The 57,671-nt window shown below is 33.8% G+C and carries 59 protein-coding genes, 1 pseudogene and 1 riboswitch (1 of these 61 running past the window's edge); of the genes and pseudogenes, 30 read left to right on the forward strand and 30 right to left on the reverse strand.

All coding sequences use genetic code 11. The features are described from left to right. The 9 genes and pseudogenes from ABJF52_RS12765 to ABJF52_RS12805 form a co-directional block, all read left to right on the forward strand. Positions 1-421: pseudogene (locus tag ABJF52_RS12765) on the forward strand (hypothetical protein); the annotation flags it as partial. A gap of 3 nt (positions 422-424) precedes the next feature. Then, complete coding sequence (locus ABJF52_RS12770; protein ID WP_348150796.1) at positions 425-1,273, forward strand: hypothetical protein; 849 nt, start codon at positions 425-427, stop codon at positions 1,271-1,273. 74 nt (positions 1,274-1,347) lie between these two features. After that, complete coding sequence (locus tag ABJF52_RS12775) at positions 1,348-1,581, forward strand: DUF6095 family protein (RefSeq protein ID WP_348150799.1); 234 nt, start codon at positions 1,348-1,350, stop codon at positions 1,579-1,581. A gap of 296 nt (positions 1,582-1,877) precedes the next feature. After that, positions 1,878-3,275 (forward strand): Gfo/Idh/MocA family oxidoreductase, encoded by a 1,398-nt coding sequence (locus ABJF52_RS12780; RefSeq protein WP_348150801.1) that lies wholly within the window; start codon positions 1,878-1,880, stop codon positions 3,273-3,275. Positions 3,276-3,297: 22 nt separating this feature from the next. Next, positions 3,298-4,089, forward strand: coding sequence for a DUF1080 domain-containing protein (locus tag ABJF52_RS12785; protein ID WP_348150804.1), 792 nt, complete (start codon positions 3,298-3,300; stop codon positions 4,087-4,089). Positions 4,090-4,099: 10 nt separating this feature from the next. Continuing rightward, positions 4,100-4,774, forward strand: a complete 675-nt coding sequence (locus tag ABJF52_RS12790; protein ID WP_348150807.1) for a DUF1080 domain-containing protein — start codon at positions 4,100-4,102, stop codon at positions 4,772-4,774. Between the two features lie 15 nt (positions 4,775-4,789). Next, positions 4,790-6,247, forward strand: a complete 1,458-nt coding sequence (locus ABJF52_RS12795) for a Gfo/Idh/MocA family oxidoreductase (protein ID WP_348150810.1) — start codon at positions 4,790-4,792, stop codon at positions 6,245-6,247. Positions 6,248-6,270: 23 nt separating this feature from the next. Next, the gene (locus ABJF52_RS12800) at positions 6,271-7,110 is read left to right on the forward strand and encodes a sugar phosphate isomerase/epimerase (protein WP_348150812.1); all 840 of its coding nucleotides are present in this window, start codon (positions 6,271-6,273) and stop codon (positions 7,108-7,110) included. 81 nt (positions 7,111-7,191) lie between these two features. Continuing rightward, positions 7,192-8,958, forward strand: coding sequence for an SGNH/GDSL hydrolase family protein (locus ABJF52_RS12805; protein WP_348150815.1), 1,767 nt, complete (start codon positions 7,192-7,194; stop codon positions 8,956-8,958). Between the two features lie 2 nt (positions 8,959-8,960). On the opposite strand, the gene ABJF52_RS12810 is transcribed toward ABJF52_RS12805, so the two are convergent. After that, complete coding sequence (locus ABJF52_RS12810) at positions 8,961-9,647, reverse strand: DUF4294 domain-containing protein (RefSeq protein ID WP_348150817.1); 687 nt, start codon at positions 9,645-9,647, stop codon at positions 8,961-8,963. A gap of 103 nt (positions 9,648-9,750) precedes the next feature. On the opposite strand from ABJF52_RS12810, the gene ABJF52_RS12815 reads away from it, so the two are divergent. Together ABJF52_RS12815 and ABJF52_RS12820 are read left to right on the forward strand one after the other, a co-directional pair. Next, positions 9,751-10,839, forward strand: a complete 1,089-nt coding sequence (locus ABJF52_RS12815; RefSeq protein WP_348150819.1) for a M42 family metallopeptidase — start codon at positions 9,751-9,753, stop codon at positions 10,837-10,839. Positions 10,840-10,874: 35 nt separating this feature from the next. Next, on the forward strand, positions 10,875-11,420 hold the full coding sequence (locus ABJF52_RS12820) for an NUDIX domain-containing protein (protein ID WP_348150822.1): 546 nt from the start codon (positions 10,875-10,877) through the stop codon (positions 11,418-11,420). Between the two features lie 62 nt (positions 11,421-11,482). Here ABJF52_RS12820 and ABJF52_RS12825 read toward each other — a convergent pair whose 3' ends face one another. The 7 genes from ABJF52_RS12825 to rpsF form a co-directional block, all read right to left on the reverse strand. Continuing rightward, the gene (locus ABJF52_RS12825) at positions 11,483-11,917 is read right to left on the reverse strand and encodes an RbsD/FucU family protein (protein ID WP_348150824.1); all 435 of its coding nucleotides are present in this window, start codon (positions 11,915-11,917) and stop codon (positions 11,483-11,485) included. Between the two features lie 114 nt (positions 11,918-12,031). Further along, positions 12,032-12,802: an SDR family oxidoreductase gene (locus tag ABJF52_RS12830; RefSeq protein WP_348150827.1), complete on the reverse strand. Its 771-nt coding sequence runs from the start codon at positions 12,800-12,802 to the stop codon at positions 12,032-12,034. Positions 12,803-12,898: 96 nt separating this feature from the next. Next, positions 12,899-14,278, reverse strand: coding sequence for a histidine--tRNA ligase (gene hisS / locus ABJF52_RS12835; RefSeq protein WP_348150830.1), 1,380 nt, complete (start codon positions 14,276-14,278; stop codon positions 12,899-12,901). A 151-nt stretch (positions 14,279-14,429) separates the two neighbouring features. Next, positions 14,430-14,906, reverse strand: a complete 477-nt coding sequence (locus tag ABJF52_RS12840; protein WP_348150833.1) for a DUF6495 family protein — start codon at positions 14,904-14,906, stop codon at positions 14,430-14,432. Positions 14,907-14,989: 83 nt separating this feature from the next. Further along, positions 14,990-15,448, reverse strand: coding sequence for a 50S ribosomal protein L9 (gene rplI, locus ABJF52_RS12845; protein ID WP_348150836.1), 459 nt, complete (start codon positions 15,446-15,448; stop codon positions 14,990-14,992). Positions 15,449-15,460: 12 nt separating this feature from the next. Continuing rightward, on the reverse strand, positions 15,461-15,757 hold the full coding sequence (rpsR, locus tag ABJF52_RS12850) for a 30S ribosomal protein S18 (RefSeq protein WP_153755009.1): 297 nt from the start codon (positions 15,755-15,757) through the stop codon (positions 15,461-15,463). A gap of 5 nt (positions 15,758-15,762) precedes the next feature. Further along, positions 15,763-16,104 carry a 30S ribosomal protein S6 gene (gene rpsF, locus ABJF52_RS12855; protein ID WP_348150839.1) on the reverse strand — a complete coding sequence of 114 codons (342 nt, stop codon included), beginning with the start codon at positions 16,102-16,104 and terminating at the stop codon, positions 15,763-15,765. 232 nt (positions 16,105-16,336) lie between these two features. Here rpsF and ABJF52_RS12860 point away from each other — a divergent pair, with 232 nt between their 5' ends. Then, the gene (locus ABJF52_RS12860; protein WP_348150842.1) at positions 16,337-17,029 is read left to right on the forward strand and encodes a LytTR family DNA-binding domain-containing protein; all 693 of its coding nucleotides are present in this window, start codon (positions 16,337-16,339) and stop codon (positions 17,027-17,029) included. Between the two features lie 63 nt (positions 17,030-17,092). Here the strand turns inward: ABJF52_RS12860 and priA are convergent, their stop codons facing one another. The 4 genes from priA to nadC are packed head-to-tail and all read right to left on the reverse strand — an operon-like array spanning position 17,093 to position 21,834. Continuing rightward, positions 17,093-19,549, reverse strand: a complete 2,457-nt coding sequence (priA, locus tag ABJF52_RS12865) for a primosomal protein N' (protein WP_348150845.1) — start codon at positions 19,547-19,549, stop codon at positions 17,093-17,095. Positions 19,550-19,573: 24 nt separating this feature from the next. Beyond that, complete coding sequence (locus tag ABJF52_RS12870) at positions 19,574-20,011, reverse strand: DUF2147 domain-containing protein (protein WP_348150848.1); 438 nt, start codon at positions 20,009-20,011, stop codon at positions 19,574-19,576. Next, positions 20,008-20,976, reverse strand: a complete 969-nt coding sequence (locus ABJF52_RS12875) for a YihY/virulence factor BrkB family protein (RefSeq protein WP_348150851.1) — start codon at positions 20,974-20,976, stop codon at positions 20,008-20,010. Before ABJF52_RS12875 ends, ABJF52_RS12870 begins: the two co-directional genes overlap by 4 nt. Beyond that, complete coding sequence (gene nadC / locus ABJF52_RS12880) at positions 20,977-21,834, reverse strand: carboxylating nicotinate-nucleotide diphosphorylase (protein ID WP_348150854.1); 858 nt, start codon at positions 21,832-21,834, stop codon at positions 20,977-20,979. Between the two features lie 70 nt (positions 21,835-21,904). Here nadC and rlmH point away from each other — a divergent pair, with 70 nt between their 5' ends. Beyond that, entirely contained in the window at positions 21,905-22,378 is a 474-nt protein-coding gene (gene rlmH, locus ABJF52_RS12885) for a 23S rRNA (pseudouridine(1915)-N(3))-methyltransferase RlmH (protein ID WP_348150856.1), read from the forward strand. A 21-nt stretch (positions 22,379-22,399) separates the two neighbouring features. Here the strand turns inward: rlmH and ABJF52_RS12890 are convergent, their stop codons facing one another. The 5 genes from ABJF52_RS12890 to ABJF52_RS12910 form a co-directional block, all read right to left on the reverse strand. Continuing rightward, entirely contained in the window at positions 22,400-23,218 is an 819-nt protein-coding gene (locus ABJF52_RS12890; protein ID WP_348150859.1) for a type IV pili methyl-accepting chemotaxis transducer N-terminal domain-containing protein, read from the reverse strand. 167 nt (positions 23,219-23,385) lie between these two features. Beyond that, positions 23,386-25,278 (reverse strand): phosphoglycerate dehydrogenase, encoded by a 1,893-nt coding sequence (serA, locus tag ABJF52_RS12895; protein ID WP_348150862.1) that lies wholly within the window; start codon positions 25,276-25,278, stop codon positions 23,386-23,388. A gap of 338 nt (positions 25,279-25,616) precedes the next feature. Then, entirely contained in the window at positions 25,617-26,315 is a 699-nt protein-coding gene (locus ABJF52_RS12900) for a DUF3307 domain-containing protein (RefSeq protein ID WP_348150865.1), read from the reverse strand. Continuing rightward, entirely contained in the window at positions 26,312-26,923 is a 612-nt protein-coding gene (locus tag ABJF52_RS12905; RefSeq protein WP_348150867.1) for a SatD family protein, read from the reverse strand. Before ABJF52_RS12905 ends, ABJF52_RS12900 begins: the two co-directional genes overlap by 4 nt. A 108-nt stretch (positions 26,924-27,031) precedes the next feature. Further along, positions 27,032-27,484 (reverse strand): isoprenylcysteine carboxylmethyltransferase family protein, encoded by a 453-nt coding sequence (locus tag ABJF52_RS12910; protein ID WP_348150870.1) that lies wholly within the window; start codon positions 27,482-27,484, stop codon positions 27,032-27,034. 42 nt (positions 27,485-27,526) lie between these two features. Here ABJF52_RS12910 and ABJF52_RS12915 point away from each other — a divergent pair, with 42 nt between their 5' ends. The 5 genes from ABJF52_RS12915 (at position 27,527) to ABJF52_RS12935 (ending at position 33,331) form a co-directional block, all read left to right on the forward strand. Further along, complete coding sequence (locus tag ABJF52_RS12915) at positions 27,527-28,102, forward strand: non-canonical purine NTP diphosphatase (protein WP_348150873.1); 576 nt, start codon at positions 27,527-27,529, stop codon at positions 28,100-28,102. Further along, on the forward strand, positions 28,102-28,746 hold the full coding sequence (locus ABJF52_RS12920; protein ID WP_348150876.1) for a DUF4337 domain-containing protein: 645 nt from the start codon (positions 28,102-28,104) through the stop codon (positions 28,744-28,746). Before ABJF52_RS12915 ends, ABJF52_RS12920 begins: the two co-directional genes overlap by 1 nt. A 139-nt stretch (positions 28,747-28,885) precedes the next feature. Further along, positions 28,886-30,688 carry a DEAD/DEAH box helicase gene (locus ABJF52_RS12925; RefSeq protein WP_348150879.1) on the forward strand — a complete coding sequence of 601 codons (1,803 nt, stop codon included), beginning with the start codon at positions 28,886-28,888 and terminating at the stop codon, positions 30,686-30,688. A 119-nt stretch (positions 30,689-30,807) separates the two neighbouring features. Next, complete coding sequence (locus ABJF52_RS12930) at positions 30,808-31,590, forward strand: carboxypeptidase-like regulatory domain-containing protein (protein ID WP_348150882.1); 783 nt, start codon at positions 30,808-30,810, stop codon at positions 31,588-31,590. A gap of 49 nt (positions 31,591-31,639) precedes the next feature. Further along, positions 31,640-33,331 (forward strand): alpha-amylase family glycosyl hydrolase, encoded by a 1,692-nt coding sequence (locus ABJF52_RS12935; RefSeq protein ID WP_348150884.1) that lies wholly within the window; start codon positions 31,640-31,642, stop codon positions 33,329-33,331. A gap of 47 nt (positions 33,332-33,378) precedes the next feature. Here ABJF52_RS12935 and ABJF52_RS12940 read toward each other — a convergent pair whose 3' ends face one another. Both ABJF52_RS12940 and ABJF52_RS12945 read right to left on the reverse strand, forming a co-directional pair. Beyond that, on the reverse strand, positions 33,379-33,906 hold the full coding sequence (locus ABJF52_RS12940; protein ID WP_348150887.1) for an SRPBCC family protein: 528 nt from the start codon (positions 33,904-33,906) through the stop codon (positions 33,379-33,381). A 43-nt stretch (positions 33,907-33,949) separates the two neighbouring features. Then, entirely contained in the window at positions 33,950-34,606 is a 657-nt protein-coding gene (locus ABJF52_RS12945) for an RNA methyltransferase (RefSeq protein WP_348150890.1), read from the reverse strand. Positions 34,607-34,640: 34 nt separating this feature from the next. On the opposite strand from ABJF52_RS12945, the gene ABJF52_RS12950 reads away from it, so the two are divergent. Next, complete coding sequence (locus ABJF52_RS12950; protein ID WP_348150893.1) at positions 34,641-35,336, forward strand: NAD-dependent deacylase; 696 nt, start codon at positions 34,641-34,643, stop codon at positions 35,334-35,336. Here ABJF52_RS12950 and ABJF52_RS12955 read toward each other — a convergent pair. Continuing rightward, positions 35,299-35,772 (reverse strand): heme-binding domain-containing protein, encoded by a 474-nt coding sequence (locus ABJF52_RS12955; RefSeq protein WP_348150896.1) that lies wholly within the window; start codon positions 35,770-35,772, stop codon positions 35,299-35,301. The two genes, ABJF52_RS12950 and ABJF52_RS12955, sit on opposite strands and share 38 nt — an antisense overlap. Before the next feature lie 50 nt (positions 35,773-35,822). Here ABJF52_RS12955 and ABJF52_RS12960 point away from each other — a divergent pair, with 50 nt between their 5' ends. Next, on the forward strand, positions 35,823-36,386 hold the full coding sequence (locus tag ABJF52_RS12960) for an adenylosuccinate lyase (RefSeq protein ID WP_348150899.1): 564 nt from the start codon (positions 35,823-35,825) through the stop codon (positions 36,384-36,386). Positions 36,387-36,445: 59 nt separating this feature from the next. Then, positions 36,446-37,789 carry an adenylosuccinate lyase gene (gene purB / locus ABJF52_RS12965; RefSeq protein WP_348150901.1) on the forward strand — a complete coding sequence of 448 codons (1,344 nt, stop codon included), beginning with the start codon at positions 36,446-36,448 and terminating at the stop codon, positions 37,787-37,789. A gap of 68 nt (positions 37,790-37,857) precedes the next feature. On the opposite strand, the gene ABJF52_RS12970 is transcribed toward purB, so the two are convergent. The 5 genes from ABJF52_RS12970 to ABJF52_RS12990 form a co-directional block, all read right to left on the reverse strand. Beyond that, the gene (locus ABJF52_RS12970) at positions 37,858-38,673 is read right to left on the reverse strand and encodes a mechanosensitive ion channel domain-containing protein (protein ID WP_348150904.1); all 816 of its coding nucleotides are present in this window, start codon (positions 38,671-38,673) and stop codon (positions 37,858-37,860) included. A 160-nt stretch (positions 38,674-38,833) separates the two neighbouring features. Further along, positions 38,834-39,370 carry a DUF4252 domain-containing protein gene (locus tag ABJF52_RS12975; RefSeq protein ID WP_348150907.1) on the reverse strand — a complete coding sequence of 179 codons (537 nt, stop codon included), beginning with the start codon at positions 39,368-39,370 and terminating at the stop codon, positions 38,834-38,836. 83 nt (positions 39,371-39,453) lie between these two features. Continuing rightward, positions 39,454-40,005: a DUF4252 domain-containing protein gene (locus ABJF52_RS12980; RefSeq protein WP_348150909.1), complete on the reverse strand. Its 552-nt coding sequence runs from the start codon at positions 40,003-40,005 to the stop codon at positions 39,454-39,456. A gap of 47 nt (positions 40,006-40,052) precedes the next feature. After that, positions 40,053-40,487, reverse strand: coding sequence for a hypothetical protein (locus ABJF52_RS12985; RefSeq protein ID WP_348150912.1), 435 nt, complete (start codon positions 40,485-40,487; stop codon positions 40,053-40,055). Further along, positions 40,474-40,983 carry an RNA polymerase sigma factor gene (locus tag ABJF52_RS12990; protein WP_348150915.1) on the reverse strand — a complete coding sequence of 170 codons (510 nt, stop codon included), beginning with the start codon at positions 40,981-40,983 and terminating at the stop codon, positions 40,474-40,476. The genes ABJF52_RS12985 and ABJF52_RS12990 overlap by 14 nt, the downstream gene beginning before the upstream one ends. Before the next feature lie 230 nt (positions 40,984-41,213). Between ABJF52_RS12990 and ABJF52_RS12995 the strand changes: the two genes are divergently transcribed. Both ABJF52_RS12995 and ABJF52_RS13000 read left to right on the forward strand, forming a co-directional pair. Then, positions 41,214-42,743, forward strand: coding sequence for a S41 family peptidase (locus ABJF52_RS12995; protein WP_348150918.1), 1,530 nt, complete (start codon positions 41,214-41,216; stop codon positions 42,741-42,743). Between the two features lie 188 nt (positions 42,744-42,931). Then, complete coding sequence (locus ABJF52_RS13000) at positions 42,932-44,398, forward strand: S41 family peptidase (protein WP_348150920.1); 1,467 nt, start codon at positions 42,932-42,934, stop codon at positions 44,396-44,398. 83 nt (positions 44,399-44,481) lie between these two features. Here the strand turns inward: ABJF52_RS13000 and ABJF52_RS13005 are convergent, their stop codons facing one another. Beyond that, positions 44,482-45,906, reverse strand: a complete 1,425-nt coding sequence (locus tag ABJF52_RS13005; protein ID WP_348150923.1) for a DUF5074 domain-containing protein — start codon at positions 45,904-45,906, stop codon at positions 44,482-44,484. A 4-nt stretch (positions 45,907-45,910) separates the two neighbouring features. Then, positions 45,911-47,740 carry a TonB-dependent receptor gene (locus ABJF52_RS13010; protein WP_348150926.1) on the reverse strand — a complete coding sequence of 610 codons (1,830 nt, stop codon included), beginning with the start codon at positions 47,738-47,740 and terminating at the stop codon, positions 45,911-45,913. Positions 47,741-47,788: 48 nt separating this feature from the next. Next, positions 47,789-47,999, reverse strand: a riboswitch (cobalamin riboswitch). Positions 48,000-48,148: 149 nt separating this feature from the next. Here ABJF52_RS13010 and ABJF52_RS13015 point away from each other — a divergent pair. From ABJF52_RS13015 to ABJF52_RS13040, 6 genes are all read left to right on the forward strand, one after another. Then, positions 48,149-49,294: an ABC transporter substrate-binding protein gene (locus ABJF52_RS13015; RefSeq protein WP_348150929.1), complete on the forward strand. Its 1,146-nt coding sequence runs from the start codon at positions 48,149-48,151 to the stop codon at positions 49,292-49,294. Between the two features lie 2 nt (positions 49,295-49,296). Continuing rightward, complete coding sequence (locus ABJF52_RS13020) at positions 49,297-50,328, forward strand: iron ABC transporter permease (RefSeq protein ID WP_348150932.1); 1,032 nt, start codon at positions 49,297-49,299, stop codon at positions 50,326-50,328. Next, positions 50,328-51,119: an ABC transporter ATP-binding protein gene (locus ABJF52_RS13025; protein WP_348150935.1), complete on the forward strand. Its 792-nt coding sequence runs from the start codon at positions 50,328-50,330 to the stop codon at positions 51,117-51,119. The genes ABJF52_RS13020 and ABJF52_RS13025 overlap by 1 nt, the downstream gene beginning before the upstream one ends. 76 nt (positions 51,120-51,195) lie before the next feature. Next, complete coding sequence (gene rmuC / locus ABJF52_RS13030) at positions 51,196-52,539, forward strand: DNA recombination protein RmuC (RefSeq protein ID WP_348150938.1); 1,344 nt, start codon at positions 51,196-51,198, stop codon at positions 52,537-52,539. A gap of 63 nt (positions 52,540-52,602) precedes the next feature. Then, on the forward strand, positions 52,603-52,968 hold the full coding sequence (locus ABJF52_RS13035; RefSeq protein WP_348150940.1) for a 6-phosphogluconate dehydrogenase: 366 nt from the start codon (positions 52,603-52,605) through the stop codon (positions 52,966-52,968). A 2-nt stretch (positions 52,969-52,970) separates the two neighbouring features. Continuing rightward, positions 52,971-53,516, forward strand: coding sequence for an acyl-CoA thioesterase (locus tag ABJF52_RS13040; protein ID WP_348150943.1), 546 nt, complete (start codon positions 52,971-52,973; stop codon positions 53,514-53,516). Here the strand turns inward: ABJF52_RS13040 and pgl are convergent. Then, on the reverse strand, positions 53,497-54,222 hold the full coding sequence (gene pgl / locus ABJF52_RS13045) for a 6-phosphogluconolactonase (protein WP_348150946.1): 726 nt from the start codon (positions 54,220-54,222) through the stop codon (positions 53,497-53,499). The two genes, ABJF52_RS13040 and pgl, sit on opposite strands and share 20 nt — an antisense overlap. A 28-nt stretch (positions 54,223-54,250) precedes the next feature. After that, positions 54,251-55,768 (reverse strand): glucose-6-phosphate dehydrogenase, encoded by a 1,518-nt coding sequence (zwf, locus tag ABJF52_RS13050; RefSeq protein WP_348150949.1) that lies wholly within the window; start codon positions 55,766-55,768, stop codon positions 54,251-54,253. Positions 55,769-55,895: 127 nt separating this feature from the next. On the opposite strand from zwf, the gene gndA reads away from it, so the two are divergent. Beyond that, positions 55,896-57,302 carry an NADP-dependent phosphogluconate dehydrogenase gene (gene gndA / locus ABJF52_RS13055; RefSeq protein ID WP_348150952.1) on the forward strand — a complete coding sequence of 469 codons (1,407 nt, stop codon included), beginning with the start codon at positions 55,896-55,898 and terminating at the stop codon, positions 57,300-57,302. Positions 57,303-57,322: 20 nt separating this feature from the next. Here the strand turns inward: gndA and ABJF52_RS13060 are convergent, their stop codons facing one another. Then, positions 57,323-57,671 carry the 3' portion of a serine hydrolase domain-containing protein gene (locus ABJF52_RS13060; RefSeq protein ID WP_348150955.1) on the reverse strand. It continues 959 nt past the right edge of the window, so 349 of the gene's 1,308 nt are visible here — the last part of the coding sequence; the start codon falls outside the window, past its right edge; the stop codon is at positions 57,323-57,325.

Raw genomic sequence — 57,671 nt, forward strand, 5'->3', positions numbered from 1 at the left:
TTTTGGAGAATGGTACAACACACCCTTCGATAAAACCCATGATTTTTCTTTATTTGGCAGTTATGAGCTAAATGATAAATGGACTATCAATTCCACATTTGTATATCAAACAGGTCAGCCAACAAATTATCCTATTGGACAATTTGAATTTCAAGGTCTAGCTGTGCCTTATTATGGATTACGTAATAGTGAACGTTTGCCAGATTATAATCGACTAGATATTTCAGCCACACTTACACCACGAAAAAATCTAAATAGAAATTTGAAAGCAGAATGGGTTTTTAGCATCTATAATGTATACAATCGTAGAAATGCTGCATCAATAAATTTTAGCAGAAATCAAGACACCGGTGTAAATGAAGCCGTTCGAACTTCAATATTTGGTATTGTTCCAGCCGTAACTTATAATTTCAAATTTTAGAATATGAAAAAACTAACACCGCTGTTTCTATCTATTTTTTGGACTTTTATAAGCTGCCAAGATGTTATAACTGTAGATCCTCCAACAGAAGCACCACGTCTTTCTATTGACGCATTAATTCGAATAGATGAATCATTAACGGTGACTACAGCTGTAATTAACGTTTCTTTATCCAATTCATTTTTCGGACAAACAGAACCCACCGATGTCGATTTAATTTCTATAAGGAATATTGACTATCCATCAGATGATCTTAATCAAAATATTTTAATACTTGAGAAAAGTAATCAAGGAGAATATTCGGGCGCAAAAGAAACCGAGTTCTTCACTAATGGCAGTCTAGAATTATATATCGAACACAACAATGAACGTTATTATGCTCAAACAATTTATGTACCAACGGTACCTATTGAAACTTTAGAAGAAGGAAATCAAACACTTTTTACTGGTGAAGAGACTGAAATAGTACTTAGTATTACTGATACACCAAATCGTACAGATTTTTATCTTTTTGACTTTTCGTTTAATGAGTATTTAGTATCGGAGGATACATTTTATAAAGGTCAAAATTTTGAGTTCTCCTATTTTTATGAAGATGGATTGCGATCTGGCTACAGTTTGGAGGTAAGCGTAATGGGAGTTGATGAACAGTTTTACAATTATATGAATCAAATAATTGTACAAGCCGGAGGAGACCAAGGTCCCTTTCAAACACCTGCAGCAACAGTTCGCGGTAATATAATTAACATAACAAATGGTTTAGATACTGTGTCAGAAGATCAAGAATCCAATTACCCTTTAGGTTATTTTTCAGTATCACAAGAATTTAAAAAAACCATTACGCTAGAATGAATATCGTTTTAGCCACAATCGAAAACTACTTATAAAGTATAATTCTGTAAATTTGAGTTATTCTAATTTTTCTTATGAAGACCGATAAATTTCTTCTAATTAAAGGTTTAAGATTTGCAGGCATTACTATAGCATTAATGTTTGCTGCACCAGTAATTATATCTTCTGCATTTAAAAATCAAGAACACGCTTTCTTTTGGCCAGTAATTATAATTGGAGGAATATTAGCCATAGGTGCTGTTGCTGGTGGCTTCTATACTATAAAGCTAATGATGGACGGACTTTTCGGAAGAAAAAAGCAAAATTAGTCTACCATATACTACCATTTCCGCTTCTATTTATTAAATTAGGGGACACGAAAAATACCCCCTATAAATTAGTAGTATTTTACTTATTATTTATTGTTAGGTCCTGTACAATCGTAGTATTAAAATTGATATTAATTTTAATACAATCAAGAATGAAAATTAAAAAACAAGATCAAAATACCTTCCAAAATAGTAAACCTCCTAAACCCATTTCTCATTTAAAAAAAGATAATAAAAGAAACTTTTACAAACCAATATTGCCAATTTGAATACTATAACAATTTAAAAATAGACCGATGAGCACATTAGACAGAAGAAATTTTATTAGAAAAACATCGCTAGCTGGTGCGGCGATATCCATTGCACCTACTATGGGTAGTGCTGGAATTTCTTATACTGAAAGACCTTTCATGCATAAATACATGGGAGATTTTGCTGCTCCGAAGTTAGAAAAAGTTAGAGCTGCCTTTATAGGTGTAGGTAGTAGAGGTCCTGCCCACTTACAATTTTTTGCTGGTTTGGAGGGAACAGAAATTGTGGCCATTTGTGACCTATATGAAGATAATGCAAAAAAATGGAGTGAAAAGGCTAAAGAAATTGGTAAAGGAAATCAACACCAAAATATAAAATTATACTACGGTGCGGAAGAGAAATGGCGGACCATGTTGGACGAAATTAAACCCGATGTAGTATTTGTAATAACAAATTGGGCTAATCATGCTCCAATGGCTATTGAGGCTATGAAAAAAGGTGCGCACGCATTTACCGAGGTGCCTATGGCTTTAACCATAAAAGAAATGTGGGATCTTGTTGACACCTCAGAAGCTACTGGAAAACACTGCATGATGATGGAAAACGTTAACTATAATCGTGAAGAGTTAATGTACCTAAACATGTGTAGACAAGGGGTTATTGGTGATTTGTTACATGGTGAAGCAGCTTACATACATGAATTAAGGTGGCAAATGACCGAGCAGGAACGTGGAACAGGATCGTGGAGAACACCTCAAATAGCAAATAATAACGGTAATTTATATCCAACTCATGGTCTCGGCCCAGTAGCGCAATACATGAACCTAGGTCGTAAAGATGATAATTTTAAAAGTCTTGTTTCATTTTCTTCTCCTTCTCGTGGAAGAAAACTATATGAGCAAAACGAAATGAGTCCCGATAATAAATGGAAAAACATGGAATTTACAGGGGGTGATATTAATACCTCAATTGTAAAAACTCATTTAGGTAAAACCGTAATGATACAATGGGATGAAACTAGTCCAAGACCGTATTCTAGACACAATTTAATACAAGGTACTAAAGGAACTCTTGCCGGTTTTCCAAATAGAGTTGCTTTAGAAGGTGGCGTGTTAGGTATAACAAAGGATCATCACGAGTGGGTTGAAGGTGATAAATTGGCAGCCGTTTATGAAAAATATGACCACCCTTTATATAAAAGACTAAACGAAGCCGCAAAAGGTTCCGGTCATGGAGGAATGGATGGGATTATGATGTACCGTATTGTTGAATGCTTACAAAAAGGGCTTCCTTTAGACCAAAATGTTTACGAAGGAGCCTTCTGGAGCGCAGTAACCCCCTTAAGTATTGCCTCCGTCCAAAATGGTGGAATGCCACAAGAATTTCCAGATTTCACAAGGGGAAATTGGAAAAACACTAACCCATTAGATATAATAAGCTAATAATTTATAATACTGACGACGAATGAAAAGAATACTTACCATAATTACAATTACACTAGTACTATTTGCGTGTAAAGAAGAAAAGAAAACAGATAAACCAGAAGAAGAAATAGTTGATGAAATAGCGGAGTCAAATGATTGGATTTATCTTTTTGATGGTACTACAACTGATGGCTGGCGTGGATATAATGGAAAAACTTTACCGCCGGGATGGGTTATAGAAGATAGTACCTTAACTTTTAAAACAGAATTGGGTTTAGAACAAGATTATGAAGGAGGCAAAGACATTATATATGCTGCTGAAGAGTTTGAAAATTTCGAACTTTATTTGGAATGGAAACTACCTGAAGGTGGAAATAGTGGTATTTTTTATCATTTAAAGGAAGGACATTCTGGACCACCAGAAATTTCACCAGAGTATCAATTAATTGATGATGAAAACTATGCACGTATTCATGATTTAACAGAATATAACACTAGCCTAGGCTATACAGAAAAGCCTGAAGAATTAAAGCCGCTACAATCTACAGGTGCTGATTACGCAATGCATCCAGCTCCTGCGGAAAAGATTCTACACCCGGTAGGAGAATGGAATTCTTCAAAAATTGTTTTTACTCCAGAAAAAGTAGAACATTGGCTTAATGGCAAAATGCTGTTCTCTTTTGTCCCTTGGGACGAAGCTTGGACTGAAAAGAAAAATTCAGATAAATGGAAAAATTCTCCAAATTACGGTAAATACAAAACTGGCTTTATAGGTTTACAGGATCATGCGAGTCCCATTTGGTTCAAAAACATCAAGATTAAAAAATTATAGCAAATACTATATGAAAGTAAATCATTTAAAATATCTAGTACTAGGATGTTTACAATCTGTATTAATTGTGTCATGTATTGCACAAAAGCAAAATTCCAATTTTACATCTCTTTTTAATGGTGAAAACCTAGAGGGTTGGGAAGGCAATAAAGGTTCTTATAAAGTTGAGAATGGAATAATGGTGATAGACCCTAATGGTGATAATAGCGGTGGTAATTTATATACCGAAAAAGAATTCAGTGACTATATTTTTCAGTTTGAATTTCAACTTACACCAGGGGCGAACAATGGCTTAGGTATCCATATGGCACCAGATGATCACGCTGCCTACGATGCTATGGAGCTGCAAATACTTGATGACACTGCAGATAAATATTCTGATTTAGAAACTTATCAATATCACGGATCTGTATATGGAGTAATTCCAGCAAAACGAGGGTACTTAAAACCAGTAGGTGAATGGAATTATCAAGAGGTTACGGTCAAGGGTTCAAAAATAAAAATTGTTCTTAATGGCACAACAATAGTTGATGGTGATTACCAAGAAGCTAGTAAAAACGGCACATTAGATCACAAGGACCATCCTGGTCTTAAAAAAAGAACGGGACGTATAGGTTTTTTAGGTCATGGCGATGTAGTACGATTTAAAAATATAAAAATTAAAGAATTAACTTCAAACAAATAAAATATTCCAAACAATATGAAGAAGAACATGCAAAACAAGGACCGTAGAGAATTTTTGAAAAAAAGTGGTCTAGCGGGTATGGCAATAGCTTTGGCTCCATCTTTCATTATGAAAAATGCTGGTCCCCATGATCGATTAAGAACTGCACATATTGGTGTTGGAAATATGGGCAATGCTGATTTAGAAGCCATTTCTTCTCACGCAAAAGTAGATGTAACCGTACTTTGCGATGTAGATGCTACTAATTTAGCAGCCGCTAAGAAATTACATCCAAATGCAAAAACATACTCCGATTATAGAGTAATGCTTAAAGAAATGGAAAATGAAATTGATGCCGTAATTGTATCTACTCCAGATCATACCCACGCACCTGCTTCTTTGATGGCAATGAATTTAAACAAACCTGTTTACTGTCAAAAACCCCTAACACACTATGTTTCAGAAGCCCGAGCTATGAAAAAGCTTGCAGCGGAAAAAAACTTAGTAACCCAAATGGGAATTCAAGTACATTCTTTTTACGATTATAAACTAGCTACATTACTAATACAATCTGGTATTATAGGTAAGGTTCATACGGTACATGCATGGTCTCCAAAGAGTTGGGGTTATGATGGACCAGAACCTGAAGGTCAAGATCCAGTCCCTGATACTTTAGATTGGAATCTATGGTTAGGAACATCAGCAAAAAGACCTTACAAAAAGGATGTCTACCATCCTGGAAATTGGAGAAAATTGATGGACTACGGCTGTGGCACATTAGGAGATATGGGAGTGCATATATTTGACACCCCTTATAACGCACTCGAACTAGATGTACCAAGAACAATAAAAAATGAATGCAGAGCTTCTAATGGTTTCGGTTTTCCTGAAAACAATGTTGTAACCTATGAATTTCCTGCAACGCAATATACTACTGAGACATTAAAATGGGTTTGGTATGATGGTCCTGGTGCACCAAATGAACATCCAGATTTAGTTTTACCGGGCGAACCAAATGCTTCGAAAAAAGAGAAAAAATCAAAGAAAAAAGAATCTGTAAAAGATAAAATATCACTAGATGCTAAAATAGCTGGTGCAGGAAAACTTCCAAATCAAGGAGCAATGTTCGTTGGTGAAAAAGGACGTTTATTATTACCGCACTTTATGCAGTTACCAACAAAAATAGTTGACGGAAAATATGTTGATATTACTGCCGAAATTGAGGCTGTAAGTAAAGCAAATAATATTGGAGAAATCGTACGAAATTACGAATCCGAAGGGCCAAAGCACTACCATCAATTTGTTGATGCATGTTTAGGAAAAGGGGAAACAACTGCTCCATTTTCGTATGCTTCTCGGTTAACGGAAACAATTTTATTAGGTGTTATCGCTGGTCGCTTTCCTAATAAAACCTTGCATTGGGATAGTTCTTCAGCACAATTTTCTGAAAGTGAAGCCAATCAGTATTTAGAAGGTGAATACCGAGATTTTTAAAATAAATTTTAAAAAGAACAATTATGAGCGTAACTAGAAAGAATTTTATACGAAGTATTGCCCTCGGAACCGTTGCAGCAAGTACTTCATCTTTTACTGTTTTGTCCAAAAGCAATAAAAAGAGTTTTGAAGAACACCAATTAAATATTGGACTAGCATCATACACATTACGCAAATATAGTTTAGATGAGGTAATTGATATTTCACTAGGCCTTAATATTAAAGATGTAGCCTTTAAAAGTTTTCATTTGCCTTACGAGTCAACCGATGAAGAAATACGATTTATTAAGGATAAAGTGAAAGCTAGAGGTCTTAATTTATATGGTGGTGGGGTAATATATATGAAGACTCCAGAAGATATTGAAACGTATTTTAATTATGCTAAAAAAGCTGGTTTTAAAATGATTATTGGGGTTACAACACACGAGTTATTACCTCAAATTGAAAAGAAAGTTAAGGAAACTGACATAAAATTAGCGATACATAATCATGGTCCTGAAGATAAGATTTTCCCTTCTCCTAAAAGTGTTTATGACAAGATAAAAAATCTTGACTCTAGAATAGGACTTTGTATGGATTTGGGACACACCTTTAGATTGAACCTGGATCCAGCTGAGGAATTAAAAAAATATCAAGATCGGTTATTAGACGTTCATCTTAAGGATATTAATGAACAAATTCCCGAGGGAAAGCCTGTAGAGATTGGTCGAGGCAAAATGGATATTCCAAGTATACTAAAGGCCTTAAAAGAAATTAAGTATTCTGGAGTTGTTGGCATAGAATATGAGAAAGATGGTGAGCATGCTAAATTTGGCCTAGCCGAATCTATTGGCTATGTTCGTGCCGTTATAGATATGATTTAATATTACAAAAGCGCGCCCTCTATTTTTAGACTTATTCTAAAAATAGAGGGCTTTTTATATTCAATTTATACATTACTACGAATGAGAACAATTATCATTTTTATCCTCTGCTTGCAATTTAACAGTATTATAGCTCAAGATTCTGAAATAGTATGGTGGAATCCAGTTACGAATGAGTTTCCTGTTATAGAAGGACAGGCTTGGCCAAACGAAGTAGAATCTCCCTATGACAGGTTTCCAGCAAGAGCAGAAAAAACTGTAAGAAAATCTGTGTGGAATCTTTCACGTCATGCTGCTGGCTTAAAAATAAGATTCCGTTCAAATGCTGAAGAAATTGTCGTACGATATAAGGTTAGAAATAAAAAGGAAATGGACCATATGCCGGCTACAGGTGTAAGCGGTGTCGATTTATACGCAATTACCAATGACGGAGCAATATTGTGGGCCAATGGCAAAAGAGCGTTTTCAGACACTATTACGTATCGTTATAGCGGCTTATTACCTAACGATACTTACCATAAATTAGGAAGGGAGTATCGACTAAATCTACCGCTGTATAATAGTGTTGAATGGTTGGAAATTGGCGTTTCAAAAAATACTCATTTTCAACCCTTACCGGTTCGTAAAGAAAAGCCCATTTTAGTTTACGGTACTTCTATAGCGCATGGTGCATGTGCCAGTAGGCCCGGAATGGCATGGACGAATATTTTGAGTAGAAAAATGGATAGACCACTTATAAATCTCGCCTTTTCTGGAAATGGTAGACTTGAAAAAGAAGTAATTGACTTAGTCGAAGAAATAGACGCAAAAATTGTTGTTATAGACTGTTTACCAAATCTTGTCCGTGAAAATGAATTTAGTAATGCTGAAATAGAAAAAAGAGTGCTTAATTCAGTTCACCAATTAAGAGCCAAAAGACCTAATACACCTATTTTACTAACCGAACATGCAGGATATACGGATGGTTTTATTCAACCTGAACGATTAAAATCTTATACGAGAGTAAATGAAGTACAACAAGCCGCTTTTGAAAAACTTAAAAAGGAAGGCATTAAAAACCTACATTATTTAAGTTATGAGGAATTAGGTTTACAATTGGATGATATGGTTGATGGCACGCATCCCAATGATTTAGGCATGCTACATTATGCTGAGGCCTATGAAAGAAAACTACGTAACATTTTAAATGAGCCTATAGGAAAGGCAACCACTACCCTACCAGTTACGCAATACAGAGAACCTAACAATTACGATTGGGAAAAGCGCCACCGAGAAATCTTAGAAATAAATAGTACTAATCCACCAAAAAAGGTGTTTTTAGCTAATTCCATTATTCATTTTTGGGGCGGAATGCCAAAAGCCAAACTTGCTAGAGAAGAAAAAACTTGGGATAAATATTTCAATCCTTTAGGTATGGGCAACTATGCTTATGGTTGGGATCGCTTGGAAAACTTATTATGGCGAATTTATCATGGAGAACTTGATGGATTTAGTGCTGAACAAATTATAGGAATGGTAAGCACAAATAACCTACATCTAAATACAGATGAAGAAATTATTAAAGGTCATAAATTGGTAATCGAAGCGATACAATACCGACAACCGAACGCGGAAATAGTATGGTTTGGAATTTTACCAAGAAGAGAAAAAGAAGAACGTGTAATTACGCTAAATGAAAAGATTAAGGAATTGGCTCAACAAATGCATATAAAATATGCTGATATCGGTGCTATATTTTTAAAGGAAGATGGTAAAATTGATGAAGGGCTCTTTTCAGATGGACTACATCCTAATAAAAAAGGCTATATTAAAATGCGTAAAGCTTTGCTTCCTTTTATAAAAGAATAAATTTATTCCTTTTCTTCTATAGGGTTAGTCCACTTATCGTTTAAGGCGGCAAAGTCGAAATCCAATACAGATTCTTGTCTTTCTAATTTAAATTTAGCAAATGCGCGTTGTAGAATATCCTCAATTAAGTAATCATCATGAACATGAACAGGGTCAAATTCCTCTTTAATACTAATTTTAAACATCTTCGCAGTAGTCTGATACCAAAATGCGCGCCATCCATTTCGCAATTGTTTCACTAAATCAAAAGCTGTAATTCCAGTCTGTCGGTGTACCAATTTAACGAGTATTTGCCCTTCTGTACGTGTCAATTTTTTCAATTCTTCAGAGAATTCTCCCTCAATATACTTCTGGATTTTTTTGGTATACTTTTTCTTTTTACGAGTTTTCGTAATCTTCATTAAACTATCATTTAGTTCTACCAATCTTTCTGCAGCTAATTTCGCATATGGGTATACTTTTAATGTTTTTCTTCGTAAAATGTAATAATGCAATTTTTCTTGGTAATTATCGAATTTCAGCTTACCGAAAACATATACTTCATCTAAGGAAACTGAGCTTCTAAAAATAGAATCACCTTCTATCATTATTAACCGTTCGGAAACAGAATCCAGAGGTTGATCCTCTATCTGTGCGTATACCAAAGAAGTCACTCCAAAGAATAAAATCAATAAAAAGCTACGTATCATATACTACTTAGTGCAATTCACTCGCCAAAGTTAACCATTATGCAAGCATGTTATTATTAAATAAACGTGAATATGATTAAGTTTGTATTCAAATTTGAATTAAATGAGTACAAAGAAAATATTGACAAAAAAATCACTAGACTTTTTAGAAAAATATCTTAATAACGCTGCTCCTACCGGATATGAATGGGAAGGGCAAAAATTATGGATGGAGTATCTAAAGCCATATGTAGATACTTTTATAACGGATACTTATGGTTCCGCTGTGGGTGTTATAAATCCTGAGGCAAAGTATAAGGTAGTAATTGAAGGCCATTCTGATGAAATAGCGTGGTATGTGAATTATATAACTGATGATGGATTAATTTATGTAATTAGAAATGGTGGTAGTGACCATCAAATTGCACCATCTAAATGGGTTAATATCCATACAAAAAATGGAGTTGTAAAAGGTATATTTGGTTGGCCCGCAATTCATACCCGTAGTCGTGTTAAGGAAGAACCACCTAAACCAGATAATATTTTTATTGATATAGGAGCAAAAGACAAAGATGAAGTATTAAAAATGGGTGTTCATGTGGGGTGTGTAATTACTTACCCAGATGAATTTAAAATTCTTAACAAAGATAAATTTGTTTGTCGTGCATTAGATAATAGAGTTGGTGGTTTTATGATTGCAGAAGTTGCTCGACTTTTACATGAGAATAAGAAAAAATTGCCTTTTGGTCTTTACATTACAAACTCCGTACAGGAGGAAATAGGACTTAGAGGTGCAGAAATGATAAGTCATACTATTAATCCAGATGTAGCTATTATTACTGATGTTTGTCATGATACAACCACACCTATGATTGACAAAAAGAAGGAAGGCCATATTGAAATTGGTTCTGGCCCTGTTATATCTTATGCTCCTGCCGTTCAGAATAAATTACGTGAGCGCCTTATCGAAACCGCAGAGAAAAACAAGATACCTTTTCAGCGTTTAGCGGCCTCTAGATCAACAGGAACTGATACAGATGCATTTGCTTATAGCAATGGTGGTGTAGCTTCGGCGCTAATTTCTTTACCCTTACGTTATATGCATACAACAGTTGAAACAGTGCATAAGGATGATGTAGAAAATGTAATTCGTTTATATTACGAAACACTTTTGGCAATAGAATCAGGTGAAACTTTTAGTTATTTCGAATAATCATATATAGCCTCCTATTATAGGAGGCTTTTTTTATGGATGAGTTAATTGATATTTTAGATACTGAAGGCAACCCAACAGGGAAAACAGCTATGAAAATTGAGGCCCATAAAAATGGGTGGTTTCATCAAACCGTTCATATATGGTTTTATACCACTAATGGTGAAATTCTCATGCAACTACGTGGCAAGGACAAAGATATCCACCCTTTATTATGGGATGTATCTGTAGCTGGCCATATTGGTGCAGGAGAAGCTATAGAAATAGCTGCGATTAGAGAAATAGAAGAAGAAATTGGAATAAAAATTAAAATCGAACAATTAGAGAAAATTGGAGTTTTTAAGTCGGTTCAAAAACATAGTTCTAATTTAATTGACTGCGAGTTTCATCACACTTTTATGTCAACCCTGAACATTCCATTCGAAAAACTTATCAAGCAAGAAAGTGAAGTGGAAGGATTAAAACTGGTTTCAATTAATCAATTTAGAGCGGAATTAATCCATATAAAAAAATCAAATTATGTTCCTCATTCACCGATGTATTATGAAACTATCTACACACAAATAAAAAAGAAACTGTAAAAAATAATAATATACTGATAAAGAGCAAGTTGACTTAAAAAAATACTAAAACACTTTAATCATTAAAAATTACTTTCTTCTGCCATTTTAACCACCCCTACGATTAAAATTAAATTTGCAAAACGTCGTTGTTCCCCGGTCTGAATTATTAAAGTGGTTGCTGGTTCTTTTATTTTATCATAGAAAGCCCAACGTTCCATTTCGTCCCAACTTACATCCCCAAGTAAATTCTTAAATTCCTCATGAATTTCCGCATTTGCTTCAGCAGGCTTTTCCATTACAATGGCACCCTGAATAGGACAAACTTCTAAGATTCCTTCAAGAACAGTAAGCGAATCTAATAAGCCTGGTCGGAAATTGAGGTGCACTGTAGTCGAGTTAGGACCGTTCATAGCACCAACAGGTAAATTGCCATCTGCAATTACAACTTGTGCAAAATGACCTGAACGCCCTAATACTTCCATAATCGTTGGGTGTATTACTGGGGTTTTAAGCATTTCTATAAAATTTGAAAATGAATGAATTAAATCACTTGGAACTAAACAGTACCACGTGTTCAGTAGTATTAAAATTCCATTACAACTGATTCATCAATTGCAATTATAGTTGGTTTACATATTGTAAACTCCTCCATTAATATCCAACGTTGCACCGGTAATAAAACCGTCATACTCAGAAGCAAGATACAATACTGCCCGAGCTACATCTGCCGCATTACCTGCCCTTTGGATAGGAATACCAGCTGTTGTTGCCGCTGCAGATTCTTTAGTTGTATGTGTATTATGAAATGAAGTTCCAAGAATAAGACCAGGAGCAACAGCATTAACTCTAGTTCCCTGAGAGCCTAATTCGGTAGACAGTGCACGGGTAAATGTTAATATGGCACCTTTACTTGTAGAATAAACTAATGACCCTGGATGACCACCTTTACGGCCAGCAAGTGATGCCAAGTTAACAATACTACTGTTATCATTTTTAGCTAGATAAGGAGATGCTGCTTTAGTAACAAACATCATAGAGGTCATATTAATATCCATAACCTTGTGCCAAAATTCTGCTGCCATTTCTCCTAACATTTTACGGGCAACAAGAGAGCCAGCATTATTAATAAGAATATTCAATCCACCTAAGGCTTCAACTGATTTTTCAACCAACGCTTTAGCATCAGCCTCTTTAGTTAAGTCTCCACTTATGGCAACAGCTTTTACGCCATTGCTAGTTGCATACTCCGTTAATTCGTTTGCAGTATCAGCACTAGAAAAATAGTGTATTGCCACATTCGCACCACTATCAATAAAATGTTTGGTAATGGATTCGCCTATTCCTTGAGCTCCAGCAGTTATTAATACATTTTTTCCGCTTAGTTTATCTATATTTTTCATGATACTGCTAATTAAATTAGGTATATAGTTGTTATTAAACAACAACTATTATTAATGGTTTTTGTGTTTCTGTTTTTACAAATATAGTTTAATCTACTACTTTAAGCTTGTAATGAAATTATCTATAGTATTTAAACTATACTTCTCTTGTGACCCTTCTACCATATTCTTAACAACAAATGAATTTTCATTTAACTCTTGCTCCCCAATCAGAATAACAAAGGGAACTTTTCGGTTATTGGCATATTTCATTTGTTTCTGAATCTTAACATTTGAAGGGTACAGGTCCGCTTTAATTCCAGATTTTCTAAGGCTACTTACCAATTTTAAGGCACTTATAGCTTCATTATCTCCAAAGTTTAAACAAAGTACTTCCAATGATTGGTCAACAGCATCTGGAAATACCCCTAGCTCTTCTAATACCATATAAATACGATCCAATCCAAATGAAATACCAACTCCACTAACATCTTTAAGTCCGAATATACCTGTAAGGTCATCATATCTACCTCCACCGCCTATAGAACCCATTTTAACTCCTTCTGGAGGACTAACTTCAAAAATAGCACCTGTGTAATAATTAAGACCTCTAGCCAAGGTTACATCAATTGCAAGATTAGCAGATTGAAGTCCCATCGCTTCAATAGTTTCTATAATAAAAGAAAGTTCTTCAACACCGGTGCTTCCCTCCTCAGAACTTGCTAATAATTGTTTTAAAGCAGCTAATTGCTCTGTGTTACTACCCGATAAAGAAAATAGCGGTGAAACCTTTTCAATCGATTCCGGTGAAATTCCTTTGCTTAGCATTTCCTTTACAACCCCTTCCTCTCCTATTTTATCTAATTTATCAAGTGCAACTGTGAAATCAATTAATAAGTTTTTCGCTCCTATAGTTTCTGCTATTCCAGATAAAATTTTTCTATTATTCAATTTTATCGTGGCTCCTTCTAATTTTAAATCAGTAAAAACAGCATCATAAAGTTGAATGAATTCAATTTCTTGTAATAGCGAATTAGAGCCAACAACATCCGCATCACATTGATAAAATTCTCTAAATCTACCTTTTTGCGGGCGGTCTGCACGCCAAACAGGCTGTATTTGATATCGTTTAAAAGGAAAGTCGATATCATTTTGATGCATCACTACATAACGCGCAAAAGGCACAGTTAAGTCATAACGCAAAGCTTTTTCTGTAATCTTAGGTGCAATGGAATTAGAGTTCTTAGAACTATAGGTAACATCATCAACTTTACTAATAAAATCACCAGAATTCAAAATCTTAAATATCAGCCGATCACCTTCCTCGCCATATTTCCCCAAAAGTGTACTCGAATTTTCAAACGATGGCGTTTCTATCGGTTGAAAACCGAAGGTTTGAAAATGTTTTTTAACGATATCGAATATATAATTGCGTTTAGCAACTTCACTCGGAGAAAAATCACGGGTTCCTTTAGGTATGCTTGGTTTTTGAGCCATGTATTAAAATTCTTGTAAAGCATGCCCTTGTAAACATTCAGGCATTTTAAATTAGGGTTTCAGTTGCAAATATACTCCTCATTTAACGATTCTTAAATGAAGGGAAATTTTAAACTTGTAGCATTAAAGATAAATTTTCTGAATTTTATGATTACGAAGTTACAATCACCTTCTCAAACCATTGATACAATTCACCTTTGGTTATTACAGCTCCTTGTTTGATTAAGTTGAATTTGTCTAAGTTTTTATCTTCGGTGTAAGCTTTAGAAGCTGTTAAATACTCCACAAAATCAGACTGCCAATTTTTCTTAAACCACGAAAAACCAACGGTAGTGGTCAAATCTATTTCGGGATTCATCACTTTTACCGATATTAATTTCATTTCTTTATCAGAACAATAAAAGAGATGCATTTGCTTTTCTGAAACATTTTCTAAGTAGCCTACTTTACTAAGAACACCCTCCCAAATTAAATCACTAAAAACATCAATTTCATCTTCAGCTACTTCCGGTTTTTCTTCTTTCAATTGCTTCCATTCATCGCCTGTTACCGACTGGGTGGCAAGGAAATTTATGAATTCAGGATGCAATTCTTCTAACTGTTGTTTTGTAAGTCTAGCGTATTTCACAATCAATTATACTTTTAATCTATAAAACAAAAAAAGAGCCATGCGAACACGGCTCTTAACATTTTTAAAGAAATCTGAAAGATTTACTTAGCCTTAGCGTCAGCAACCACATCAAATGCGAAATCAACCAAAACTTCTCTATGCAATCTTATTTGTGCATTAGCAGTACCAGTACGCTTTACTGAACCACCTTGAATTTTGATAAATTTCTTATCGATTTTATGTCCTTGCTTTTCAAGAGCACCAGCCAAATCTATATTGGTTACAGAACCAAATAATTTATCACCAGCACCTGTTTTGGCAGGAATCTTCAATTCCAATTCTTTAAGTGCATTAGCGGTTTTATTAGCGCCATCTACAACTTCTTTCTCTTTATGAGCACGTTGCTTTAAATTTTCAGCCAAAACCTTTTTAGCAGAGGTAGTAGCTAAATGCGCCAAACCTCTAGGAATAAGGTAATTTCTTCCGTAACCATTCTTAACGATTACAACATCATCTTTAAAGCCTAAATGCTCTACGTCTTGTTTTAATATAAGTTCCATCGTTCGTTTCTTTTATTTTAACAAATCGCCAACATAAGGCATTAATGCAATGTGACGTGCGCGTTTTACAGCTTGAGCCACTTTTCTTTGATACTTTAACGAAGTTCCAGTAAGTCTTCTAGGAAGTAATTTACCTTGTTCGTTTACTAATTTCATTAAGAAATCAGCATCTTTATAGTCGATATACTTAATACCAGACTTTTTAAATCTACAATACTTCTTTTTAGTATTGGTTTCAATGTTTAATGGAGTCAGATATCTGATTTCTCCATCTTTTTTACTTTTTGCTTGTTGCTCTATAGATGCCATATCACTTACGCTTTAGATGTTTTTAACCTTGTTCTTCTTTTCTCCGCCCATGCAACCGCATGTTTGTCTAATTTTACAGTTAAGAAACGCATAACACGTTCATCTCTGCGAAATTCTTGCTCATAAGGTAAAATTAATTCACCAGGAGCAGTAAACTCGAACAAGTGGTAAAAACCACTTTTCTTGTGCTGGATAGCGTAGGCTAATTTCTTTAGCCCCCAATTCTCTTTAGAGACCATTTTGCCTCCGTTCTTTTTGACGAAATCTTCAAATTTCTTTACTGTTTCCTCTATCTGAGTATCAGACAGAACGGGATTCAAAATGAAAACAGTTTCGTAATTGTTCATATTAATTTAATTTTAGGACGGCAAAAATATGAATATTTTAAGACTAATTCACACGAAAACAGTTTTTTCTTCGTTATAAACAGGAATCATAAAAATTAAACTTAACCTAAATCTTAACCTATCGTCATTGAAAACTACACAGAAAACCGTACAATGTTTACAACTTTTGTTGCAACTCAGCGTCTTTATTATGTAATTTGTCGATGATTTAACCCCACAAATCAAACCTTTTATGAAACTAAGAAGTATAATTGTTGACGATTCATCTATGCAGCGAATGGCAGTGGCAAAATTAGTGAATAATCATCCTAATTTAGCTATGGTAGCAGAGTACAGTAATGCTATCGAGGCAAAGAATGGAATCAAAAACAATCAGATTGATGTGATTTTTCTAGATGTTGAAATGCCCATAATCAACGGATTTGACTTACTAGAATCATTAGAAAATCCACCTCAAGTTATTCTGATTACCGGAAAACCAGATTACGCGTTAAAAGCTTTTGATTACGACGTAACAGACTATTTACACAAGCCAATAACAATGGCTCGTTTTGATGCTTCAGTAAAAAGAGCCGTAGGCAAATTTGAACAGATGCACAGAGTCAATGAAGATGAAGAGCATATTTTTGTAAAGAGTAATCTAAAGAAAAGAAAAGTAATTCTTAATGATATTAAGTGGATTGAGGCACTTGGTGACTATATTAAATTGGTTACTGACGAAGCGAATATCGTTATTCTTTCTACCATGAAGTCTTTTGAAAAGCAATTGCCAGAAGACAAGTTCTTAAGAATTCACAAATCTTATATTGTCAATTTAGAGAAAATTGAAAAATTCAACAGTAAAAATGTTGAAGTAAGCGGAAGGTCAATACCGCTAAGTAGAAACAAGAAGACTGAACTTGCAGACGCACTTAACAACTTCTAGTTCTACCAAAAATTTATTAACAATTAGAAATCGCTGGTTTTATATAAAAACCAGCGATTTTTTTTATATATGATCTACATTATATAGTATTCGTACAGATCTAAAACTAGCAACAGCATTAAAGGATTTTTCGATTCTTTTTATACTACTTTTAGTTTTAGCTAGCGATTGCCCAGCAGGTATTTTAAGTAACACATGTTTTATATATTGATTTCTAATACGCACCACAGGTGGAAACTCTGGGCCTAGCACATTAGCTCTAAACGTATTACGAAGTCCCTTCGCAAACCACTCTGCGGCCTCATTTAGTCGGTTATAATCTTTGTGTTTAAATGTTATTTGTATAATTTTATTATGAGGCGGATACTTAAACTGTTCGCGTTCATATAATTGTTCCTTAAACATAGCTTCATAATCACCACTAGTTACTTGACGTAATATTTGATGATACGGATTATAGGTTTGAATAATTACCTTACCCCTTTTTTGCGTCCTCCCTGCCCTACCTGCTACTTGGGTTAACAATTGAAAACTACGCTCATGTGCCCTATAATCAGGAAAATTTAGTAATGAATCAGCATTCATTATTCCCACCAAACTCACATTTCTAAAGTCAAGACCCTTAGTCACCATTTGGGTTCCTACCAAAATATCTACTTCCTGCTGCTCGAAAGAAGTAATAATTTTTTCAAAGGCATGCTTACCTCGAGTAGTATCCAAATCCATACGAGCCACCTTTACCTCAGGAAAAAGCTTTTTAAGCTCTTGCTCCACTCGTTCTGTACCAAAACCTTTGGTGTCAAGTGTAGAACTTCCACATGCTTGGCAGCTTTCAGGTAAAGCTATATGATGACCACAGTAGTGGCAACGCAATTGTTTTTTATACTGATGATAGGTTAAACTAACATCACAATTCGGACATTGAGGAGAATGGCCACATGTTGTGCATTCTAATATTGGTGCAAAGCCTCTTCTATTTTGAAATAAGATAATTTGCTCCCCTACTTCAAGTGTTTCATTAATTTCATCGACAAGACGTTCAGAGAAATGACCTTTCATTCTTTTTTTGCGATGCTGTTCTTTAATGTCTACTAGCTCCATTTCTGGCATTAATACATTTCCAAATCGCCTAGTTATCTGTGCATAACCATATTTTTTAGTCTTAGCATTCTGATAACTTTCAATACTAGGAGTGGCCGAACCTAAAACAATATTAGACCTATGAAGATTCCCTAAAACGATAGCACTATCACGTGCATGATACCTAGGTGCAGGATCAAATTGCTTAAATGAACTTTCATGTTCTTCATCTACTACTATTAATCCCAGATTTGAAAAAGGTAAAAACATAGCGGAGCGCGCACCAATAACTATTTGAGCTTTAGACTTACTAACAAGTACATTATTATAGACTTCTACCCTTTCTTGAATGTTATATTTAGAATGAAATACCGAAACTTGTTCGCCAAAATAATCTTGTAAGCGCCCTATTAGTTGGGTAGTTAAGGCAATCTCCGGAAGTAAATATAAAGCTTGCTTACCCTCTTTTATACATTCTTCAATGAGTTCGACATAGACCTCCGTTTTTCCAGAAGACGTTACGCCGTGCAACAATGCTACTTTGTTATTTTCGAAACTTTTACGAATTTCCGACAAGGCCTCCTCTTGAAATTCGTTTAAATCTTTCAGATTAGTTGCCGCTCCATCCTTATCATAATTTACACGATCTGTACGTATAAAATATTCTTCTAAAATCTCTTTATCAATTAATGCCTTAATAATTGCTCTAGAAGCTCCACTATTAGTTTCTAATTCTGATACTTTTATAGGATTCTTCGAAGTGGCCTCCAACTGAAAAAGTGATAGAATAACCTGACTTTGTTTAGGTGCCCGTTTTAAGCTATCCAACAGGCTTTCTAATTCAGATTCTGATTGATACGACTCACCCATTTTAACGTATCGCACTAATTTTGGGCGGTATTGCTCGTATAATTCTTCTTTTAAGACAATAACGCCTTTTGCAATTAATCGATTTAATATGGGTAAAGTATTTTTTCTTTCGATGATGGCCGCAACTTCATGCACACGTAACATAGATTGATATTGCAAAGCTTCATAGACAAGAAATTCATCATCTTTTAATTCTTTTTCATCTACTTCTACCTGTTTATTCAGTAAAATTAAAGTCTCACTTTCTAATAAAAATGCACTAGGTATAGCACTTCTAAAGACTTCACCTAAAGTGCACATATAATAATCAGCAATCCACTGCCAATGCTTTAGTTGCGCTTGATTCACCAAAATCGAATCATCTAAGATTTGATGTATAGGCTTTGCTTCATATATTTCAGGTGGATTATTATGTATTGAAAAAACTAGGCCGGTATATACTTTAGATTTACCAAAAGGAACCGCTACCCGCATACCAGCTAGCAATACTTGTGATTCTTCTTCAGAAATAGAATAGGTGAATTGTTTTTCTAAAGGAATTGGTAGTACAACGTTGATAAAATACTGCATAGGCCCCTTTATAACTCTATAATATCAATCGGCACGTACCCAAGTTTGGGTACGGTAAATAAATGCTAGATAACCCCTTACTTTCAATTCATCAGAATTATCAGGGTTCAACCAAATTTTGCAGCGAAATGTCATTGCTTGTTCAGGGTCAAAAAGTGTTTTTCCTTTCCACACCCCATCTTCATGCTTTTCTAAACCATCAATTATAGTCATTCCTAAAACTGGTTTATCTTTTAAATCACCCTCACATTTAACACATTTAGCATTCTCTTTTCCTGGCTCAACAATTTTTTCAACAACACCATACATTAATCCGTCCTTGTTAAAAATATCAATAATCGCCTTTGGGTTTCCTGTTCGATCGTCAATCGTTTTCCATTTGCCAAATATAGATTGTGAATTCGCAAAACTTGTAGTTAAAATTAACACTAATACTAAGGAAAACTTTGTGGGAAAGATCATGCTTTTTTATATCTGTTTCTTAATGAATTTAGCGATGCGTTTAATTCAAAGCCGAGTAGCAATATATTGGAATTTAACCAAATAAATACCATCAATATCAACAAACCTCCCAAAGCACCATATAATTCATTATAACGAGCAAACTTTTCTACATAAACACCGAACAGATAAGAAGTTAAAATAAAGAGAAGGGTTGTCATTAATGCACCTGCCGAAAAAAACTTGGCTTGCTTGCCTTCTGCTGTTCCAAAATAATATAAAATAGCTGTAGTAAAATAGGATAGAATTATAAAAAATAGAAATTTGGCAATTTGCACCCCTAATAGTTCACCTTCATCTAAGACATAACCACCTTGTCTAGCAACAAATTCGCTCAAATACTTTAAAACATATACTTCGATATAGACAAATGCCACAAAACCAATTATAATCAAGATAGATAAAAGTAAGCCAACCATTAGCGCATACGCGTATTGTTTAAAAAGGTTACGAGTTAAACTCACATGGTATGAAGTCTCAAAACCTCCAAAAATTGCATTAACACCATTTGCCATTAAAAAAATAGACAGCAAAAAAGTAGATGACAAAATACCACCACTCTTTTGGTTTTTAATTTGCTCATATATATCACTAAAATAATCTGCTGTACCAGAAGGCAAAAAAGACTCTAAAAAAGGTAAAAATTGAGCTTCAAAACTTGAATCACCCAAGCTAAAAAATGATACTAAAAATGGCACCAAAGTAACCAGGAAAATAATTAGCGGAAATAATGCCATAAAAAGGCTAAAAGCAATAGAACTAGCTCTTGTTCCAAGGGCGCCATTTATTATTCCTCCAACATACATTTCAATAAGATCGTAAATCGACAGTCCTTCAAAACCCGGAAGTTTAATTTGCTGTAAAAGTTTTACAGCCCAATTAACTATGGGGATTTTCTCCAGCTTTTCTTCGATTTCTTTCGACATTTATACCGCTTTTAGGCTAAGGTCTAAATTATAGACTGAATGTGTTAAGGCCCCAGAAGAAATATAATCCACACCGCATTCAGCATATTTACGAATAGTTTTTTCATTGATTCCACCAGAAGATTCTGTTAGGCATTTTTCTCCTATTAATTTAACCGCTGTACGGGTGTCTTCATAATTAAAATTATCAATGAGAATTCGGTATACACCATCAGATTTTAAAATCTCTCTAATTTCAGTTAAGTCCCTTGCTTCTACTATAATTTTTAAATCGCGCTTAGTTTCCTTTAGGTAATCTTTCGTTTTTTGAATTGCATTGGTTATGCCACCAGCAAAATCAATATGGTTGTCTTTAAGCATTATCATATCATACAAAGCAAAACGATGATTGACCCCTCCTCCTATTTTAACAGCCCATTTTTCAAGAGCTCTAATACCTGGTGTGGTCTTACGCGTATCTAATATTTTTGTATTTGTACCTTCTAATAAGTTTACAAAAAAATTGGTTTTGGTTGCAATGGCACTCATTCGTTGCATAGCATTTAAAACAAGACGCTCTGCTTTTAAAATACTTTGAGAGCTACCTGAAACATAAAATGCAATATCTCCGTAGACGACTTTTTGTCCATCTTCAATAAGTACTTCTATTTCAAGCGAATCATCCACAAAAGCAAAAACCTGTTTCGCAAATTCGATACCGGCCAATATTCCATCTTCTTTTACCAATAATTTAGCTTTGCCAGTTGCAGAAGCAGGAATACAAGATAAAGAACTATGATCACCATCACCAACATCCTCGCGAATAGCATTTGAAATAATAATATCTAATTCTTTTTGAAATTGTTCTTCTGTAATCATATGTCTTTTTGCTTTAGGCTAAATTAACAAAAACATATACCAAAAAAAGAAATTCCTGTAACTTTGAAACATGACTATTAAACTTCTCGCTATAGGTAAAACCGATAATAAGGAATTGCAAACATTGATTAGAACCTATGAAAATAGATTGAAACATTATATCAAGTTTGAACTAGAGATAATTCAGGATATCAAAAACTCGAAAAATCTTTCGGAAAATCAGCAAAAAGAAAAAGAAGGAGCGTTAATTTTGAAAAAATTGAACAATACTGATGTTCTGATATTATTAGATGAGAAAGGAAAACAATTCTCATCCGTAGATTTTTCCGAATATCTTCAAAAGAAAATGAATTCAGGAATAAAGCAATTGGTTTTTGTAATTGGTGGTCCCTATGGTTTTAGTCAAGAAATATATCAAAAAGCACATGGAAAAATAAGTCTTTCTACAATGACCTTCTCACATCAAATGGTTCGATTGTTTGTTGTTGAACAATTGTACAGAGCTTTTACCATATTAAAGAACGAACCTTATCATCATCGATAAGCGGAATAATACCATAAAAACTTAAGCCTGTTTTTCCAAAGACTTTACCATATTATTTGAAACACCTTCCAAATCGCTTAGCTCCTCCATTAGACAAGTAATTAATTCTTCTTTATGTGATAGGTTCTTTTCTATTTTAAGAATATGATTGAAATCCTTTATATTTTTCATATGAGAATTAAATGCATGTGTTTGGTGCCAATTAATCTCTTTTAATTTCTGATTCTGCAATGTGATTTTTTTAAAGGATGGATTTATAATTAAGAATATTTCCAAGATTAAAATCAACAAAGAAAATACGGCCAATTCCATTTCAATTATCATTAAGGTCTTAATGTCTTCTTCTGAAGCTTTTTGAAATTGAAAAACAATGTTGTCCATTACCTCCAAAAACTGATTTACTTCAATTGTAAGTTCTTCAATGTTTACTGAATTTAGCATTGTAAAATCGTCTAAACTTGCTGTAATATAATTCAAGTTAGGTTGAAGCTTATTAAAATTATCTTGAATGCTTTCATTATCCAAAACCGGAATACCAGTTGAGGAAGAACCTTTTTGTAGAACTATGTGCGTATTGTTGATCTTGTTTAATGCAAAACGAAGCTTACCATAGTCACAGGTTCCATACTTACATGAATAAACACTATTCAATATTACTTGAGATAACATTCGTTGCTTTCCAGCCTCATTAATTATTAATGAAGCTTGTCTTTGCTTAGATAAAGAATATTGAATAATTGTTTGTATTACAACCGTTAACACAATTACTGTAAAAACCAAAAGGTAATATCTACTAAAATTATCCTTCAATTTTAGTTTTGTTAAAACTCTTTTAAACATTATAAAGATTTTTCCTACATACAATTCACATAAGCATAACCCAGTAATGACCAAAATGTTGTCTCTTTTCAGTAATAAATAACCAAAAAAAAATGCAAATTGTAACAACTTGCATTTTTTTGATATTTACTTTTACGATTAATACAATCGTAGATGAATAGCACTACTTAATATAGAACTCTAAATTTAATAGTATTCTCGACTTTCTTTAAAGCACTAATTACTTCTTTATTATATTCTTTATCCAAATCAGAAATCACATAACCGACATCACTATCTGTAGAAAGATATTGTCCAGTAATATTCATCTCATACTCAGCTAAAACCTTATTTATCTTAGCCATAATTCCTGGAACATTCTTATGAATATGCAAGAAACGGTGTGCGTTATTTTGTTTTGGCAGTCTAATATTAGGGAAGTTAACAGCGTCAACAGTATTTCCAGAATTTATATAATCCATTATTTTATTAGGAACAAAATCTGCAATATCTCTTTGCGCCTCTTCCGTACTACCACCAACATGTGGTGTTAGAATAACATTAGTCAAACCTTGTAATTCTGTAATAAATTCTCCGTTACTTCTTGGTTCCTCAGGATATACATCCACAGCAGCGCCCCCTAATTTACCAGATTTTAATGAAGCAACTAAGGCTTTAATATCAACCACAAAACCTCTCGAAAGATTTATAAGAATAGCACCTTTTTTCATCTGTCCTAATTCTCTTTCTCCAATAAAGTTTTTATTCGCCTTATTGTCATCAATATGCAATGTAACAACGTCGGAGACATTTAATAAATCTTCTAATGTATTACATTTAACAGCGTTACCTAATGCTAATTTATCATCAACATCATAATAATAAACACGCATACCCAGAGCCTCTGCTAATACCGATAATTGCTTTCCAATATTACCATAACCTACAATCCCTAGGTTTTTTCCTCGCACTTCACGTGAATTAATGGCTGTTTTATTCCATTGTCCATTATGAATTTCCGTACTTCTAGGAAAAACATTTCGCATTAACATTATAATTTGTCCAATGGCCAATTCTACTACTGAACGCGTATTACTATAAGGAGCGTTGAAAACAACAATACCTTTGTTTCTAGCAGTTTTTAAATCAATTTGAGTAGTTCCAATACAAAAAGCACCAACAACCAACAATTTATCTGCTGCTTCTAAAACCTTTTCAGTTACTTGTGTTTTAGAACGAATACCCAAAACATGAACTCCCTTTATTTTTTCGATTAATTCTTCTTCTGGAATAGCTTTATCAACTAATTCTACAGAAAAACCATCTCCAGAGAATTTATCGAATGCCGCTGGATGCACATTTTCTAAAAGTAAAATCTTAATTCTATTTTTTGGATATGAGATATTTCGTGGTAAATCATTCACAAAAAGAAACTCATCTAAATTAGGTGTTACGTGATCCGCATTTTTTGCAGCCTTATCTCGATGTACATTCTCGGTATAGGCAAAAAACTTATCAGCAATACCAGCTTCGCGCATAACATAATCGCTATAACCATCGCCAATTACCTGTACCTCGCCCTCTAAGTCCATGTTTTTAAGACATTCTATTTTTCCATTATGTTGCGAAAGCGGATTCTCTTCATCAAAACCAACGATATCTCCTTCATCATTAAATTTAAATGTGTTGGCATATACCCGATCAGAAGGAATATTATACTCTTCTACAATAGGGTCTATAAACTCCTTAAATCCGCATGAAATTACATAGATATCATCTGAAAATTTTTCAAAAAACTCTTTGTTTGATTCAATTGATTTTGAAATTTTTTGACGTAATTCTGATACTAACCCCTCCAAATCGGATTTATTAGCTTTCAGCAATTTTATTCTACGTTCTAACGATTCGGTAAAAGAGATGTCTCCATCAATACCAAGATTGGTTATTTTTTGAATTTCTTCAATAACCTCATCTTTGTTTGAATTACCCTGCAACGTCATTTCAGCTAAAACATCAAGTGCCTCAACCCTCGTTAATGTGCTGTCAAAATCGAATACGTATTTTCTACCCACTTCTACCATAATTTATTTTTCCTGATGAGCCAGGAATTTTATTTAAATGAAATTTGGACTTCTGTTTTCACAGAAATAGTAACTATTGAAAATAATAAGCTGTAAAAATAAAGATTAATCCCTTTGGTATTGGTCAAATGTTATCAAAAGTTATCGGTATAACCAATCGTAAACATTTTGATACAAATTCTTAACATATAGACCTCTCATATATGTAGTTAGGTTTCTATTTTGAAGTTCTTCAAGCTCCCTTTTTCTATAAAAGTCTTATTTGTATAGCACATGTTCCTAAGACGATAAAAATGTTAAAAAGTCAATAAAACAAAAATAAGTATGATATTTAGACTTTAAATGCTTTTATATATAATACCAGTAATAATTGCTAAACCAAAGCTCATTAGGGTTCCAATAAGAATATACTCCGTTAATTTTCGACTATTGCTTTCTTTTAAATCGTTAAATCGAAATACAGACTTGGCCGTAATAAGTAGGCCAATTGCTTCCCATCTACCTAAAATAATAAATACTAGCACAAATAAGCGTTCAATAATACCGATGTACTTACCTGCATTCGGTAATGATTTATGATCAAATTCTATCTGACTTGACATGCCTTCCAACAGCTTTCCCATGATTATTGCGGCAGGAAAACTTACAAATACAATTGCGGTTACAAAGGGCCAGTCCATTTGCTGAAAAATAGATATGGTCTGCTCCTGCAAGTTCCCATAGAATGTGCAGCAGTATAAAATTAATATATGCAGTAATTGATCTATAAAAAATGGAACGCTTTTTAGCTTAAAAAACGGGTTGGCATACAATTTTACTAAATCTATAATGTAATGCGATATTGTTATTATAAGTACCATTTGCCATGCAGCTAAATCCCATAACAATAGCATAGTAATTACAAAATGCAAAAGAACATGGAAGTATAAATATTTTGAAGCTACTTTATTAGCTTCTTTATGAATAACCCACCTATTGGGTTGCAATAGAAAATCGGCTATAAGGTGAGCTAAAAATAATTTTACAAATAAAATCATGGGGCGATTTCTTTAATAGTTTCTTCGTAATAGGCTAATAATTCTTGAACTAAATCTAACCTGGCTCTTTTTTGACGTTGACTTACGGCAGATTGTTTAATATTTAATTGATTTGCAATAATTTGCTGAGATGCATTTGGATTTTCTAAAGCTAGTGCCACTATTTCTGCTGAAACCGGAGACCAATCATCAATGAAATTTAAAGCTAACTTTAGCATTAAATTAAAACTACGATCATTCAGCAAATCATTAGAAGCAAAAGTCAAATTTAGTTTTGATGCTTTTAGCGATTCAAAGCTTCTTCCGGACAATCGATAAGCTGGTCCATTGGATTCACTTACACCATTCCCTACAAAGGAAATTTCACCAACTCCAATCCCCATTCTTACATCTAGTCCTTTGATAGACTTAATACGAGCTTTTATGTGTAGGGCTACTTCAAGTGCTTTCGCTGCCGATACTTTTAATTGAAATTCATCTCCTCTATAGATTTCCCAATCATGCGGAGACTCTCCTATTTGGCTAAAGCAATTCTTTAAAATATCCATCCAAATGGAAGCCTGATGCTTTTCAGAATTGATAATGTCACCTGTAATTATTGCTTTCATATATAAGTTAAAATGCTAATATAATAAAATATAAGCAAAAAAGATAATAATATTAATTTATAAGCATAATTAGTAATAAATAAGAATATCGTAAATAAATTAAAATACTCAAAACCAACGTCTTACGTTTTTACAGTAAATTCGATATTCTTTGCCAAACAAATCTACAAGTACTTTTTCTTCAGGTAAAATCTGAAATCTATTCATATAAGAAACAAAAAAAGCAGCGAGTAAAGTATTGAAAGCATTTCCTAAGTATAATCCAAAAGCAATCAATACCAATAATAATGCAAGATACATTGGATTACGACTAAAGGCGAATATTCCACTGGTCACCAATTTTGCAGTTTTTTCAGGTTTTCTAGGGTCAACAGTAGTTTTATTTTTTATAAAATAACTTATAGAGATAAAACCAATAACAATAGCCATTCCTGTAAGAATATAACTTAAATAAGAACGACCAAAGAATTCAAATTCACCAAAAGGCAAAAAACTGGCAAGCAAATACATCAATAATGCAAAAATAAAAAAGACAACTACAGGTGGTAATTTTAATTCCATCTTATAAAATTACTATTTTCGAAAATATTATATCAACTATATATGAAACTTGTTTTTGCTACCCACAACCAAAACAAATTAAGAGAAGTACAGTTATTGATGCCAAAAAACATAACCTTACTATCTTTATCCGACATCGATTGTACCGAAGAAATTCCCGAAACAGCAGAAACATTAGAGGGTAATGCAAAAATTAAAGCAGACTATGTAACCCAAAATTACGGCCTACCTTGCTTTGCAGATGACACGGGGCTTTTAATTGAGGCATTAAATGGGGCTCCAGGTGTTTATTCCGCAAGATATGCTGGTGAACAAAAAAATGATGAAGACAATATAAATAAATTGTTAAAAGCGCTTACCACTAAAAATAGATCTGCACACTTTAAAACCGTAATTGCATTAAACCTAAATAATGAAAGTCACTTTTTCGAGGGTACAGTATTCGGTTTAATATCTAAAAAGAAAATAGGTAATGGCGGCTTTGGTTATGATCCAATTTTTATTCCTAACGAATTTAAACAGACCTTTGCAGAGCTACCGATGTCTACAAAGAACAAAATAAGTCATCGAGGAAAAGCACTCCAAAAATTGATAGCATATTTAAAAACACTAAACTAATGTCACAAAAAAACGCTAATATAAAAACCGTTGAAGTCTCTGTTGCATCCGAAAAAGCAGAGGCCATAGGTGGAGTTATGATTGCCTTTTTCGCCGCACTAATGGCTATTTCACAAATGATAAATGGTGAATTTGAAGAGGAGATGATGATAGCACATAACAAAGTTGTTAATTATTCCAGTTGGTATCAATCGAAAAGTATAAAAGAGAGTTTAAAAGAAAGTGAATTAGATTATTTAGAAGCACTATTACAAACAAATTTAATTGCTGAAAATAACAAATCAACTATTGTAGCATCCATAAAAAAATCGAAAGAAAAAATAAAAAAGTATGGTGCAGAGAAAAATGAAATATTGATTGGATCGGCCAACATTCCGAAAGAAGAATGGACACAAGACCTTGATGGTGAATTGGGCGAAATAGTAGGCGTAAAAGAATGGGAAGTACTTGCAGACCAATATGATGTGGCCACTAAGAAGTTCGATATCGCAATGCTGTTTTTTCAAATAAGCATAGTACTTGGTGCCGTTTGTATCATTATTTATGATAATCCTAAACTTCAAAAATCTTTTATTGTTCTCATGGCTTTTTTCGGGATAATAGGTACGATAATCGCCATATATGGTTATATAATAGCACCTTGATTATCAATTGAATAATTAGCTGTACCTTTGCGCCTTTATTAACCGCCGCCGGTATGGCAGGTGTTGCGCTGAGTTCAATAGGTTATACGCGATAATCGCTCTATGCAACACACATATTTGCGATTTAGTATAACATAAAATGAACAAATTTGAAGCGCTAGGGCTACAACAGACCCTATTAGATGCAGTTGCTGATATGGGTTTTGAAAACCCTTCAGAAGTACAAGAAAAAGCAATCCCAATTTTATTGGAAGACGAGACCGATTTAGTAGCTCTCGCACAAACAGGAACAGGTAAAACCGCAGCTTTTGGTTTTCCACTAATTCAAAAATTACAATCAGATAGTAGAACCACTCAAGGTTTAATCCTTTCTCCTACTCGTGAACTTTGTTTGCAAATTACAAATGAGTTAAAATTATACTCAAAGTATGAGAAGAACATAAATGTAGTGGCAATATATGGTGGTGCTAGCATTACAGAGCAAGCACGACAAATAAAGCGTGGTGCTCAAATAGTAGTAGCAACACCAGGTCGTATGAAAGATATGATTGGAAGACGCTTAGTAGATATCTCAAAAATTGATTACTGCATATTAGATGAGGCAGATGAGATGTTAAACATGGGCTTCTTTGAAGATATTAAAGAGATACTTTCAAATACTCCTGATGAAAAATCTACATGGTTGTTTTCAGCAACCATGCCGAAAGAAGTTTCGGTAATCGCCAAAAAATTCATGCACAACCCACAAGAAATAACGGTTGGTGCTAAAAATTCTGGTACGGATACCGTACAACACGAATACTATGTAGTTAGTGGTCGTGACCGTTACCCAGCATTAAAACGATTAGCAGATGCTAATCCTGATATATTTTCAGTTGTATTCTGTAGAACAAAAAGAGATACGCAACGCGTAGCAGAAAAACTAATAGAAGATGGCTATAATGCTGGTGCCTTGCACGGAGACCTTAGTCAAAACCAAAGAGATTTGGTGATGAGTTCGTTTAGAAAAAAACAAATTCAAATGTTAGTTGCTACTGATGTAGCAGCCCGTGGTATTGATGTAGACGATATTACTCATGTAATCAACTATCAATTACCTGATGAAATTGAAACTTACAATCACCGAAGTGGTCGTACAGGTCGTGCAGGTAAGTCGGGAATATCGATGGTAATTGTAACGCGCAGTGAAATGCGAAAAATAAATGCTATTGAAAGAAAAATAAAACGTGATTTCATTAGCAAGAAAATTCCATCTGGAATCGAAATATGCGAAACACAGTTATATCATTTGGCAAACAAAATAAAGGATACGGAGATTAATGCTGATGTTGAAAGTTATTTACCCGCCATTAATGAAGTTCTTGAAGGATTAGATCGCGAAGAACTTATAAAGAAAATAGTTTCAGTAGAATTTACAAGATTCTCAAACTACTACAGTAAATCGAAAGATTTAAATAGTTCTGGTCCTGATCGTGAACGTGGTAATGACAGAAGTGACAGAGGTAGAAAAGACCGAGGAAATTCATCAGATGGATCTGTTCGTTATTTCATCAATGTTGGTGAAAAAGATGGTTATGATTGGATGACTTTAAAAGATTTCCTAAAAGATAAACTAAGCTTAGGTCGCGATGATGTCTTTAAGGTGGATACGAAAGATGCATTCTCATTTTTCAATACCGAAGCAGAACACACTGAAGCCATTTTAGCATTCTTTACAGAATATAAAGAGAATGGTAGATTTATAAATGTTGAAGTTTCAAAGAGTCCTGAAGGTGGTCGAGGTGGACGCAACAGAGGTCGAAGAAGCTACAAAGGTGGTTCAGGCGGAGGTAATTCTGGACGAGGTAGTTCTAGAGGTCGCGATAGAAAATTTTCAAAAGGTAGTGCTTCAAATTCTGGAAAAAGAAGAAGTAGTAGCAAGAAAAAAAGTGGTTTTTACTAGTAGAAAATTATAACTCGTTTAAACTTTTTTAGTTTAAACGAGTTAATTCTTTATTAAAAATCTGCTCAAACCCTTTTTTTTCATTTGTTTAGCACTCCGAAACAACTGATTTAGTGTCAATGCGTAAATTTATACTTCTTTTTACCTTATTATACGGATTAACTTCTATTGCTCAAGATATAGAAGAAGATGCCCCACAATTAAGGGAGTTTAATGCTATTGTGGTAAATGCGCAAGATGAATCGGTAATGGAGTCTGTTCATATTATTAACCTAAATCAGGTTATTGGTACTATCACCAATGAAAAAGGGGAATTTAAAATAGATGCAGCTGTTAATGACACATTGTACTTTTCTTTTTTAGGGTTCAAATCACAGAAAATTAGAATTACTAATGACATGTTTAAGTTTAAAGACACTAAAATATCTTTAACCGAATTAGCGTATGCATTAGAAGAAGTAATTGTAAAACCATATCAACTTACAGGATATTTAGAAATTGATGTAAAAAACATACCTGTAAACAATGCATATCAATACAGTATATCTGGTTTAAATGTAAGTTACGAAGCAGGAAATAAAAGTCCTAGTGCTGTTACAAAAGTATTGGGAGCCATATTAAACCCAGCCGATCAACTACGTAATTTATTTGGCAGAAAACCGAATAATATGCGAAAGCTCCGTAAGGTGAAAGCAGACGACCACATTAGAGATCTTTTAGCTACTAAATTTGACCGCGAGGCGTTAACTGAGCTTTTAAATATGGAAAAGTTAGATATAGAAGACATCTTAAATAATTGTAATTATTCGAAGTCTTTTATACGTACAGCAAATGATCTTCAAATTTTAGATGCTATTAGTAGCTGTTATGAGGACTTCAAAGTTCTAAATCGTAAAAAATAAATTTTCTTTTCCCAGCATCATTTTATAGCTTTAGAAAAAATAGCTATAAATGAAGAAACTTCTGATTGCCCTTGCAATGTTCTCTTTTGTATTTAGTTGTAAGCAACAAAAAAAAGAACCAGTAGAAGCAACTACAGTAGTTACTGATTCAATTGTCTATCCGGAACGTACGACTCCTTTTATTTGGGACGCCGCCAATGTTTATTTTCTACTTACAGACCGCTTTTACAACGGCAACGCTTCAAACGATATAAATTACGAGCGTAAAGATTCTACCGCTGTTTTACGTGGCTTTATGGGTGGTGACATTACCGGAATTACCGAAAAAATTACTGAGGGTTATTTTACAGACTTAGGTATAAATGCAATTTGGTTTACCCCGGTTGTAGAAAACATACATGGTTCTGTAGACGAAGGAACCGGAATCACCTATGGATATCATGGTTATTGGACAAAAGATTGGACCAGTTTAGATGCTAATTTTGGTACAAGAGATGAACTTGAAATCCTTGTAGAAACAGCACATAAATATGGAATTAGAATACTTATGGATGTAGTTTTAAACCATACTGGACCTACTACTGAACTAGATCCCTTATGGCCGGAAGAATGGGTAAAAACCTCTCCTACCTGCGAATTCACAAATTATGAAAATACTACCAGTTGCACATTAGTTGATGGTTTACCTGATATTCGTACACCCTCTAAAGAGGCAATAAAATTGCCCGATCACTTATTGGCAAAATGGAAGGACGAAGGTAAATTAAGTCAAGAACTTGACGAACTACAGTTATTTTTTGAACGTACGGGATATCCTCGTGCCCCAAGATATTACATTATAAAATGGCTTACTGATTACATAAAAGAATTTGGCATTGATGGGTACCGTGTGGATACTGTAAAGCATGTTGATGAAGAAGCTTGGGCAGAATTATATAAAGAAGCTTCGTATTCATTTAATACTTGGAAAAAAAGAAATCCAGATAAGATTCTCGATAACAACCCATTTTTTATGACCGGTGAAGTTTATGGTTATACTATTTCTAGTGGTCGTGAATATGATTTCGGAGATAAAAAAGTTGATTATTTTAATAATGGATTTAAAAGTCTTATAAATTTTGAACTGAAAAGCGATGCTAAAAAAAGCTACGATATTGTTTTTGAAAAATATAGTAAGCTTTTAAATAGCAAACTTAAAGGCCACTCAGTTTTGAATTATATGACATCGCACGATGATGACTCCCCTTTCGACAAAGAAAGAACAAAACCATATGTAACAGCTAATTACTTATTGTTAACACCCGGAGCTTCCCAAGTATATTACGGAGATGAAACAGCAAGAGACCTGACAATTGAAGGAGCAATTGGAGATGCCACGCTACGTTCTTTTATGAATTGGGAGGATTTAGAAAATTCTGAAGAAACTAAAAAGATACTTCAGCATTGGCAGAAATTAGGAAAATTCCGAGACAATCATCCAGCAATTGGAGCTGGTCGTCATAAAAGATTAGCAAAAAAACCATATGTATTTGGTCGTACTTATATAGATGGTGATTATAAAGATAAAGTAGCCGTAGGTTTAGATTTACCAGTGGGGAAAAAATCACTTTGGGTAAAAGGTTTTTTTGGTAATGGAACAAAATTGCTGGACACTTATACTAATACAGAAGTCGTAGTTGAAAGTGGCAAAGTATTTTTAGATAATAATAGTACAATTGCCTTATTGGAATTAGCACCTTAGTTTCAAATTCAACCGTGTTATTAATTTTCATCGAAAAACAATTAAACCTATTGCTCTAAGATTTCTTTCATTGATGCTAAACCAGTTTCAAAATCTTTACCTACCATTTTATCCATACTCATTAATAAAGTCATAATACTCATCGGAAATTTATTTTCCCCAGAAAATCCCCAAGTAACTTTTGAACTATTCAAAGTAGCTTCATCCACTTTTAAATAACAATCAGATGTCGATTTCCAAGGTTTAAAAAAACGTAATTCAGAATCAATACGTTCACCGTCAACAATCTTTTTAATTTCTTGTTCGCCCTCTCCTACTTCTTTATTGCCAACCCAGTGACTCACACACCCCACTTCCCCATCTACTCCAGTAAATGTCTTTTTCATATTCGGGTCTTTTTTGGCCCAAGGAGACCATTCATCCATCTTTTTTAAAGATTTTAAATATTCAAATACTTCTTGTTTCGGTCTTGAAACCTCAATAGAACGGGAGACATCATAGTTTTTTGGAGCAATTAATGCCAATAATAACACAATCGCTAAAATTGCTAAAACCACATAAAGCGCTAAATACATAGTGTTGATTTTTAGTTGGTTAACTAATAAATATAAGAAAAAATTAATTCTCTTTGTAATACCTTTCTAAAATTTCGTCAATACTCTTAATTGATTTTTTCGTCCAATCTAAATGCTTTTCAATTTTTTCTTCAGGGCTAAGTCCCCATTTTATCTCAGAGGCATTTAATTGTGTTCTTAAATATTGCAAAATAATAGCTGCAGAAACAGAAATATTTAAACTCTCTGTAAAACCTAGCATTGGTATTTTCAAAAAGCCATCAGCTTCTTTTAATACTACATCACTTAAACCTTCTCTTTCTGTACCAAAAAAGAGTGCGGTCTTTTTGTCAAGGGTAAATTCATGTAATAAACAAGAATCATTATGAGGTGTAGTTGCAATAATTTGATATCCATTTTTTCGAAGGTTACTGATACAGGTTTCAGTATTTGAATACCGCTTCACATCTACCCATTGTTCAGCACCCATCGCAATATTTTTATCCAAACGTTGGCCAAATCGCCCTTCAACCACATGCGATTCTTGTATACCGAAAATTTCACAACTTCTAATTACCGCACTAGTGTTATGCAACTGAAATACATCTTCAATAGCCACAGTAATATACTTTGTCCTATCCGCTAGAATACTTGCAAAACGTTCTTTGCGTTCTGGCGTAATAATTTCTTCTAAATATTTTAAAAGTTGATGGTCAATCATAATTCGAATATACAAAAAGACTATTTTTAGAATTATGAAGAAAAAAGTAGTTGTGCTTACTGGAGCAGGAATAAGTGCTGAAAGCGGAATAAAAACATTTAGAGATGCCGATGGATTATGGGAAGGGCACGATGTTATGGAGGTTGCTTCTCCACAAGGTTTTACTAACAATCCAGAATTAGTATTAGATTTTTATAATCAAAGAAGAAGACAATTATCAACTGTTAGTCCCAATTCAGCACATGATGCATTATTTACTCTTGAGGATTTGTTTGATGTTACTATAATTACTCAAAATGTAGATGATTTGCATGAACGCGCAGGTAGTTCTCAAGTTCATCATATTCATGGTGAACTTCTAAAAGTGCGATGCACGCAAGACGAAAACTTAATTTTAAACTGGGAAAATGACCTTGTAATAGGAGATTTAAGTGAAAAAGGTTATCAATTACGGCCACATATTGTTTGGTTTGGTGAACAAGTACCATTATTGGAAAAAGCTATAACCATTACTTCGAAGGCTGATATTTTAATTATAATCGGAACTTCCATGCAAGTTTACCCTGCTGCAGGTTTAATCCATGAAGTGAATGCTAATACACCTATTTATTTTATTGATCCGAAACCAAGTGTTGGTCAAAACGATTTTAAGAATATTAAAATAATCGCGGATTCAGCAACTAATGGAGTTCCTAATCTTGTAACATCTTTGCTTGATATAAAAGCCTAGTCGACTTAGCCCAGAGAACAACATTGTTTCTTTGCTCCGCTGTTAATCTTGCATTGCTGTGCGTCCAAGTATATTCTTTTAGTGGCATTTCATCGTCCGTTACTGTTTCAATTACTTCATCCAACTTATGATCTTTCTTTTTCGTTTCATAAGATTCCCAATCCGAAAAATTTAAGTGTTTTTTTCCATCCTTTATGTGATCTGACAACCAAAAAGAAAATGGCGCTACATTATTATACCATGGGTAAACAGTGTTGTTACTATGACAATCATAACAAGCTTGCTCTAGAATTAATTTTACATCAGCAGGAGGGTTAGTTTCATCCAAAAATAATTTTGTATGATTACCTTGAGTAGTATTTTTTTCTGGTCTAAAAAATTGTAAAATCACAAGTACTAACAGCAGGCCCAAAAATATTTTTTTGAGTAATTTCATTCCATTATATTAAGTTCAATAATTTGAGGTACAACTAAAGTACGATAATAATGACTAAGGCGGATCTTATTACTAAGCTAGATTATGTAAATCATACGCGTGAAAAAAGAGGTAAGATGGCGGAATTAGCTTTAAAGACTCCAAGATTAATTCCTCAACTATTAGAAGTCGCTTTTGAAAATGATAATTACATATCAGACAAAGCCATTTGGGTAACGGAATACACCATAAAACAAAATGTAACATTACTATTACCACATCTAAATTTCTTTACTAAAAGCTTACATAGCATAAACCGAGAACAAGGGATTAGACCTCTTGCCAAAATGTGTGAATTATTACTACTTGATTATTATTCTAAAAAAGAAACGCCATCGAAACAAGTGGTGAAAAAAGTGCACTTAGAACGGCTAACTACAGCTTGTTTTGACTGGTTAATTGGCTCACACAATGTAGCTCCTAAAGCACATGCTATGACTTGTCTCTATTTAATGGGTAAAGATTTTGACTGGATTCACCCCGAATTAAAAATGGTACTAGAGCAAAATTACCCTAGTGGTAGTGCCGCTTATAAGGCTAGAGCACGAATGGTTTTAACCAAAATAAAACTGTAGATACAAACTTTCAAACTCTCTTCCTATTAGGTATCTTTGCAGCTTTTAATAAAGCAGCTATGTCGTTAAATCAATTGAATGCAATTTCGCCTATAGATGGGCGCTATAGAAACAAAGTAGATAATCTAGGACCTTTCTTTTCTGAGGAAGCTCTTATTAAATATCGTGTGCAAGTAGAAATAGAATATTTTATTGCCTTGTGCGAAATACCACTACCCCAATTATCAGAATTTGACAACAGTAAATTTGACACGATGCGAGAGATTTACAAGAATTTTGACACTGCTGATGCTCAAGAAATAAAAGACTTAGAGAAGGTTACTAATCACGATGTAAAAGCAGTCGAATATTTTATTAAAAAGAAATTTGATGTTTTAGGACTAGATGCTTTTAAAGAATTTATTCATTTCGGATTAACCTCTCAGGATATAAACAATACGGCTATTCCGCTTTCTATGAAAGAAGCTATGAATGCTGTTTATGTACCTCAATATTTTCAGTTATTAGAAAAGCTCGAAGAATTAGTTATCGAGTGGGCAGACATTTCAATGTTGGCCAGAACGCATGGACAACCAGCATCTCCTACCCGTTTAGGAAAAGAAATTGAAGTATATGTAGTTCGTTTAAAAGAACAATTTAATTTATTAAATGATATTCCAAGTGCCGCAAAATTTGGTGGTGCTACTGGAAATTACAATGCACATAAAGTTGCTTATCCCAATATCGATTGGAAAGCATTTGGAGAAAAATTTGTGCAAGAAAAATTAGGCCTCTATCATTCTTTTCCAACAACACAAATAGAACATTACGATCATATTGCAGCTTTATTTGATTGTATGAAACGCATAAATACCATTGTAATAGATTTAGATAGAGATTTCTGGACCTACGTTTCTATGGATTATTTTAAACAGAAAATTAAAAAGGGTGAAATAGGGTCTTCTGCAATGCCACATAAAGTAAATCCTATTGATTTTGAGAATTCTGAAGGAAACTTAGGTATTGCAAACGCAATTTTCGAACACCTTTCTGCGAAATTGCCGATATCCCGATTACAACGAGATTTAACCGATAGTACGGTTTTAAGAAACATCGGCGTACCTTTTGCCCATACTATGATTGCTTTTCAATCTACCATGAAAGGTTTAAACAAACTGCTTTTAAATGCTGCTAAATTTGAGCAAGATTTAGAAAATAATTGGGCTGTAGTAGCAGAAGCCATTCAAACGATTTTACGACGAGAAGGATATCCTAATCCGTATGAAGCATTGAAAGGTTTAACCAGAACTAATGAAAAAATAAATCAACAATCAATATCAGGGTTTATAGACACCTTAGATGTTTCAGATACAATTAAAACAGAACTTAAAGCAATTACACCAAGTAATTATACTGGAATTTAAAATCTGATTATAAAGCATAAAAAAAGACCGCGATTGCGGTCTTTTCTTTTTGTAATCTATGTTATTAATTAAGCTTCTTTGTGTATTTCGACAGCATGAGGGTAAGGAATTTCGATACCTGCTTTGTCTAAAGCTATTTTACAATTCTCGTAAGTAGCAAAGTAAACATCCCAATAATGTTCAGGAGCACAATATGGTCTTACAGCAAAGTTTACCGAACTATCTGCAAGTTCCATAACATTTACAGATGGTGCTGGATCCTGAAGTACTTTAGGGTTTGATGTAAGTACTTCTAATAAAACTTCTTTAGTTTTTTTAATATCTTCATCGTAACCTACACCAATAACTGTGTCTACTCTCATTTTACCTTCAGCGGTATAATTGATAATATTTCCATTAGCCATTGCACCATTAGGTACTATCGCCAATTTATTATCAGGTGTTACCAATTTAGTAGTGAAGATTTCAATTTCTTTAACCACACCTAAAGTTCCTTGAGCTTCGACCAAATCACCAATTTTATAAGGCTTAAATATTATTAAGAGTACACCGCCAGCAAAATTAGAAAGCGACCCTTGTAATGCTAAACCAATGGCAAGACCAGCAGCAGCAATAATTGCAGCAAAACTAGTTGTTTCTACACCTAGTTTAGAAATCACCATTATAATCAAGAAGATTTTAAGAGCCCAACTAACAAGGTTTAAAAGAAATTTTTGCAAAGATTCATCATAATCCTTTTTCAACATTCCTTTACGCAGAACGCCAATAAGTTTACTAATAATCCATGAGCCTATAATGTAAATGAGAATGGCACCTATTACTTTTGGTCCATATTCGGTGACAAATTCAATGCCTTTATCAATCCATACTTGTGCGTCTTCCATAATGTTCTATAAATTTTTTAGGTTTTCGTTATAATTATACGACACCAAAATAAGCAACAAGTCACAATTTGAAAGATATTTTTTAAAGATTTATAATTTCCTAACATAAAAAAAGTCCCATTCAATTTAATTGAATGGGACTTTTTTTAAGTATATCTACCTATTTTAAAAAATCTACTATTTGTTCAAGGCCCTCTCCTTTGTAATCAGATTTTTGAACTGCCTTTAATAATTCAACTAATTGAGCAGGGTTCATATCATCACCTAATATTCGTATTAGGGCAAAACCTTTGTCATCGCTACTTCCGTAAATAACAACCTCATCAATTGCATCATCATCACCAAGATACTGCACACTTGCATTACCTGCACCAAAATTTAATTTCATGAGCTCATTGAAATTATCATTTTTTAAAATATTTTTTACCACCTTTTTTTCAGCTGTATACTCAACAGCATTATCAACTGTTTTTTTAAAAGCCAAAACGTTCAACTTCTTAAACGATTGCATTGCCTTACGTTGCGATTCTGTTAACTCCGCTGCTGACAAATTTAAGACACTGGTTGGCACATCAAATTTTAAAAAGTTTGGATTATCAGAATTGTCAACATAATATTCTTGAAGACTTTGGGTTGAAGAGCAAGCAGTGATTAATACCAGCCCCAACAACGCGAATAAATTTGAAATTTTTTTCATGATGTTCTATTTTTGATTGATGAAATAAAGCTAACAGCAATCAAAATTTCTATTGACTGCTGTTAATAATGAATTTTAAATTATTACTTTTTATCTGCTGCTTTACTTAATTGGTCACCTCCAGGCAAATCCATTTTATCTGTAAGTTTTCCAATTTTACGCAAATCAATATCTCCAGTTAAAGAAAGTAAAACAGTTTCCATATTCTTTCCTTCTATTTTAATATTCTTATCTGCCATTCCAGTAACGAACATTAAAAGTTCTTTTACATGATCACTATCTTTGCCTTCTTTTACATAAAACTTTACATTCGAATTACCATCACGAACACGCATTAACTCCTCGTATGTAGAACCTTTTAATTTAGAAGTTACCCAACCATTCATATCATTTGATATAGAATTATTAGCTGTGGTAATTACTCTAAAACTAGTAATAGACTTTACAAGACTAAAAAATTCTTGTGCTTCGGGGTCATCAGAATCTACGCTGATATTCGCTAACATTTGAAACATTTTGGGCTGCATGGCCACAAAGGTTACGTCGCTATTATCTTCATATTTTTCAAAAATATCTTGACTGTATATGAAGGTTGGCAAAAGTGCCAGTAAAACTATTGCTATTTGCTTTTTCATTTTATTTATTTTAATTGTTTGCATTTTAATTGATGTAATCTATTTAACTATTTATGAATAAATCTTGTGGTGTTTTTCTCAAACTCATCTAAGTAAGTAATCTGATGCGATCCCTTACTAAAATTAGTGCCAAGCAGCGATAAGGCCTCTTGCGCTGCAACAATTTCTTCAGGTGAATACTCATCTTCAATTGTTGTGGGTTGATTAAAATACAACCCTGCACAAATTGCGACTGCAGCCGCGGCAGAATACCAACCAAATCGTTTTTTTCTAACCTTAGTAACCACTGTGGTCATTGGAACCTCCTTAGTAAAGCGTTCTTGTTTTGCGCTTTTAAAGTATTGAAACATACGTTTATACTGTTCAAGATGTGGTGCTACACTTTCTTGTGAGAAGTATTTTTGTAATGTTTCTTCTTCGGCAACTGTAGTGGTTGCTTCAAAATACTTTTCTAATAATTTTTCTATGTTATCTAATTCCATAACTGTGTTTTTCCAATAATTTTTCTCTAACAATTTTTCGTGCTCGCGAGAGCGCAACTCTAACCGCTGTAGGTTTCATTTCTAACATTTCTGCTATTTCATCATAATCATACTGTTCTACATCTCGTAATTGCAATACCATTTTTTGCTGTTCGGGCAAATCTTCCATTATTTTTTGAACCCACACTACACTGTCCGATGCTTCTACCTGCTTTTGTAATGAGCTATTCTCGTCGGTATAATTACTATGTACTAATTTCAAATTTGATGCCTGTTTCGATTTTAATCGGTCAAGGCAAAAGTTCTTCGTCATTGTCATAGCAAATGCTTCAACATTTTTATAGGTTCCAATGGTATTTTGCTTGGTCCATAACTTTAACAATATTTCTTGTGTTGCGTCTTCCGCTTCCTCTGTCGACACTAATAATCGCTTTGCCATGCGAAAAAGCTTGTCTTTAAAGGGTGTAACAATATTTACAAATTCTGATTGATGCATTATTTTGATTGATGTTTGGTTGTCCTTTTAAAGGGCTACAATAGGAAGACGAATTATATCTAATTTTGTTACAATTTATTTTTTAATACCTAAGAAGTAAGTAATTTCACCACTTTTAGTATCGAATTATAAAACCGAAATGCAATATTTACAAATTAAAGTAGGGAATAAAAGAACTCGGTTGTTATATTAAAAATTGCTTTGCACCCCATAAAAGTAAACCCAAAATAATGAAAAAACCCCTTTTTCTACTTATCAGTATTTCCTTATTTATATCTAGTTGTAAAAAGAATGATGATCAGCCAGTTACTCCAGAAGAAACAGATGATGTTATAATTGAGAATGAAGCCAATGATTTTACATGGAAGGCCATGAATTCATTTTATAATTGGCAAGAAGAAGTAATTGAACTAAGTGATGATAGGTTTGCAGATGAAAATGACTACAACACCTATTTAAATGAATTTTCATCGCCCATGGTTCTATTTTCCGCATTACTTTCTCCCAAAGACAGGTTTAGTGCAATCGTAGATGATTACGATTATTTATTCAATTTTCTATCAGGAGTGTATAAAACAAACGGTGTAGAATACGTAATAACGCGACCACCAGAGGGTGGCAATAAAATTGTTGGTGTAGTTAGATATGTAATAGCAGGATCAGATGCGGCCGAAAATAACATACAAAGAGGGGATATTTTTTATGCTGTTAATGGTACAGAACTTTTTGCAGAAACCGATACAGAAGGTTACATAACCTCAAGTAATTTAGATTTACTTGACCCTGATACTTTTACGTTAAACTTTGCAGAAATTACAGAGGAAAATGTCACGGTACCAAACGATATTAATATTGAATTGACAAAAGAAGAATTAGTTGAAGATCCAATTTTAGTGTCAAAAACATTAGAAGTGAACGGAATAAAAATTGGCTACTTAATGTACAACAGTTTTCCTTTTGGTTACGATATTGAACTAAACAATGCTATTGGTGAATTAAAAAGTGAAAATATTGAAGAGTTAATTTTGGATTTGCGATATAATGGTGGTGGTAGTGGACAGACTGCTCGACGACTTTGTAGTATGATTACTGGTCAGTTTACCGGTGAATTGTTAGCAAGAGATACTTGGAATAGTAAATGGGATGATATTTTCGGCTCTGCCGATTACTTCGAGGACACCATAGACGATACACCAATAAATCAACTTAATCTTGAGAAACTATATGTAATTGCAACAGATGATTCAGCTTCCGCTAGTGAATATGTAATGAACAATTTAGCACCTTATATAGATGTTATACATATTGGTGATGTTACTGTAGGTAAAAATCAATTGTCGGTAACCTTATTAGATAATGATACACAAACTGGTGCACCAGTTGGTCAACCTAATTTAGAGTTACCCTATATCGCTTTAAGTGAAGAACTTGGATTTACTACTCTTGAAGATGCTAATCCTAATCATAAATATGCATTACAACCTATTGTAGGTTTAACAGAAAATTCTGCAGGTTTTGGAGAGTATACAGACGGTTTACAACCCGACTATGAATTGCTTGAAGTCTTAGGTAATTTAGGGCAATTAGGTGAACAAGGTGAGCCTTTATTAGATTTGGCCATTGAAAAAATTACTGGAGTTAGTTCAAAATCTCTAAAAACACCTGTATCTGACAACATGAAGATTAAAACAATAAGTAGTTCAAGTAGAAAAAAACCATTGAATGGCCTATTACATAAGGGTTTTATAGGTGTTAATTAATAATATATACATTGGAATTAATAGGTAGCAATTGTTTTAAACATTCCTCATTAATTTAAGTATGTTGTTAAACTTTAAACTAAACCTACACGTATATACGTTAGCAATAATATATAATAGGATAACAACAATATTATCCAGCACTTTTAAAGGGGCCTTGTCGGTTTAAAAGAGCAAATAAAAAAGGTATGAAAAATAAGTATTTTACGCTACTTTGTTTAATTGGCTTAGTAGTTATTGGTTGTAAGAATGATGACGATTTATTGGTTAATCCCAATATTCCAGTGCCCGATGGAGAAGCAAATGTAAGTGTTCAAGACTTTATGTATAGAGCTATGAACACATGGTATTTTTGGAAAGCTGATGTTCCAGATTTAGCTGATGACAGGTTTACAAGTTCAGAAGAGTATACCTCGTTTTTAGAATCAGAAGAAAATCCTAGTGACTTTTTTGATGAATTACTTTTTAGCGAAGACCGTTTTAGTCGTTCTAGTGATGATTACAAAACTTGGACAAATGCCTTATCTGGTATTTCAAAAAGTAATGGATTAGAATTTGGTTTAGTTCGTTTAAATCAATCAGACACTATTTTTGGTATTGTACGTTATATAATTCCGAATTCAGATGCATCAACAAAAGCAATATCAAGAGGAGATATTTTTATGGGCGTAAACGGTACTACCCTAAACGACGATAATTATGTAGACCTACTTTTTGGTGATGCGGACTCATACACATTAAATATGGCCACAATTGAAAACAATGAATTGATGGCTAATGATATTGAAATTAATCTTACAAAAAATGATGGCTTAGTAGAAGACCCTATATTCTTAGACAAAATTTTTGAAATTAACGGAAAGAAGATTGGCTACTTAGTGTACAACAGTTTCACCGATGAATACGATGAAGATTTAAATGAAGTCTTTGGTAGATTTGTTGCCGGACAAGTAGAAGAATTAGTACTCGACTTAAGATACAATTCTGGCGGCGATGTTAATACTTCCCGTTTGCTTTCTAGTATGATTCATGGTTTACATACCGATAAAGTGTTTTTAACACAACGTTGGAATGCGCAATGGCAGGCATTTTTTGGAGAAGATTTAGTTGATTATTTCGCAGATAAAACGAGAGCAGGAACACAATTAAATACATTAAACCTTAGTAAAGTATACGTTTTAGCAACTTATGGTTCGGCCTCGGCTAGCGAATTATTGATTAATTGCCTTACGCCTCACATGGAAGTAATTCATATAGGTGATGAAACTAGAGGTAAAAACGAATTTTCTTTAACTTTTGTAGATGATCTTGAAAGTCCTACCTATCCTTATTTATTTTTAAGAAGTAGAGAAGATAAAATAAACCCAAGTAACAGTTGGGCTCTCCAACCATTATGTGGTCGTAATGAAAATGCAGACGGCTTTTCAGATTATACTTCAGGCCTAGTGCCAGATATTGAGTTGCAAGAAGATTTATCAAATTACGGTGTTTTAGGTGATCAGAATGAGCCGTTACTTGCTAGAGCTATACAAGAAATTACAAGTGCTACTGGTAAAAGAAGTTTTGAAGTTCAAATGCCAACAAACTTAATATCAGATTCAAAAATGTTTTCACCACTAGGCGATAGAATGTTTATTACGAATTTAAATGAGTAAATAGTTTCAAACTATAAATAAAAAAGCGACCATGTATTTACATGGTCGCTTTTTCTTTTATCAGACTATTGAAAATCTATTTGTTACAATTCAAATGCACCATTAAAATATACCCCAGTAGGAATAATAGAAATCTCTATAGAAGATAACAGTGTATTATTTTCAAGGTTATATACTTCCAAGGAACCATTGCTCGCATAATCTTTAGCATCTAATCCATAAAGTTTACCATCAGCAACGGTCATATTTGCAAAGCTAAGTCCTGTAATATCGGCAGTTGCTGGTAAGGTTGTGCTCGTAGTATCCATTTTGTAAACCGAACCAGATAGGTAATAATATAAATTTCCATCGGTTACAGAAAGTGCTCCAGGATGTTCCGTTTCACTAAATGCAATAGTTGTAGTAATACTATTATCTACACTACTTATTTTATCCAATTGCCCTGCAGATTCAATGCCTGTCCATGATGGATTTCCACCTGATAGCACCCATAAATTTCCATCAGCATCAAACTGTATAGAATTAGGTCTATCTGCTACAGTAATTGTAGTACTTACTGCATTCGTAGTTGCATCAATAACAGAGATTATATTATTTTGATTATAGCCTCCCTTATGTGCAACATAAATTGTATTATCATTCGAGACAATCTTTTCTGGTCCTTCCGCAACGGGAATTGGAGATTCAACGGTATAATCGGCTAGGTTTACTACCGAAACAAAATCGTCATCAGGATTACTACCATCACCCCAATTGGTTACATAACCTTTACCATTAACAATGGTCATATACCGCGGATTTAAAAAATCAGTCTCCGTAGGTCCGCCTATTGTTGCAACCGATTCATAAGTAAAACGATTAACCACTTCAATTTTTTGCGAATTATTGACAACGATAAACGCTAAATCTTCATTAAAAGTGATGCTTTGAGCAGTATCACCCCAACTATCAACATCATTAACAGATTTAAAAATTCCATTCTCAGTAACGGTTAGATCATTGGAAATAAATGAAACGGATGAATTTCCAGCACCGAAATTACCTTCATGTAGAACTAATATTCCACTTTCATAAGCAAAAGAATCATTGTCTGAAATGGAAACAGTAACCGCATTATTTGATCCAATAAATTCTTGTGAACCATCAATAGCAGTAATAGTTACAATAAGTTCTTCTATATTCTCTACTTCATCATCATCAATTAAGGTGATAAATTGCGTTGCTGTAGTTTCTCCTGCACTCAAAGTCACCAATCCATCCAATCTCTCATAATCTTCATTCGAAGTTGCCGAACCAGATACTTCATATGAAATTGATACATCTGTTGCAAAAGGGCTTGTAGCTATAAAATCAAGAAGAACAACACTGTCATCTTCGGAAATAGCATTTTCCGAAACGGATATGGTAATAGTCCCACTTGGTGTATCCACATTATTATCGTCATTACTACATGCTCCAAATATGAGAGCTGCAATTACAGCGGTTAAAAATTTACTTGTAAGTTTCATTAGTTTAAAAATTAAAGATTAATTGTGATTGAATATTTCTGTTAGGCATTGGACGCAATGCAACATTCTCGTAATAAGTATTAAAAAGATTGTTTATTGTAAAAGCTATTTTATATTTCAATTTATGGTTTGTCGAAAAAGTATAATTAATGCCCAAATTCGACACTTGATAACCCTCTAATTCACCTCCAATAATTGATACCGGTCCATTATAAAGGTGTTGATAAAAGAGCTCCAGCTTCGAATATGAATATGCTATTGACGCATTAGCTTTATGAAAAGGAACATAAATAAGTTGCTCTTTAGTTTCCTTGTCTTGTGAAACGGTATATGCGTAATTCGTTTTAATAGCTATCTTTTGTTTATTGGCAATAGAAAACAAGGTTCCTACTTCGGCTTCAACACCATAAATTTGTACTTCATCTACATTGGTTGGTGACCATATTCCACTGTTCTGCGGGAGCCAACGAATCATATCTTCCGTAGCGATATAAAAACTATTTAGATTAAGTGATAGCCTATCAAACTCTAGCTGATGCCCTAAATCAATTTGATAAGACTGTTCTGGAGTTAAGTCCAAATTCCCACCAGGTTGCCAGTAGAGGTCATTAAAAGTAGGGGCTCTAAAATTTCGAGAAGCATTTAGCTGTAAAGTATAATTCTGATTGAATTTATAATTTCCATCAAAAGAGAATAGTAAGGGACTTGAAAAATCAGAAGAAGAATCCTTTCTCAAACTAAAGTTAAATACTGCATGCTCGGACAAACTATACTTTAGAATGGAAGTAACAGCTGCATCATTCCTCGTTGGATTTCCTAAACTACTCCCCGCTCCCTTAAAGTGATTGTATTCTAAAAAAGAATGCAATCTAAGTTTATCAGATAACTCAAAATCTAAAGAATATCGAGCAAGTAAAGTAGTAACGCGCCCTTTCGAATAAATATCAGAATCTTTATTTTCAAAATATTTAAATGCTTCATCAAGGTGAGCTATTTTTAATTTTGAGATCGTTTTTTCTCCTAAACCTGTCCATTCTAGTTGGGTTCGGTAATGATTATCTTTGTAACGACTCCTTCCGATGCTCGTTAAATTATCTGATAAATTTCGATCACCAATAAAGCTCTGATGATACAATCTTAAAACATGGTGATCAGAAATTATGTACCCAGAATTAAAATTTAAACTAAGATTTTCAAATTCACCATTGTTGTTCTTTTTATTTGTTTCTAAATATTTATAATCGTTGTCTGATGCATTGTAATTAACTCCGAGACTTGTGGACCACTTGCCATTTCCGAAACTTTGATTATAGTTGGTATTTTTAGTATTAAAACTGCCATAACCAATAACAAACCGATTATCGAAGTGTTTTCTAAAATCTAAATTGTTATTTAAATGAACACTCCCTCCTATTGCTCCAGTCCCAAATTGCACGCTTCCACCCCCACTTCTAATAGCAACGGAATTATAGTTCATGGCATTAATGGTATTGAAATCTACTTGTCCATTCATTTGCGAATTAATATTTATTCCATTCCAAACAACAGCTGTATGTGAAGCGTTTGTTCCTCTAAAGGCCGGTGAAGAAACCATACCGAAACCATTTTCTTTAAAATAAATATTAGAATTAAAGCTCAATAATGAAGTGAGAGACTGACCATTGCGCTGAATTGTACTATCCAATAGCACTGTAACTTTATGACCATCGGCATAACTTTTTAAGCGCGTATCGGATATAACTACTTCATCCAATTTCCAAATAGGACCTACTTGGGCGGATAGCTGCCGGCAAAAGGACAGTAGTAGAACTAAAGTGATTATATATTCTCTCATATATTAAACTTTTATCCCGAAAGTTTTTCAATATTGGTTAAAGTTTATCTTAGACAAACTAATAATGGCAGGTCTCCTGACTTGCTTTTTGCTACTTACCTTCCCATACGCCATAAGCGGACAGTGGTTTGAAGTTTGCAGCGAAATCCGATACAATCGGCAAAGCTCACAGTTGCGGGAACAGCTCTAGATTTTCACTAGATTCCCTTTTAATCGATAGCACAATTATGTGTATCAAACCAAAATTCGCTGCGAATATAGGTGTCTTTTTTACAAGATCAATGCTTATTTAGCTAAAATTGATAATTCTAACTTCTTTGATAAAACAAGAAATCCATTTCACCTAAAGTCTGTGGAAATAAAATATTAAGATTAACTGTACATTTGACCCGATTTAAAATCATCGATTTGAAAAAGATATTTTTACTACTTGCTTTAATTATGCTTTCTTGCAAAACAGATGTAAAGGAAAAAGCAAACAAACTAGATACAACAAAACTAGAACAAGTTGTTATCAATCATGCTAACGGTTTTAGTATTGAAAAATCTGGTGATATAACGATACTTAAGATTTCTTCGCCCTGGCCAAATTCAGAAAGTGCTTTCACCTATGCATTAATTCCCAAAAACAAAATGGCGACAATTACGCTTAATTCAAATGAATATAATGCCATAATTGCTACGCCTGCTGAAAATATTGTCGTTACTTCAACAACGCATATTCCAGCATTAGAGGCCTTAGGAGTATTAGAAAAATTAAGAGGATTTCCAGACACTCAATATATATCTACCAAAAAAGCAAGAACCTTAATCTCCGAAAATAAAATAAAAGAATTGGGAAGTAACCATTTATTAAACACGGAAATGATTATTGAATTAAATCCTGATCTCGTTGTAGGTTTCTCAATCAGTAGTGAAAACAAAGCTTATGAAACTATACAGCGTGCCAAAATTCCTGTGGCATACAATGGAGATTGGACAGAGCAAACCCCACTTGGAAAAGCAGAATGGATTAAATTTTTCGCTCCTTTTTTCGGATTAGAAAAAAAGGCAGACAGCATTTTTAGTGCCATAGAAAAATCTTATTTAGAAGTAAAAAAATTAGCGCGAAAAGCAAAATCAAAACCAACAGTTTTGAGCGGAGCATTATATAAAGATGTGTGGTACTTACCCGGTGGAAACAGTTGGGCCGCAAAATTTATTGAAGATGCTAATGCTAATTATATATACAAAGAGACGGAAGAATCTGGAAGTTTATCACTAGGGGTTGAAGCGGTTTTAACCAAAGCGAAAAAAGCTAAATATTGGATTTCGCCATCACAATTTACCGCCTACAATGCTATGGAAAAATCAAGCAGACATTATTCTCAATTTGATGCATTTCAGCACAAAAACCTTTACACTTTTGCAAAAACAAAAGGGGAAACAGATGGCTTATTATATTTTGAATTAGCTCCAAACAGACCCGATTTGGTTTTGAAAGACTTGGTACATATATTTCACCCCGAATTATTACCAGAACATAAACCGTACTTTTTTAAACCACTAGATTAATAATGCAACAGCCTAAACCTTATCGCATTACTTTTCTGCTTTTACTTCTAGTATTGTTAATAGTATTTGGATTAAATATAAGTTCAGGGTCAGTTGTAATTCCATTAAAATCGACACTTACCGCAATTCTGGGAGGCGATTTACAAAATGAATCTTGGAATTATATTATTTGGGATTATCGGATTCCCAAAGCAATAACAGCCATACTGGTTGGAGCTGGTTTAGCATTAAGTGGCTTATTAATGCAAACTTTGTTTCGGAATCCATTAGCAGGGCCTTTTGTACTTGGAATAAGTTCTGGTGCTAGTTTAGGGGCGGCCATATTGATTATGGGGTCAACAGTATTAGCAAGTTTCATTTCTTTTAATTTTATAAACGATATTACTTTAGCTATCGCTTCAAGTATAGGTAGTTTTTTGGTGCTACTTGTAGTATTGGCAGTAGCTACAAAAGTGAAAGATACCATGGCATTATTAATTATCGGTTTAATGTTTGGTAGCATTACGGCAGCCATAGTAAGCGTACTCTCCTACTTTACGAATGCCGAAAAACTACAACAATATATTTATTGGTCGTTTGGCAGCTTAGGTAATCTATCTTGGCAGCAATTACTATTAGTATTCATTTTAGTTTTAGTTGGAATATGCATAAGTATATTTTCGATAAAGTCATTAAACGCCCTGCTTTTAGGTGAAAATTACGCTCGTAGTTTGGGGGTAAACATGAATAAATCGCGTTATCTAATAATTATCGCTACCGGTATACTAGCAGGAAGTATAACAGCCTTCGCGGGTCCAATTGCTTTTGTCGGTCTTGCTGTGCCACATCTTACCAGACAAATTTTTAATACGACTAATCATAAAATTCTAATTCCTGCCGTTTTAATCTATGGTGCAATTTTAATGTTGCTATGCGATACTATAGCTCAACTACCAAGTTCTGCTAATGTTTTGCCCATAAATGCTATTACAAGTATTATAGGGGCTCCAATAGTAATTTGGCTATTATTACGTAAAAGAAAAATGACGTTTTAATGGAAAAGGAAGAAGAACATATCACTTTAAATGTAAAAGATTTAGCAGTTGGTTATTCCTCTAAAAAGGAAAAAACAATTATAGCAAATAACATTAATTTTAACTTATATGAGGGTGAATTTACTGCAATAATTGGTGCAAATGGAATAGGGAAATCGACGCTTTTACGAACCTTAGGTACTATTCAGCCAAGTTTATCTGGGGAGATTGATTTAAATGACCAGGCGATAGAAAAGTACAATCCTTTGACACTAGCTGCCAAAATAAGTTTGGTGCTAACAGAGCCGATTGCCGCTAAAAGCATGACTGTAATTGAATTAGTTGCCTTAGGTCGTTCACCTTACACAAATTGGCTGGGCACATTAACAGAAACTGATACAGCAATAATAGAAAAATCGATAAAACAAGTTGAACTAAATACACTACGAAACAAAAAATGTAACGAACTGAGTGACGGACAGTTACAACGAGTTATGATTGCAAGAGCATTAGCTCAGGATACCGCAATTATTTTATTAGACGAACCAACTACACATTTAGATTTATATCATAAAGTCCAAATTTTAAAATTATTAAAAACAATCGCCAAGGAAACCAAAAAGACGATAGTTTTCACCACTCATGAAATTGAAATGGCAATTCAGATGACTGACAAAATTTTAATACTCGATAATGATAGCAATCCTTTTGGCTCACCCAAAACATTAATTAGAGAAAAATCTTTTGAAAAACTATTTCCCGCGGATACAGTAGTTTTTAATGCTGATACAAATTCATTTAAAATAAGATAACCCAATCTCAACATAAAACTTAGGCATTCTTCTTTTTCAAAATCCCTTATCTTTACTTCGAATACATTATTAGAGAATGAACGAATATTTAATCTACCTTTTAATTGGGCTTATCTGCTTAACAATCGGCTATTTTATTGGAAATTATATAAATGCACTTAAAACAAAATCGGAACAAAGTGCCTTGCTTGAACGTGAGCAGCAATTAGGAAATAACTTAGCGGTTATTGAACAACGATTGCGAGATGCTGAAGAACATAAAATGCATTTACAGGCTGATAAAGAACAATTAGGAAATCAAATTGTTCGAAATGAAGCTGATATGGCAAACCTTCAGTTAAAAAATAGAGAACAAAAAGAAGAAGTTGAAAGACTACAAGAAAAGTTTACCAAAGAATTTGAGAATCTTGCCAACAAAATTTTAGACGAAAAAAGCAACAAATTCACGGAACAAAACCAAAAGAATATTAAAAACATTCTAAATCCACTTCAAGAAAAAATATTGCTTTTTGAAAAAAAGGTAGAGGAAAGTAGAAAGGAAAATTATGGAATACATCAAGCCTTAAAAGAACAACTTTTAAACCTCCAGAACCAAAATTTAAAAATAACCCAAGAGGCTGAAAATCTAACCAAGGCACTTAAGGGTGATAGTAAAATGCAAGGAAATTGGGGGGAATTGGTTTTGGAACGTGTACTTGAAAAATCGGGACTTGAAAAAGATCGGGAATATTTGGTACAACAAAGTTTTACCTTAGAAGATGGATCCCGTGTTTTACCTGATGTTATTATTAATTTACCGGATGGCAAAAAAATGGTTGTCGATTCCAAAGTATCGCTTACGGATTATGAGCGCTATGTAAATGCTGAAGATGAATTAAAAGACAAATTTTTAAAAGATCATATTAATTCGCTTAAAAAACATGTTGATCAACTTTCCGCTAAAAAGTATGAGGACCTTTATGAAATGGAAAGTCCAGATTTTGTATTAATGTTTGTACCAATCGAACCTGCATTTGCCGTTGCCATAAATAACGACAATGTCCTTTATAACAAAGCATTTGAACAAAATATTGTAATCGTTACTCCATCAACATTATTAGCCACTTTACGCACTATTGATAGTATGTGGAATAATGAAAAACAGCAACGAAATGCGATTGAAATTGCGAGACAGGCTGGTGCATTATACGACAAGTTTGAAGGCTTTGTTGGCGATCTTACCAAAGTAGGCAAAAGGTTAGATGATGCTAAAAGCGAATATAAAGGTGCTATGAATAAATTAGTTGATGGTCGTGGAAACATAATTACAAGCATAGAAAAATTAAAAAAAATGGGTGCAAAGGCAAAAAAGTCTATTCCTGATGCATTTTTAAAACGTGCTGAAGAAGGAGATTTTGATGAAGAACCAAGGTTACTTTAATTTCTGAATGTATATTACTGCACTAAAAGCTAACAATAGCTATTTTGAAATAAAAACTACAACATGAAGAAAGTATTACTTCTTGGTTTATCCTTATTATTAGTTGCCATAGCAGCGTATTATGCCTTTATTTATTTTGTGCCATATAGCCAAGGTTATCGCTCTGGGGAGTTAATTAAATTTAGCAGTAAAGGAGTATTAGTTAAAACCTGGGAAGGTGAAATTAGTCAGGGTATTTCTGGAGCTCAAATTTTCTCATTTTCCGTATTAGATAAAGAGAAAGACGTAATTCAAAAATTGAAAGATTACCAAGGCAGATACGTTAAAATAACTTATGTTGAGCGTTATGCAACTTTCTTTTGGTTAGGTGATAGTAATTATTTTATTACAGAAGTAGTTGAAGAAAAATCTCCACATTTTAATAAGTAACAATGCAAAAATTTAAATCAGCAAAAGAATCGAATGTATCAATTACAGAATTGATGCTTCCCTCCCATTCAAATTTCGGTGGCAAAGTGCATGGTGGTCATATTCTAAATTTAATGGATCAAATCGCTTTTGCGTGCGCCTCCAAACATTCGCAATGTTATTGTGTTACTGCATCTGTAAACCGTGTAGATTTTCTATCACCAGTAGAAGTTGGAGAATTAATAACATTAAAGGCATCAATTAATTATACAGGTAGAACTTCGATGGTTGTTGGGGTTCGTGTTGAATCTGAAACTATTACCACTGGAAAAAAGAGACACTGTAATTCTTCTTATTTTACCATGGTTGCAAAAGATGCTAATGGAAAGAACATTCCTATTCCTGGTTTATTAGTAGATAGTGAACAAGGTATTAGAAGATACTCGAGAAGCAAATACCGAAAAGAATCGGCCTTTGATCGTGATAACAAATTCGACTCTAATAATTTTAAAGTAGAAGAATTTTTAGAACTACTAAAAACCGAAAATGTTAAGATTGAGCTGAAGTAACCTTTGCGGCTGCAGCTTCGTCTAAAAACCACTCTAAATTTCCTTTTGTAGGCACAACTAAACTAGCAGGATACATTGTAGCTAAATCCTTGTTATTAAGAATTTCATATACCCTTTCTGTTTTGCTTTCTCCAGTAACTAAAAAAGCAACAGTTTCGGCATTATTAATTAGTTGTCCCGTAATAGTGATTCTTTTTTGCCCACTTACAGGATGTTCAGCCACTTCACAATAATTTTCCGAATTCCACAATTCTATTTGATTTGGAAAAATTGAAGCAGTATGGCCATCATCTCCCATCCCAAGAATAACTAAATCAAATGTTGGTATTCCATTGGTTTTAGGCAAGACGATATTTAAAAATTGACTGTAATGCTCTGCCTCGTAGCGCGGACCATTCTCCCCTTTAATTCTGTGGATATTTAATTCTGGAATATCAATCTTCGATATCAAGTGATTGTATGTCATTTTATAATTACTCTCATCATCATAGGGCCAAACACAACGTTCGTCACCCCAATATAAATGTACTTTTGCCCAATCTATTGCAGTTTTATGATTAGCTGCTAACTCATCAAAAACGATTTTTGGAGTACTGCCTCCGGATAAAGCAATATGAACTACTGGTTTTGATTTACAGATTTCTACAAAATAGTTAGCAAAATTTTTGGCTACTTCTACTTTGGAACTCGATACATTTAAAGTCATGTTATTTTAAGGAGGATTAGTTGGTATACTATTTAAGTACGCAAAAACCGGGATCATCGGCTAAGTTCGCACTAGGATTTCTCCACATAGCAACACCATCAATTAGGTCATCTGCGTTCTCAGGCCCCCAAACACCGGCAGAATAGCCATAAACTTTAGCATCAGAATTTTTCCAAAAATTTAAAATAGGATCAACAAATTCCCATGCCGCTTCTACTTCATCAGCACGAGCATATAGTGTAGCATCACCTTGCATAGCATCGAGCAATAGCCTTTCATAGGCTGTCATCACATAAGTATCTGCCAAACTAGAATAATAAAAATCAAGATTTGCACGCTCTACTCTAAATCCTTGTCCAGGTACCTTCACCCCAAATTTTATTAAAACACCTTCATCTGGTTGTATTCTAATAACTAATTTGTTGTCTTTATCAATAATACCTGATTCCTTAAAAATTTGATGATGCGGAGATTTAAAATGAATAACAACTTCAGTTACTTTAGTGGGCATTCTTTTGGCTGTACGTACATAAAATGGCACATCGGCCCAACGCCAATTATCTACAAAAAATTTAATTGCAGCATAGGTTTCTGTAGTTGAATTTGGATCTACGCCTTCTTCCTCTCGATATCCTTTTACATTTTCACCATCAATAACAGAGGCAACATATTGTCCTCTTATCGTATTTTCATGTAAAGTTTTATCATCGGTCATTACCCGTAAAGATTTTAAGGCCTTTACCTTCTCATTTCTAATTTCCTCTGCATTAGATCCAATAGGTGGCTCCATAATTATTAAGGAAACTATTTGAAGTAAATGGTTTTGAAACATATCTCGAAGGGCACCAGAATTATCGTAATAACCACCCCGTTTTTCTACACCTACACTCTCTGCATTAGTTACCTCCACATGACGAATATAATTACGATTCCATAGCGGTTCGAAAATACTATTTGCAAAACGAGTCACTAAAAGATTTTGAACTGTTTCTTTTCCTAAGTAATGATCTATTCTAAAAATTTGTGGTTCTTTAAAATATTTATGTAGCGCAATATTTAGTTTTTTTGCAGTTTCTAAACTATAACCAAAAGGCTTTTCAACAATTATTCTTTTCCAACCCTTATCTTCATTATGTAGCCCTTGATCATAAATATTTTTTGCCAACGACTCATAAATAGCAGGTGGTACAGAAAAATAAAAAATAAAATTATCATCGGTTCCAAATTCCCCATTCATCTTTATTATTCGTTCATTTAAACAACTATAATCTTCTTTTAGCGGATGATAAAACAGTTTATTACAAAATCCTGAAATAAAATCTTTATCAACATCCTTTAATTCTTCTTCTAGGTATTTACTTTCTTCAACTACTTTTTTACGAAAATCATCATCAGACCAAGCACTTCTACTAGCTCCTAAGACCACGTAGTTTTCAGGTAAATGATTACCCTTGTATAAATTATAAATAGCTGGTATTAGTTTTCGAGCAGTTAAGTCACCTGATGCTCCAAAAATGATAAGCATTTGATTTTCGGTTTTATCCATTTACATGTTTGTTTAATATTCAACTACAAGATTGATTTAAATATAACTAACCTTATGGAGTTTAAAAGAACTAAATCCGGATATTTTAATTTAATTTTGAGTTCATTCAACTTTCAAGAAATATATTATGGAGCATACGTACGATTTTGGATTGGTAGGTTTAGGTGTCATGGGACGCAATTTTATTTTAAACGTAGCCGACAACGGTTTTAAAGCCTATGGAAATGATTTAGATGCTGAAAAAGTAAATGCTTTAATAGCAGAAGGTGGTGATACAAATCGTGTAAACGCTTCCACGGATTTAAAAACATTTGTTGACTCTTTGTCATCTCCTCGTAAAATTATGTTGCTCGTACCTGCAGGTAAGGTTGTTGATATTGTTATCGAAAGTTTACTTCCGTTATTAAATAATGATGATATTATTATTGATGGTGGAAATTCTTTTTTCACCGACACAGATCGTAGAGAAGCCTATTTACAGGAAAAGGGAATTCACTTTTTTGGCTCTGGAGTATCAGGAGGAGCTAAAGGCGCAAGACTAGGACCAAGTATTATGCCAGGTGGTAATAGAGAAGCTTACCAACATGTAAAACCTATTTTCGAAGCTGTAGCAGCAAAAGCACACGGCGAACCGTGCGTGGCATATCTTGGACCAAAATCGGCTGGAAATTACGTTAAAATGGTTCACAATGGTATTGAATATGGTCTAATGCAATTAACCTCTGAAATATATGATTTACTAAAAAAAGGTGGTGAATATTCGAACGAATTGCTGCACCAAACCTATGCGAAGTGGAACTCTGGGCGTCTTCAATCTTTTCTAGTACAAATTACAGCAGAGATTTTTGAACAAAAAGACGAATTAGGCGAAGGAGATTTAATTGATAAGATATTAGATAAAGCCAAACAAAAAGGTACCGGTAAATGGACAAGTCAGAATGCAATGGACTTAGGTATACCTATTCCATCAATTGATATTGCAGTAAGCATGCGAGAAATTTCGGCCTTAAAAAATGAGCGTATTAAAGCAGATGCCTTATATAACAGACCTGAAATTACTCCTATGAACAAAGCTAGGTTAGGAACGTTAGCTGAAAAAGCACTTTTCTTTTCATTTATAATCACCTATGCTCAAGGATTGCATCAATTATCAGATGCTTCTAAGGAATACGGATATGAATTGGATATGGCTGAAATTGCTAAAATATGGAGAGCAGGTTGTATTATACGAGCTGGATTATTAGGTGATATTATGCAGGCTTTTCAAGAAGATAATTCCTTACCTAACCTTTTATTGTCGCCGCGTTTTGTTGAAAAAGTGCAAGACACTGTTGATGCAGCTCGAGAATTAGTGAGTTATGCCTCGCAAAATGGTATTGTTGTACCCGGACTTTCGAATTCACTTACTTATTTTGATGCGTATACATCTTCGCGACTACCCTTGAATTTAATTCAAGCGCAACGCGATTATTTTGGCTCTCATACTTATGAAAGATTAGATCGTGAAGGAATATTCCATACCGAATGGGAATAGTAAATATAAATTTTTACGTTTTACTCAAAGGTATTTACAGCTGTCTCTGGAAGATTAGTTCCTGCTAGATTTATTTGGTTCTTTAAATAAATCGCTTCCACAATTTTATGCAAATCAGGAATTACAGTTCTGGCGATTGGTGAATTACTATTTAATAGTACACAAATACCTATATCAGCTGCAGGGTAAACAGCAATTTCATTTCTAAAACTATTTACGCTACCACCGTGATGCCAGATGGTTTGTTGCTTCTGAGTAATTTCATCTTTAAACTTATGAATACGCCATCCGAAACCGTAATAAGATGCCAAATGTCCTGGCCACCGTTTATAGTATTTTCTACCAATATTAATATCAACTCGCGGTTTA

It is taken from the genome of Aurantibacter sp. (genome assembly GCF_039941195.1).
GTDB lineage: Bacteria > Bacteroidota > Bacteroidia > Flavobacteriales > Flavobacteriaceae > Aurantibacter_A.

What these genes read in the sequence shown, in the direction of transcription:
- zwf (WP_348150949.1), bottom strand. Translation starts at nt 55,768, where the DNA reads ATGGATAAAACCGAAAATCAAATGCTTATCATTTTTGGAGCATCAGGT.
- ABJF52_RS12990 (WP_348150915.1), bottom strand. Translation starts at nt 40,983, where the DNA reads ATGCATCAATCAGAATTTGTAAATATTGTTACACCCTTTAAAGACAAG.
- ABJF52_RS12825 (WP_348150824.1), bottom strand. Translation starts at nt 11,917, where the DNA reads ATGCTTAAAACCCCAGTAATACACCCAACGATTATGGAAGTATTAGGG.
- ABJF52_RS12820 (WP_348150822.1), top strand. Translation starts at nt 10,875, where the DNA reads ATGGATGAGTTAATTGATATTTTAGATACTGAAGGCAACCCAACAGGG.
- ABJF52_RS12810 (WP_348150817.1), bottom strand. Translation starts at nt 9,647, where the DNA reads ATGATACGTAGCTTTTTATTGATTTTATTCTTTGGAGTGACTTCTTTG.
- ABJF52_RS13000 (WP_348150920.1), top strand. Translation starts at nt 42,932, where the DNA reads ATGAAAAATAAGTATTTTACGCTACTTTGTTTAATTGGCTTAGTAGTT.
- ABJF52_RS13040 (WP_348150943.1), top strand. Translation starts at nt 52,971, where the DNA reads ATGCAAAAATTTAAATCAGCAAAAGAATCGAATGTATCAATTACAGAA.
- ABJF52_RS12975 (WP_348150907.1), bottom strand. Translation starts at nt 39,370, where the DNA reads ATGAAAAAAATTTCAAATTTATTCGCGTTGTTGGGGCTGGTATTAATC.
- ABJF52_RS12935 (WP_348150884.1), top strand. Translation starts at nt 31,640, where the DNA reads ATGAAGAAACTTCTGATTGCCCTTGCAATGTTCTCTTTTGTATTTAGT.
- rlmH (WP_348150856.1), top strand. Translation starts at nt 21,905, where the DNA reads ATGACTATTAAACTTCTCGCTATAGGTAAAACCGATAATAAGGAATTG.
- ABJF52_RS12910 (WP_348150870.1), bottom strand. Translation starts at nt 27,484, where the DNA reads ATGGAATTAAAATTACCACCTGTAGTTGTCTTTTTTATTTTTGCATTA.
- rpsF (WP_348150839.1), bottom strand. Translation starts at nt 16,104, where the DNA reads ATGAACAATTACGAAACTGTTTTCATTTTGAATCCCGTTCTGTCTGAT.
- ABJF52_RS12945 (WP_348150890.1), bottom strand. Translation starts at nt 34,606, where the DNA reads ATGATTGACCATCAACTTTTAAAATATTTAGAAGAAATTATTACGCCA.
- ABJF52_RS12955 (WP_348150896.1), bottom strand. Translation starts at nt 35,772, where the DNA reads ATGAAATTACTCAAAAAAATATTTTTGGGCCTGCTGTTAGTACTTGTG.
- ABJF52_RS12770 (WP_348150796.1), top strand. Translation starts at nt 425, where the DNA reads ATGAAAAAACTAACACCGCTGTTTCTATCTATTTTTTGGACTTTTATA.
- ABJF52_RS13035 (WP_348150940.1), top strand. Translation starts at nt 52,603, where the DNA reads ATGAAGAAAGTATTACTTCTTGGTTTATCCTTATTATTAGTTGCCATA.
- ABJF52_RS12940 (WP_348150887.1), bottom strand. Translation starts at nt 33,906, where the DNA reads ATGTATTTAGCGCTTTATGTGGTTTTAGCAATTTTAGCGATTGTGTTA.
- ABJF52_RS12980 (WP_348150909.1), bottom strand. Translation starts at nt 40,005, where the DNA reads ATGAAAAAGCAAATAGCAATAGTTTTACTGGCACTTTTGCCAACCTTC.
- nadC (WP_348150854.1), bottom strand. Translation starts at nt 21,834, where the DNA reads ATGATTACAGAAGAACAATTTCAAAAAGAATTAGATATTATTATTTCA.
- ABJF52_RS12920 (WP_348150876.1), top strand. Translation starts at nt 28,102, where the DNA reads ATGTCACAAAAAAACGCTAATATAAAAACCGTTGAAGTCTCTGTTGCA.
- ABJF52_RS12860 (WP_348150842.1), top strand. Translation starts at nt 16,337, where the DNA reads ATGAAACTAAGAAGTATAATTGTTGACGATTCATCTATGCAGCGAATG.
- ABJF52_RS12785 (WP_348150804.1), top strand. Translation starts at nt 3,298, where the DNA reads ATGAAAAGAATACTTACCATAATTACAATTACACTAGTACTATTTGCG.
- ABJF52_RS12800 (WP_348150812.1), top strand. Translation starts at nt 6,271, where the DNA reads ATGAGCGTAACTAGAAAGAATTTTATACGAAGTATTGCCCTCGGAACC.
- hisS (WP_348150830.1), bottom strand. Translation starts at nt 14,278, where the DNA reads ATGGCTCAAAAACCAAGCATACCTAAAGGAACCCGTGATTTTTCTCCG.
- rpsR (WP_153755009.1), bottom strand. Translation starts at nt 15,757, where the DNA reads ATGGCATCTATAGAGCAACAAGCAAAAAGTAAAAAAGATGGAGAAATC.
- ABJF52_RS12830 (WP_348150827.1), bottom strand. Translation starts at nt 12,802, where the DNA reads ATGAAAAATATAGATAAACTAAGCGGAAAAAATGTATTAATAACTGCT.
- ABJF52_RS13020 (WP_348150932.1), top strand. Translation starts at nt 49,297, where the DNA reads ATGCAACAGCCTAAACCTTATCGCATTACTTTTCTGCTTTTACTTCTA.
- ABJF52_RS12970 (WP_348150904.1), bottom strand. Translation starts at nt 38,673, where the DNA reads ATGGAAGACGCACAAGTATGGATTGATAAAGGCATTGAATTTGTCACC.
- gndA (WP_348150952.1), top strand. Translation starts at nt 55,896, where the DNA reads ATGGAGCATACGTACGATTTTGGATTGGTAGGTTTAGGTGTCATGGGA.
- purB (WP_348150901.1), top strand. Translation starts at nt 36,446, where the DNA reads ATGTCGTTAAATCAATTGAATGCAATTTCGCCTATAGATGGGCGCTAT.
- ABJF52_RS12950 (WP_348150893.1), top strand. Translation starts at nt 34,641, where the DNA reads ATGAAGAAAAAAGTAGTTGTGCTTACTGGAGCAGGAATAAGTGCTGAA.
- priA (WP_348150845.1), bottom strand. Translation starts at nt 19,549, where the DNA reads ATGCAGTATTTTATCAACGTTGTACTACCAATTCCTTTAGAAAAACAA.
- ABJF52_RS12905 (WP_348150867.1), bottom strand. Translation starts at nt 26,923, where the DNA reads ATGAAAGCAATAATTACAGGTGACATTATCAATTCTGAAAAGCATCAG.
- ABJF52_RS12900 (WP_348150865.1), bottom strand. Translation starts at nt 26,315, where the DNA reads ATGATTTTATTTGTAAAATTATTTTTAGCTCACCTTATAGCCGATTTT.
- ABJF52_RS13010 (WP_348150926.1), bottom strand. Translation starts at nt 47,740, where the DNA reads ATGAGAGAATATATAATCACTTTAGTTCTACTACTGTCCTTTTGCCGG.
- ABJF52_RS12815 (WP_348150819.1), top strand. Translation starts at nt 9,751, where the DNA reads ATGAGTACAAAGAAAATATTGACAAAAAAATCACTAGACTTTTTAGAA.
- ABJF52_RS13025 (WP_348150935.1), top strand. Translation starts at nt 50,328, where the DNA reads ATGGAAAAGGAAGAAGAACATATCACTTTAAATGTAAAAGATTTAGCA.
- serA (WP_348150862.1), bottom strand. Translation starts at nt 25,278, where the DNA reads ATGGTAGAAGTGGGTAGAAAATACGTATTCGATTTTGACAGCACATTA.
- ABJF52_RS12775 (WP_348150799.1), top strand. Translation starts at nt 1,348, where the DNA reads ATGAAGACCGATAAATTTCTTCTAATTAAAGGTTTAAGATTTGCAGGC.
- rplI (WP_348150836.1), bottom strand. Translation starts at nt 15,448, where the DNA reads ATGGAACTTATATTAAAACAAGACGTAGAGCATTTAGGCTTTAAAGAT.
- ABJF52_RS12805 (WP_348150815.1), top strand. Translation starts at nt 7,192, where the DNA reads ATGAGAACAATTATCATTTTTATCCTCTGCTTGCAATTTAACAGTATT.
- ABJF52_RS12795 (WP_348150810.1), top strand. Translation starts at nt 4,790, where the DNA reads ATGAAGAAGAACATGCAAAACAAGGACCGTAGAGAATTTTTGAAAAAA.
- ABJF52_RS12960 (WP_348150899.1), top strand. Translation starts at nt 35,823, where the DNA reads ATGACTAAGGCGGATCTTATTACTAAGCTAGATTATGTAAATCATACG.
- ABJF52_RS12915 (WP_348150873.1), top strand. Translation starts at nt 27,527, where the DNA reads ATGAAACTTGTTTTTGCTACCCACAACCAAAACAAATTAAGAGAAGTA.
- ABJF52_RS12995 (WP_348150918.1), top strand. Translation starts at nt 41,214, where the DNA reads ATGAAAAAACCCCTTTTTCTACTTATCAGTATTTCCTTATTTATATCT.
- rmuC (WP_348150938.1), top strand. Translation starts at nt 51,196, where the DNA reads ATGAACGAATATTTAATCTACCTTTTAATTGGGCTTATCTGCTTAACA.
- ABJF52_RS12875 (WP_348150851.1), bottom strand. Translation starts at nt 20,976, where the DNA reads ATGTCGAAAGAAATCGAAGAAAAGCTGGAGAAAATCCCCATAGTTAAT.
- ABJF52_RS12870 (WP_348150848.1), bottom strand. Translation starts at nt 20,011, where the DNA reads ATGATCTTTCCCACAAAGTTTTCCTTAGTATTAGTGTTAATTTTAACT.
- ABJF52_RS12985 (WP_348150912.1), bottom strand. Translation starts at nt 40,487, where the DNA reads ATGGAATTAGATAACATAGAAAAATTATTAGAAAAGTATTTTGAAGCA.
- ABJF52_RS13005 (WP_348150923.1), bottom strand. Translation starts at nt 45,906, where the DNA reads ATGAAACTTACAAGTAAATTTTTAACCGCTGTAATTGCAGCTCTCATA.
- ABJF52_RS12930 (WP_348150882.1), top strand. Translation starts at nt 30,808, where the DNA reads ATGCGTAAATTTATACTTCTTTTTACCTTATTATACGGATTAACTTCT.
- ABJF52_RS12925 (WP_348150879.1), top strand. Translation starts at nt 28,886, where the DNA reads ATGAACAAATTTGAAGCGCTAGGGCTACAACAGACCCTATTAGATGCA.
- pgl (WP_348150946.1), bottom strand. Translation starts at nt 54,222, where the DNA reads ATGACTTTAAATGTATCGAGTTCCAAAGTAGAAGTAGCCAAAAATTTT.
- ABJF52_RS12780 (WP_348150801.1), top strand. Translation starts at nt 1,878, where the DNA reads ATGAGCACATTAGACAGAAGAAATTTTATTAGAAAAACATCGCTAGCT.
- ABJF52_RS12890 (WP_348150859.1), bottom strand. Translation starts at nt 23,218, where the DNA reads ATGTTTAAAAGAGTTTTAACAAAACTAAAATTGAAGGATAATTTTAGT.
- ABJF52_RS12790 (WP_348150807.1), top strand. Translation starts at nt 4,100, where the DNA reads ATGAAAGTAAATCATTTAAAATATCTAGTACTAGGATGTTTACAATCT.